The sequence below is a fragment of the Pseudomonas sp. N040 genome (genome assembly GCF_015637705.1).
GTDB lineage: Bacteria > Pseudomonadota > Gammaproteobacteria > Pseudomonadales > Pseudomonadaceae > Aquipseudomonas.
The window spans coordinates 112608-167083 of the sequence record NZ_JADOBE010000009.1; the positions used below are offsets into that span (position 1 = coordinate 112608).

Consider the following 54476-nt stretch of genomic DNA (forward strand, 5'->3'; position numbering starts at 1 on the left):
TTTCCCTCAAGGTTGGTTGCATGGTCGCCAGCAGGGCAATCGGCCCCATGTTGGAAATGCGCCGGGTCTCCGCAAGCCGCAGGCCAAAATCATCGGCATCTGCTCGGGCTGCGGCCAAATCCACCAGCTTGGCGATATTCGCGGCGGCAACTTTGAGGTCGGGTTCGTGGAGTGCGCGCAGTGGAACTTTGGCCTCCCGCGCCAAAGCGAGTGGGTCCAGGCCATAGGTACTGACCAGAGTGGCAAATCCGGTTAACGCAGCACTTCGGGTCATTTGGGTCATCGCAGCTCGTCCCGTCTTTACATGTATGTGGCACAAGAATACATCGCCTGAATCGGTCATACGGGTTTAATGCATTCCACTGCAACATCCACAACAACTGAAAGATGGCCATGAAAGTAGAACTGATTACTTGCGCCATGGGCGCCGAACTGAAGAACGTCAAGCTCGCTGCCCCGGTATGTCCAACCTGCTGGAATATCTGTGCAGCCAGTCTTTCATTCCCGAGTACCAGCTAGGCTGGCGCTGGAGCCCGAATGCCGTGGCCATCTGGGACAACCGCTGCACCCAGCACTACGCGGTGATGGACTATCCTACCTGCCACCGCAAGATGAACCGCGCTACCATTGTCGGCACCAGGCCGTACTGAGTGACCTTTGCCCGGTTGGCGGTCACTGACTGCCCGCCGGGCTTTTTATTTAGCCACCGATTCTCCAGCCAGCGGAGTACACCCATGTCTGTCGAGCTGACCCATAACTACGCCAACCTCGGCGATGTACGCCTGCACTATGTCACCGCGGGCAGTGGCCCGGCGCTGGTGCTGATCCATGGCTGGCCACAGAGCTGGTTCATGTGGCGCGGCATCATCCCGGCCCTGGCCGAGCATTACCGCGTCGTCGCGGTGGATATGCGCGGGCTGGGCGATTCCTCGCGGCCGTACTCCGGCTACGACACCAGCACCGTGAGCAACGACATCTGGCGCCTGATGACCGAGGTGCTCGGTGAGCAGCGCTTCCTGGTCGGCGCCCATGACTGGGGTGGCCCGGTGGCCTTCGCCCTGGCTGCGCAGCACCGTGAGGCAGTGCGCGCGATGGCCATTCTCGATGTGCCGGTGCCGGGCGATGGCACGCCGCTGGCCGGCATGGCGCGCTGGCACTATGGTTTTCATGGCGAACTGGATCTGCCCGAGGCTCTGGTCGCCGGGCGCGAGGCGCTCTATCTGAACTGGGCTTTCGACAAGGCCGGCGCCAGTCCGGCTTCGATTTCCCAGGAAGCCCGCCAGGAGTACATCCGCACCTATTCACAACCGGGTGCCATGCGCGCCGGCTTCAACTATTACCGCGCACTGCCGCAGGACGTCGAGGATCACCAGCGCTACCTGACCCAGGGCAAACTGGAGATGCCGATTCTGGTCTACGGTGGCGGCGATGCGAAAAGCGGCCGGGCCAATGCGGCGCTGGAGTCCTGGCAGCGGGTCGGCAGTGACGTCAGTGGCGGCGTCGCCGATGGCTGCGGGCACTGGATCGCCGAGGAGCGCCCGCAGTGGGTGGCCGAACGCTTCCTGGAATTCTTCGCCCGCGTGCCGGCCTGAGCCATGGCCGGTCTCGCCATGGCGATCTGGAGCGCATGAGGCGGCACTCTGTTTGCCGGCGTTGCGGCAAGCCTGACGGTGGGTGCTGTGCAGATTACCTGGCCTGTTAGCAGTCGGACCTATTGATAGGGCACTTGAACACTTTCATTTCGGGCCCGCAGCAGACGTCCATATCAGTAGTGGCGCCTGTAGGAGCGTCGCCCCGACGCGAGCTTTTGCCGTCCATCGCGGCGAGGGCGCCGCTCCTACCTCAAGGGCCGAATCTATAACGCTGTCCCGTCTGCTTCGCTTGCACTGTTCAACGGCCTGTTAAACTGCCCGCCTCAAGCGCAGCAGGTTGCGCAGTGAATTCCGCTTGTGGAGCCGCATCAATGCCCTTTACCCGCAGACAAGTGATTGCCGGCCTGGCCGGGCTGGGTGTGGCCGGGCTCGGTGCGGGTGGCGTGCGTTACTGGCTGGGCCGCTCTTCCGGGCCCGGTCACGATTACCAGCTGATCGCTGCCCCGCTGGATGTCGAACTGGTTGCCGGCCATGCAACGCCGGCCTGGGCTTACGGCGGGCAGGTGCCGGGGCTGGAGTTGCGCTGTCGGCAGGGCGAGCGTTTGCGGGTGCGCCTTATCAACCAGCTCAGCGAGCCCACCACCATTCACTGGCACGGCATTCGTCTGCCGATCGAGATGGATGGTGTGCCCTATGTCTCGCAGCTGCCGGTTTTGCCGGGTGAATATTTCGACTATTCGTTTGTTGTGCAGGATGCCGGCACCTTCTGGTATCACCCGCACTTGTCCAGCAGTGAACAGTTGGGCCGCGGTCTGGTCGGGCCGCTGATTGTCGAGGAGCGTGAGCCGGCTGGTTTTCTGCATGAACGTACCCTGGCGCTGAAGACCTGGGCGGTCGATGAGCAGGGTGCTTTCAGCGCGTTCAGCGTGCCGCGGGAAGCGGCACGCGGCGGCACGCCGGGGCGTCTGTCCACGGTGAATGGCGAGCATGCCGCGCGCATCGAGCTGCCGGCTGGGCAGGTGGTACGCCTGCGCCTGATCAATCTGGACAGCACAGTGACCTATCGGCTGAATCTGCCGGGTGCCGAGGCGCGCATCTATGCGCTGGACGGCCAGCCGGTGACGCCGCGCCAGTTGGGCAAGGACTACTGGCTGGGGCCGGGCATGCGCCTCGATCTGGCGCTGAAGGTGCCAGCAGCCGGCATCGAGCTGGCCTTGCGCAATGGACCATTGAGATTGGCAACCCTGGTCAGTCAGGCAAGTGTCGAGCCTGTGGCGGATTGGCCACCAGCCTTGCCGGCCAATCCGCTGGCGGAGCCGGATCTGGCCGTAGCCGAAACCCTGCGCTTCAACTTCGAGTGGGCCGCGGCGTTGTCGGAGAATCTCGACCAGGGCGCCGCCTACAAGCTCTGGCAGATCAATGGCCAGGCCTGGGATATCGCCGACAAGACCTGTGCCGATCGACCGATTGCACGCCTGCAGCTGGGCCGGCATTACATCTTCGAGCTGCGCAACATGACCCAGTATCAGCACCCGATACATTTGCATGGCATGGCGTTCAAGGTGCTGGATTCCGATCGCAAGACGATCATCCCGTACTTCACCGACACCTATCTGCTGGGCAAGAACGAGCGTGCCCGCATAGCGCTTGTCGCGGATAATCCGGGCATCTGGATGTTCCATTGCCATGTCATCGACCATATGGAAACCGGGCTGATGGCGGCCATCGAGGTGGCTTGATGGGCGGGCGGAGCAGGGTGGATAACGGCATAGCCTTATCCACCAATGGACTGGTGGAAAATCGCTGCGCGAGTTTTCCACCCTACGGATGGAATGGATGAAAAAGCCTCAGATCATCGACCGCTCGCGAGACGAGCATTTCATGCAACTGGCCCTGCAGCAGGCCCGGCTGGGCGCGCAACTGGGCGAGGTGCCGGTCGGCGCGCTGCTGGTACAGGCGGGTGAGGTGGTCGGTGCGGGGTACAACTGCCCGATCAGCAGTCATGACCCGAGTGCCCATGCGGAAATGGTGGCGATCCGTGCGGCGGCGCAGGGTGTGCGCAACTACCGGCTGCCGGGCAGCACTCTGTACGTCACCCTCGAACCCTGCAGCATGTGCGCCGGGTTGATCGTGCACTCGCGGATTGCCCGGGTGGTCTACGGCACCACTGAGCCGAAGGCCGGGGTGGTAGTCAGTCGTGGCGAGTTCTTTGCCCAGGATTTCCTCAACCACCGGGTGCTGGTGGAGGGCGGGGTGCTGGCCGAGGAGTGCGCGGCAGCGCTGCGTGAGTTCTTCAAGGAACGCAGGCGTAGGTTGGGTTGAGCCCCGCGAAGCCCGACATGGCAATGCCGCAGACCAGCACCATCCGCTCTTGTTGGGCTTCGGCGCTGCGCGCCTCAACCCAACCTGCCATCTGGTTTTCCAACCGCGCTACATCGGCGCCAGTTGTTCTTTCGGCGGGGTCTTGTTGATCGCCGGCTTGTGCAGGTTGCCTTCGGCGATCTGGTTGCCTTCCAGCTGGGGCTGCGTGGCCCAGCTGAGGATGTCGTAGTAGCGACGGATGTTGTTGACGAAATGCACCGGTTCGCCACCGCGGGCGTAGCCGTATTTGGTCTTGCTGTACCACTGTTTCTGCGACAGGCGCGGCAGCATCTTTTTCACATCCAGCCACTTGTCCGGGTTCAGGCCTTCCTTGTGTGCCAGTTGGCGGGCATCTTCCAGATGGCCTCCACCAATGTTGTAGGCTGCCAAGGCAAACCAGGTGCGATCCGGTTCGGCAATGCTCGCCGGGAGCAATTCCTTGACGTGAGCAAAGTACTTGGCGCCGCCGTGGATGCTCTGCTTCGGGTCCAGCCGGTTGGCTACACCCATGGCCTGAGCGGTGCGCTGGGTCAGCATCATCAGGCCGCGCACGCCGGTTTTCGAGGTGACTTCGGGCTGCCAGAGCGACTCCTGGTACCCGATCGCCGCCATCAGTCGCCAGTCGACCTGCTCCTCCTCGGCGGCTTTTCGGAAGTGCTTCTCATAGCGCGGCAGGCGCTGCTGCAGGTGCTGGGCAAAGGTGTAGGCACCCATGTAGCCGAGTTCGTCGACGTGCCCGTAGAAGCGTTCCTTGAGGCGCTGCAAGGTGCCATTCTGCTTCACCCGGTCGATGAACTTGTTGGCTTCGTCGAGCAGGCTGTCGTCATCCTGGGCGGCGACCGACCAGGCCACGCGGGCGGGTTCGCCGAAATCATAGGCGACCCGCACATTGGGGAAGTACACCTGGTTCATGGCCAGTTCGTTGGAGTCGACCAGCGTCAGGTCGATTACCCCTTCATCGACCATGCGCAGCAGGTCGATCACTTCGATGGCGTCGGACTCTTCATATTCCAGCTCGGGCATCCGGGCTTTCAGCGCCGCCAGCTGTTCGGCGTGGCTGCTGCCCTTGACTACCATGATGCGCTTGTCGAGCAGGTCCTTGGACTGGGCTGGACGCCGCTCGCCATCGCGGTAAACGACTTGCGGGGTGACCTCCAGATAGGAGTGGCTGAAGCGTGCCTGATCCTTGCGCCCCGCGGTTTCCACCAGTCCGGCGGCAGCCAGGGCTACCCCGTCAGGCTGGTTCAGGCGATCGAACAGGTCATCCAGGCTGTCGGCCATTTCGATTTTCAGGTCGACCCCCAGCGACTCGGCAAACAGCTTGCTCAGCTCGTATTCGAAGCCGGTTTCACCGTTGATATCCTGAAAATAGGTGGTCGGGCTGTTGCGGGTGACCACGCGCAACACGCCATCGTCACGGACGCGTTCCAGCGTAGGCGGGCGTGGCGCCTCCTCGCAGCCAGCCAGCAACAGGGCAGACCCCAGCGCCAGCAGGCAGATGGCCCGACGTGTCAGGCAGGTGATCTGAATAAGCATTGGCGGAGTATACGCAATGCATGGATGGCGCCATATACACCCGTTGGGTGGGCGCCCGGCCTTTCACGGGTGCCGATCGGGGGGGCTTTAGGCTAGAATGCGCAACTTTCCAGTACATCCCCCGAGGCTGTTCCGACGATGTTGATTTTGCGCGGCGCCCCCGCTCTTTCTGCCTTTCGCCATGGCAAACTGCTCGAGCAACTGACCAGCAAGGTTCCCGGTGTCACCGGGCTGTATGCCGAGTTTGCGCATTTTGCCGATCTCGCCGGCGATTTGCCTGATGCTGAACGGCAGGTGCTGGACCGGTTGCTCAGGTACGGCCCGAGTGTGCCGGTACAGGAGCCGACGGGACGCCTGTTTCTGGTGCTGCCGCGCTTCGGCACCATTTCGCCGTGGTCGAGCAAGGCCAGCGATATCGCCCGCAACTGTGGCCTGGCCAAAGTGCTGCGCCTGGAACGCGGAATTGCCTATTACGTTGCCGGCGAATTCGGCGAGGCTGACAGCCAGGCGGTTGCTGCCGTGCTGCATGACCGCATGACCCAGGTGGTGCTGGCTGACCTGCAGCAGGCAGCCGGGCTGTTCAGCCATGCTCAGCCCCGACCGCTGCGGGTGGTGGATGTACTGGGTGGTGGGCGCGCGGCGCTCGAGCAGGCCAATGCCGAGCTGGGCCTGGCGCTGGCCGAAGACGAAATCGACTATCTGGTGCAGAGCTTTGGCGAGTTGGGGCGCAATCCGCACGACATCGAACTGATGATGTTTGCCCAGGCCAACTCCGAGCACTGTCGGCACAAGATCTTCAATGCCAGCTGGGACATCGACGGCGAGAATCAGGAAAAGTCGCTGTTCGGCATGATCAAGAACACCCACGAACTGCATCGCGAAGGTGTGTTGTCAGCCTACAAGGACAATGCCGCGGTGATCGTCGGCAATGTCGCCGGGCGCTTCTATCCGAATCCGCAGACCCGCGAATACAGCGCCAGTCAGGAAGCGGTGCATATCCTGATGAAGGTGGAAACGCATAACCACCCGACGGCGATTGCACCGTTTCCGGGTGCCTCCACCGGCTCCGGTGGCGAGATCCGTGACGAAGGTGCCACCGGTCGCGGCGCCAAGCCAAAAGCCGGTCTGGTCGGTTTCAGCGTGTCCAACCTGAATATCCCGGGCTTCGTGCAGCCGTGGGAAAAGCCCTATGGCAAGCCAGAGCGCATTGTCACCGCGCTGGACATCATGCTCGATGGCCCGCTGGGTGGCGCAGCGTTCAACAACGAATTTGGCCGTCCGGCGCTGACCGGTTACTTCCGTACCTTCGAGCAGAGCATCAGCACGCCGCGTGGCGATGAAGTGCGTGGCTATCACAAGCCGATCATGCTCGCCGGCGGCATGGGCAATATCCGCGAAGACCATGTGCAGAAAGCCGAGATCAGTGTGGGCGGCAAGCTCATCGTGCTCGGTGGCCCGGCCATGCTGATCGGGCTGGGCGGGGGCGCTGCTTCCTCGATGGCCACCGGTGCCAGTTCGGCGGATCTGGATTTTGCTTCGGTACAGCGCGACAACCCGGAAATGGAACGCCGCTGTCAGGAAGTCATCGACCGCTGCTGGCAGCTGGGCGAGAACAACCCGATCAAATTCATCCATGACGTCGGTGCCGGCGGCCTGTCCAATGCCTTCCCGGAACTGGTCAACGATGCCGGTCGCGGCGGACGCTTCGAACTGCGCAACGTGCCGAATGACGAACCGGGCATGGCGCCACTGGAAATCTGGTGCAACGAGTCGCAAGAGCGCTATGTGCTGTCCGTCGATGCGGCGGACCTGGAGCAGTTCAAGGCCATCTGCGAGCGTGAGCGCTGCCCGTTTGCCGTGGTCGGCGAGGCCACAGCAGAGCCGCAGCTGACCGTGGCCGACAGTCATTTCGGCAACAACGCGGTAGATATGCCGCTCAACGTGCTGCTCGGCAAGGCCCCGCGCATGCACCGCAGCGCGGTGCGCGAAGCCGAACTGGGCGATGATTTTGTCGCCAGTCAGGTCGAGCTTGGCGAGGCAGTGTCGCGCGTGCTCAGTCACCCGGCCGTGGCCAGCAAGAACTTCCTGATCACCATCGGTGATCGCAGCATTACCGGACTGGTCGCCCGCGATCAGATGGTCGGTCCCTGGCAGGTACCAGTGGCGGATTGCGCGGTCACCGCCGCCAGTTTCGACGTGTATACCGGCGAAGCCATGGCCATGGGCGAGCGCACCCCACTGGCGCTGCTGGATGCGGCAGCTTCCGGGCGCATGGCGATCGGCGAGACGTTGACCAACATCGCCGCCGCGCGCATCGAGAAGATCTCCGACATCAAGCTGTCGGCCAACTGGATGGCGGCAGCCGGGCACCCGGGTGAAGACGCCCGCCTGTATGACACGGTGCAAGCGGTCGGCATGCAGCTGTGTCCGGAGCTGGGGATCACCATCCCGGTGGGCAAGGATTCGATGTCAATGAAGACCCGCTGGCAGGATGCGGGCGAAGACAAGAGCGTCACCTCGCCACTGTCACTGATCGTTTCCGGTTTTGCTCCGGTGACCGACATCCGTCAGACGCTGACGCCGCAACTGGTGCTGGACAAGGGCGAAACCGATCTGGTGCTGATCGACCTCGGCCGTGGGCAAAACCGCATGGGTGCCTCGATTCTGGCGCAGGTCTACAGCAAGCTCGGTCAGCAGGTGCCGGATGTCGATGACGCCGAGGACCTCAAGGCGTTTTTCGCGGTAATCCAGGGCTTGAATGCCGACAGCAAATTGCTGGCCTACCACGACCGCTCCGACGGTGGCCTGCTGGCGACCGTCCTGGAAATGGCGTTTGCCGGGCATTGCGGGCTGGACCTGTGCCTCGACCCGCTGGCGAGTGCCGGCGACGAACTTGCCGCGGTGCTGTTCAACGAAGAGCTGGGCGCGGTGATCCAGGTGCGCCAGGACGATACCGAGGAAATTCTTTCCCAGTTCAGTGCGGCGGGTCTGGGCGACTGCGTGTCGGTGGTCGGTCAGCCGGTGAATGGCGAGGATGTGAGCATTCGCTTTGCCGATGCCGTGGTGTTCAGCGCCGAGCGGCGCCTGCTGCAACGCGAGTGGAGTCAGACCAGCTACCGCATGCAGCGTCTGCGCGACAACGTGCGCTGTGCCGACCAGGAGTTCGAGGGGCTGCTCGACGAGCGCAATCCGGGGCTGTCGGTCAAGCTGTCCTTCGACGTCAATCAGGACATTGCGGCGCCCTACATCAAGACCGGTGTGCGCCCGCAGGTTGCCATCCTGCGCGAGCAGGGGGTCAACGGCCAGGTGGAAATGGCGGCGGCGTTCGACCGTGCCGGCTTCAGCGCCGTGGATGTACACATGAGTGACATTCTCAGCGGTCGCGTAGAGCTCGAACAGTTCAAGGGCATGGTGGCCTGTGGCGGCTTTTCCTACGGCGACGTGCTCGGTGCCGGCGAGGGTTGGGCCAAGTCGGTGCTGTTCAACAACCGTGCCCGCGATGCCTTCCAGACGTTCTTCGAACGCAGGGACAGCTTTGCCCTTGGCGTCTGCAACGGCTGCCAGATGATGTCCAACCTGCACGAGTTGATCCCCGGCAGCGAAGCCTGGCCGCACTTCGTGCGCAACCGCTCGGAGCAGTTCGAGGCGCGGGTGGCCATGGTCCAGGTGCAGGAGTCGGCGTCGATCTTCCTGCGCGGCATGGCCGGTTCGCGCCTGCCGATCGCCATCGCTCACGGCGAAGGGCATGCCGAGTTCGAAAGCGCCGAGGCACTGCTCGAGGCGGACCTGTCCGGCAGCGTGGCGCTGCGTTTCATCGACAACCACGGCAAGGTCACTGAAACCTATCCGGCCAACCCCAACGGGTCGCCGCGCGGGATTACCGGGCTGTGCAACAAGGATGGTCGCGTGACCATCATGATGCCGCACCCGGAACGGGTATTCCGTGCCGTGCAGAACTCCTGGCAGCCGGCGGGCTGGCAGGAAGATGGCGGCTGGCTGCGCATGTTCCGCAATGCGCGGGTGTGGGTGGAGTGACCGGCGACAGGCGCCAATGAAGCGTCCGCTCGTTCCCCCTGCCGAGGTGCTGCCCGAGGTTCGCCAGGTTCAGCCTGGCGACGTGCTGCGGCTGTGTGGCTGCGGGTATTCCGCGCAACTTCCCGACTGTCCGGCAGATTGTGTCGGTGGCTTGCGCCTGCAGGTACAGCGTCAGCAGCACCTGTTGCTGTGCCGCTGCGGTAAGTCGCGGCGCCTACCGTACTGCGATGGCAGTCATCAGCCAGAGACGCCCGGTTTCTCGAGCAGATTCCGGCGTTTTTTCGGTCTGCAGTAGTTGTCCGGGCCGTTCGCGCCCGCCCCGTTTGAGCCGAGATTGCATTTTTGTGCAGTGAATCACGCCAAGTTTGCCGTGTCAGGCTGGCGTGCACGCTGCTTTTGGTGCAGACAAGTGGTTGGCGCCAATGGATCGACGGCGGTTTGCGCGTGCCCGGAGAGTGCTAGGATTGCGCAACCCTTTCGCCCGCCCGCCCAATTCAGGCAGCCCATGCTCGAGCAAGCCTCTCCCAGCCGTGATCGACTCAAGCGCCACTTTGCCCGACGGGTCATTCACCAGGCGCGGCTGACGCTGGAAGTGTGGCAACGCCTGCAGCGTGGTTCCTGGAATGCGCTGGAAATGGGCGAGCTGGTCGAGAGCAACCTGCTGCTGCTGCGTTATGCCGAGCGTTTCGAACAGGCCGAACACCGCCAGCTGGCTCAGGGCATCCATGCCTGCCTGGTGGCCGTTGCGGAGAATCGTGGGCGACTCAACAGCGAGCTGATTGCCGGGCTCAATCTGCTGATGCAGCGCCTGTCGCGCACCGGCCTGCGGCACAATGACCAGCTTGAAGAAGTCCTGCTGCCGGCGCTGCGCAAACCCATTTATGTGGCGCTGCAGGATCATCAGCAAGCCGCGCGGCTGTGCCTGCAATTGCAGTCGTACGGCCTGCTTACGCAGGCATTTGACACCATCAATGGCTTTCGTGACGCCATGGCCGAACGACATCCCGCGGCTATCGTGCTGGACATCAACTTTGCCGGTAGCGGGTGTGGTCTGCAGCTGGCGGAACAGTTGCACAAAAGCACCACCGGAAAATTGCCGTTGCTGTTTTTCAGCCAGCAGGATGCCGATACGACTACTCGTCTGAGCGCGGTGCGCGCAGGCGGGCAGGCGTTTTTCATCGGTTCGCTGGAGGCCTCCAACCTGCTCGAACGCATCGAGCAGTTGACCTATATCGGCCATTACGAACCTTACCGGGTGCTGGTGATCGATGACTCGCTAGCCCAGGCCGCTTTCACCGAGCGCATGCTCAACAGTGCCGGCATTGTCACCCGCATCCTGACCAAGCCGGATCAGGCCATGACCGTGCTGGCCGACTTCCAGCCGGATCTGATCATCCTCGACATGTACATGCCTGGTTGCAGCGGCCCGGAGCTGGCCAAGGTGATTCGGCACAATGATCGCTATGTCAGCGTGCCGATCATCTATCTGTCGGCTGAGGACGATCTCGACAAGCAGCTGGAGGCCATGGGTGAGGGTGGCGACGATTTCCTGACCAAGCCGATCAAGCAGCGTCACCTGGTTGCCACCGTGCGCCGGAGGGTTGCCAGGGCGCGCCGCCTGCACGGGCTGATGGTGCGTGACAGCCTCAGCGGGCTGTACAACCACACGCATATCCTGCAGTTGCTCGAGGATGCCTGCCTGCGTGCGCGGCGTAGCGCGCAGCCGTTGAGCTTCGCCATGCTGGACATCGACTTCTTCAAGAAAGTCAACGATACCTACGGTCACCCCATGGGCGATCGCGTCATCAAAAGCCTCGCACTGTTTCTCAAGCAGCGCCTGCGCAAGTCCGACTTTATCGGCCGTTACGGTGGCGAGGAGTTTGCTGTGGTGCTGCCTGACACGGATGCACCCACTGCAAAGAAAGTCATCGAAGATATTCGCCAGCGCTTTGCGGAAATCCTGCATCCGGCGCAACCGCAGGATTTGTTCTGCACTTTCAGTTGCGGCATCGCCGAGCTGTATGCCGATGACGATGGCAAAGCCCTCTCCAGAAAAGCCGATCAGGCCCTGTACAGCGCCAAACAGGCCGGGCGTAACCGCACCACGGTGTTCCCCAGCTGAACCAGTGCTTGCCGGCGAGCCGGTTACTCCGGTGTTCAGCCTGCTGCCACATGGAGCAGCTTTCTGCGACGGCGGGTAGCTGACGGCTGGTTGCGAGCGCTGCTGTGCCTGGGGCCGCACGCTGGTCGGGAGGCCTGATGCTCAATCCACGACTGCAGCAACCGGCGCTGCGCTCGTAACCCGGGAGGTTGCATGTACAAGCTGTGCTTCTATGTGCCGGACAGCCATCTGCAGGCGGTCAAGCAGGCGGTATTTGCTGCCGGTGGGGGTCTGCTCGGCAACTACGACAGTTGCTGCTGGCAAACCCTGGGCCAGGGCCAGTTTCGCCCGCTGTCCGGCAGCCAGCCGTTCATTGGCCAGGCCGGCCAGCTGGAGCAGGTGGCGGAATGGAAGGTCGAGCTGGTGGTGGCGGATGAGCTGCTCGCAGCGGTGGTGCAGGCGTTGAACGCTGCCCATCCCTACGAAACGCCTGCTTTTGATGTCTGCCGGCTGGTGGATTTGCCGCTGCCGGAGTGAGCTTGTGGTCCTGCCAGATCAGGGCCTGATTTCGATCAGCGTGCCGTCCTTCACCAGATTCCAGACCTCACGCATGTCGGCATTCTTCAGGGCGATACAACCATTGGTCCAGTCGAGGGTATGGAAGTACCACTCCGGATATTCCTCATCCACCGGCGTGCCGTGCAGCATGATCATGCCGCCCGGCGCCAGGCCTTTGGCCGTGGCCGCCGCGCGGTCACGCGCGTTGGGGTAGGAAATGTGCATGGACAGGTTGTAGTTCTGGCTGGTCTTGCGCCAGTCAATCCAGTAGAAGCCTTCGGGCGTGCGATTGTCGCCCTCGCGAAACTTTGGCCCCCTGGGTTGCTTGCCCAGCGAGACCCGGTAGGACTTGAGCACTTCGCCCCGGTGCAGCAGCTGCAGCTGGTGCTCCGACTTGATTACCAGCACCTTGTCGACTGGCTTGCCGCCCAGGGTGGGGCTGGCATTGGCGCTGGCGATGGCAGCAGGGGACAGGCAGAAAACAACCAGCAGACAGCGAATAAGCAGGTACATCCGGAACCCTTCAGGCAAGCGTCAGACTTTCTTGTGAGCCGACCGCGGGGCGATCGGCTCGTTGCGCAACGGGTAGACATCGGCCAGCCGGTCAGCGAAGAAGTATTCTAAGGTACGCCCGATGGTCGGGAAAGCCAGCTCTGACCAAGGGATGTCCGCTTCGTCGAACAGCCTGACTTCCAGGCTCTCGGCACCGGCGGCAAAGTCGAGGTCGGTCAACTGGGCGCGAAACAGCATGTACACCTGGTTGATGTGTGGCAGGTCGAACAGGGTGTACAGCTGCAGGTCGTGGACCCTGGCGCAGGCTTCCTCCAGGGTTTCCCGCATGGCGGCCTCGACGATGGTCTCACCGTTTTCCATGAACCCCGCGGGCAGCGTCCACAGCCCGTATCGGGGCTGGATCGCGCGCCGGCACAGGAGGACCTGCCTGCCCCAGACGGGCAGGCAGCCGGCGACGATGCGCGGATTCTGGTAGTGAATGGTCTGGCACTGGTCACAGACATGGCGCAGGCGATTGTCGCCGTGCGGAACTTTCTGGCTGACCGGGCTGCCACACAGACTGCAATAGTTCATTCGGGCTCCTGACCGGCAAACCCTCCTGGGCCTGGTGCCGGTACTTGGCAAGGCGCTTTTGCCAGTTTGCAGCAATCTTGGCTGGCGCGTGCGTGAGGGGCTTGGGTGGTATGCCCCTTCGTGCCATGATGCCAGTTGAACAACACATTCGAGAAGATTCATGCTGGACGAGATGTTTCGCCGCATACAGGCCTATTCGCCGCAAGCCTTGGAGGTTGATCCGCGTTTCCCGGAAGCCGCAGTGCTGGTGCCGATCACCCGCAGCGAATCGCCTGAGCTGGTCCTGACGCTGCGGGCTAGCGGCTTGTCCACCCATGGTGGTGAAGTGGCCTTCCCCGGTGGCCGGCGTGATCCGGAAGACCGTGACCTGATCCATACCGCCCTGCGTGAAGCCGAAGAGGAAATTGGCCTGGCCGCCGGCCTGGTCGAGGTGGTCGGGCCGCTGACACCGCTGGTTTCCCGGCACGGGATCAAGGTGACCCCCTATGTCGGCTTCGTTCCGGACTACATGGATTACCGCCCCAACGATGGCGAGATCGCTGCCGTGTTCAATGTGCCGCTGGCGTTCTTCTGCGACGATCCGCGCGAGATGACCCACCGCATCGACTACCAGGGGCGCAGCTGGTATGTGCCGAGCTATCGCTATGGGGATTTCAAGATCTGGGGCCTGACCGCGATCATGGTGGTCGAGCTGGTCAATCTGCTGTTCGACGCGGATATACGCCTGCATCAGCCGCCAGAGTCGTTTATCAGGCTGAGTTGAAATTATTAAGAGGATGCATGCATGAAGTACCGATTGGGCAGCGCCAGTGTTGAATGCCATCCGGACAGCTGGATTGCCCCCGGCGCCAGTGTGATCGGCAAGGTGCGCCTGGAGGCGGGCGCGAGCGTCTGGTTCGGCGCGGTGCTGCGTGGCGACAACGAGCTGATCCATATCGGCGAGGACAGCAACGTGCAGGACGGGACGGTGATGCATACCGACATGGGCAGCCCGCTGACCATCGGCAAGGGCGTGACTATCGGCCACAACGCCATGCTGCATGGCTGCACGGTCGGCGATTACTCGCTGATCGGCATCAATGCGGTGATTCTCAATGGCGCCAGGATCGGCAAGAACTGCATCATCGGCGCCAATGCACTGGTCGCCGAGGGCAAGGAAATCCCCGATGGCAGCCTGGTGGTCGGTTCTCCCGGCAAAGTGGTGCGCGAGCTTGGCGAGCCGCAGAAGCTGATGCTCAGGGCGAGTGCCGAACACTACGTGCAGAATGCCCGGCGCTATGCCCGCGACCTGGCGGAACAGGCAGACTGATGCAGCAGGAGCTACCGGTCGCCTCGCCCTGCGTGCAGGTCTGTGCGCTGGACGAGGCCGATGTCTGTATCGGCTGCCAGCGCACGGCCGATGAAATCACGCGCTGGGGACTCATGCAGGATGACGAGCGGCGTGCCGTCCTGCAGCGCTGTCGCCAGCGTGCAGAAGCCAGCGGGAGCTTTTTGCGAGCGCCGTAGGTTCTGTTGGCGTTTGCGTGCGTCGCTGAGCGGCCGTCGATAGAGCCAACCCTTCCATCCGGTGCTGGCTGCAGTGCCGGAAACACTTTCAGGCTGAGGAGCATCCGTATGTTGCGTATTGGAACCCCCTTGTCACCCACCGCGACCCGGGTCCTGCTGTGCGGTGCTGGCGAGCTGGGCAAGGAGGTGGTGATCGAACTGCAGCGCCTGGGCTGCGAGGTGATTGCCGTGGACCGCTATGCCAACGCCCCGGCCATGCAGGTGGCGCATCGCAGCCATGTGCTCAACATGCTCGACGGTCAGGCCTTGCGTGCGGTGATCGAGCAGGAAAATCCGCATTACATCGTGCCGGAGATCGAGGCGATTGCCACCGATACCCTGCTGGCTCTGGAGGCCGAAGGTTTTACGGTGATCCCCACGGCGCGGGCGGCCAGTCTGACCATGAATCGCGAAGGCATCCGGCGCTTGGCGGCAGAAGACCTCGGTCTGCCGACCTCGCCCTATTACTTCGCCGACACTTACGACGAGTATGCAACTGCTGCGCAGAGCCTCGGTTATCCGTGTGTGGTCAAGCCGATCATGAGCTCCTCCGGCAAGGGCCAGTCGGTGCTGAGGTCGGCTGCCGATCTGCGCGGGGCCTGGGACTATGCCCAGGAAGGCGGCCGGGCCGGCAAGGGGCGGGTGATCGTTGAAGGCTTCATCGACTTCGATTATGAAATTACCCTGCTCACCGTGCGGCATGCCGGCGGTACCACCTTCTGTGCGCCGGTCGGGCACCGTCAGGTGCGTGGTGATTATCACGAGTCCTGGCAGCCGCAGGTCATGAATGCCGATGCCCTGGCCGAGTCCGAGCGCATCGCGCGCGCAGTCACCGAGGCGCTCGGCGGGCGCGGGCTGTTTGGTGTCGAGCTGTTCGTCAAGGACGAGCAGGTCTGGTTCAGCGAAGTTTCACCGCGTCCGCATGACACCGGGCTGGTCACGCTGATTTCGCAGGACCTGTCGGAGTTTGCCCTGCATGCGCGCGCTATCCTCGGCTTGCCGGTACCGCATGTGCGCCAGTTCGGCCCATCCGCTTCGGCGGTGATCCTGGTGGAAGGCGAGTCCCGTGCGGTCAGCTTCGGCAACCTGCAGGCGGCCCTGGCCGAGCAGGACACAGCGCTGCGGCTGTTCGGCAAGCCGGAGGTCAGTGGCCAGCGCCGCATGGGCGTGGCACTGGCCCGGGATGAATCGATCGAGCAGGCTCGGCAGAAAGCCTGTCGGGTAGCGCGGGCGGTGCAGGTCGAGCTGTGATCCGCCTGGCGACGCTTGGCTGGTGGCTGTTGTTGCTGATTCTGCTACCGGTTTTGCTGGTACAGGCTGTGTGTGCCCGGCGCCGGGCGATCCGGCTCGAGCCGGCGGCTGGTGCGCAGGCCGGCATGGCGGGGCAAGGGTGCGGCGAACCGCTGCGCGTGCTGTTGCTGGGTGAGTCCACGGTGGCGGGTGTGGGGGTGACCAGTCAGCAGGAGGCGCTGGCGGGCCAGTTCGCCGCGCAGTTGGCCCGGCGGATCAGGCGGCCGGTGGCCTGGCAGGCGCTGGGTGAAAACGGCATAGCCGCCACGCAAGCCTGTGAACGCCTGCTGCCGCAGGTGGCGGATCGGCAGTTCGATCTGGTGCTACTGGTGTTTGGCGTCAACGACACCACGCATTTCACGTCACGCCGGCGCTGGCAGACGGCACTGGCGACGCTGGCGCAGCCTTTCAGTGGCCCGGAATGCATGGTGGCGTTCACTGCCGTGCCGCCAATCCAGCATTTCTCCGCGCTGCCCTGGCTGTTGCGCCGCCTGCTGGGCTGGCGGGCGGCACTGCTCGACCGGCACATGGCTGAAGTGGCGGCGCAACTGGGGGCAGAGCATTGCCGGGTGGCGCTGGAATTTACCCCGGGATATCTGGCAGTGGATGGTTATCACCCTTCTGTCCGTGGCTACCAGGTCTGGGCCGAAGGTTTGTGCGAGTTACTCGGCGGGCGTTTTTGCGACTGAGCGTTTGCCGGCCTTCCAGGCCCGTACGCGGGTAACACGGCTTTCGTTGGCTTCCAGGATCTCCAGGCGGTAGGGGCCGATCTGCAGGCAGACACTGCTCTCCGGAATGCTTTCGAGTGCTTCGGTCACCAGCCCGTTAAGGGTTTTCGGGCCATCGCAGGGCAGCTGCCAGTCCAGTTGGCGGTTGAGGTCGCGCAGGTTGATTGCGCCTTCAATGATGAAGGTGTCGTCGCCCTGGGGGGCAATCTCGCCGGGTTGTGACGGGTCCTGCACGGTGAATTCACCGACGATCTCTTCAAGAATATCTTCCAGGGTGGCAACCCCGATGACTTCGCCATACTCGTCGACGACGATGCCGATGCGGCGTTTCTGCTTCTGGAAGTTGATCAGCTGGGTCGACAGCGGAGTGCTTTCCGGCACGAAGTACGGTGGTTTGCAGGCTGCCAGCAGGTCATCCTTGGTCAGCTGGTTCTGGGCCAGCAGGCGGGCGATCTGGCGCATGTGCACCACGCCTTCGATCTGGTTGATGTCGCCACGAAACACCGGCAGGCGGGTGTGCGAAGAGGTGCGCAGCAGCTCAATGATCGCTTCCAGCGGGTCGTCCAGGTCGATCCCGCAGACCTCGTTGCGCGGGATCATGATGTCGTTGACGGTGACCGTTTCCAGATCCAGTACGCTGAGCAGCATGTTCTGCCGGTTGACCGGTAGGTGTCCGGACGAGTCGCGCAGCACGCTGCGCAACTCATCGGTGGTCAGGTTGTCATTGTGCTTGCTGGACGGGTCAAGGCCGAACAGGCGCAGCAGGCCGTTACTGATGCCGTTGAGCAGCCAGACCAGCGGATAAATAAGCTTGAGTAACAGCGAGAGGGGCAGGCTGACCGGATACGCCACCGCCTCCGGGCGCAGGGCTGCAAGGGTCTTGGGGGCAATTTCACCGAAGATCAGCAGTATGAAGGTGAGCAGGAGGGTGGCGATGGCGACCCCGGTATCGCCCCAGAGCTGCAATGCCAGAACGGTGGCCAGCGATGACGCCAGGATGTTGGCAAAGGTATTGCCGATCAGGATGGTGCCGAGGAGTCGGTCCGGACGACTCAGCAGCGCGCTGACGCGCTTGGCGCCATGGTGGCCCTGTTTGCTCAGGTGCCGCAGGCGGTAGCGGTTGAGGCTGAGAATGCCGGTTTCCGAGCTGGAAAAGAACGCCGAGCAAATGATCAGGAAAATCAGCAGGCCGATCAGGTAGCCAGGGTGTAACTCATCCACGGTATTGGCCTAGATATGCAGAATGAATTCGCGAACCAGCTTGCTGCCGAAGTAGGCCAGCATCAGCAGGCAGAAGCCGGCGAGGGTCCAGCGGATGGCTTTATGGCCGCGCCAGCCAAGTTGCTGGCGTCCCCACAACAGCACACCGAACACCACCCAGGCAAAGCAGGAGAGCAGGGTCTTGTGGGCCAGGTGCTGGGCCAGCAGGTCTTCGACAAACAGCCAGCCGGAGAGCAGGGAAAGCGAAAGCAGCCCCCAGCCGGCCCAGAGAAAGCCGAACAGCAGACTTTCCATGGTCTGCAGCGGTGGAAAGTTTCTGATCAGGCCGGACGGGTGCTTGTGCTTGAGTTGATGATCCTGAACCAACAGCAGCAACGCCTGGAACACGGCGATGGTGAGCAGGCCATAGGCCAGGATCGAGAGCACGATGTGCGCCAGAATGCCGGGTTGTTCGTTGATCGGCTCGCTGGTGCCGGATGGCGCAAACTGGGCCAGCAATACCGTCAGCAGGCCCAGCGGGAAAAGCAGCAGCAGCAGGTTCTCAACCGGCATGCGCTGATAGGCCAGCAGGGTCAGCAGAATGACCGCGGCGGCGATCAGGCTCGAAGCATTGAAAAAGTTGAGCGCCAGGCCGTCGGGAGTAATCAGTTGCAGATACAGGCACAGCACCTGCACGGCCAGCGCTGAAACACCCAGGCCGGCGAGGCGGAGGCGATCGGGCGCGTTGCGCCGGAGCAGCTGGGCACCCTGGTAGGCAGTGGCGGCGGCATACAGGCTGGCGGCTAGCAGGCTGGAATAAAGAGGAGGCATAAGTCCGGGGTGGTGCGTTGTAAAGAGCCTCAGTGTGGCATACATCCTGCCGCTCACGAAAGACCGCCGGCGGTGTTGGCGCCTGCGGCTCTTGGGTATACTTGCGGCTTTGCCGTAGTTCCGCTCGCTAAGGAGCCCGCATGTTCGACAATCTCACAGATCGCCTGTCGCAGACCCTGCGCCATGTCACGGGCAAGGCCAAGCTCAGCGAAGACAACATCAAGGAAACCCTGCGTGAAGTGCGCATGGCCCTGCTCGAGGCCGATGTGGCACTGCCGGTGGTCAAGGATTTCGTCAACAGCGTCAGGGAGCGCGCCGTCGGTACCGAGGTATCGAAAAGCCTGACCCCGGGACAGGCCTTCGTAAAGATCGTGCGGGCAGAGCTCGAGCAGCTGATGGGGGCCGCCAACGAAGACCTGCAACTGAATGCCACGCCGCCGGCGGTGATCCTGATGGCCGGTCTGCAGGGTGCCGGCAAGACCACTACGGTCGGCAAGCTGGCGCGCTTCCTCAGGGAGCGCAAGAAGAAAAGCGTGATGGTGGTTTCTGCGGACATTTACCGTCCGGCGGCGATCAAGCAGCTGGAAACCCTGGCCGCCGAAGTGGGCGTCACCTTCTTCCCGTCCGATCTGAACCAGCAACCGGTAGCCATTGCCGAGGCGGCGATTCGCGAGGCGAAGCTGCAGTTCATCGACGTAGTGCTGGTCGATACCGCCGGTCGCCTGCATATAGATGCCGAGATGATGGGCGAGATCCAGGCGTTGCATGCCGCCATCAAGCCGATCGAGACGCTGTTCGTGGTCGACGCCATGACCGGTCAGGATGCCGCCAATACCGCCAAGGCCTTCAACGAGGCGCTGCCGCTGACCGGGGTGATCCTGACCAAGGTTGACGGCGATGCGCGGGGTGGTGCCGCCCTGTCGGTGCGGGCGATCACCGGCAAGCCAATCAAGTTTCTCGGCATGGGCGAGAAGAGCGATGCGCTCGATCCGTTCCATCCTGACCGGATCGCCTCGCGCATTCTGGGCATGGGTGACGTGCTCAGCCTGATCGAGCAGGCTGAGCAGTCGCTGGATCGCGACAAGGCCGAGAAACTCACGAAAAAGCTGAAAAAGGGCAAGGGCTTCGATCTGGAAGACTTCCGTGATCAGCTGCAGCAGATGAAGAACATGGGCGGTCTGGGCGGCCTGATGGACAAGTTGCCGATGATGGGCGGCGTCAATCTGGCACAGATGGGCAATGCTCAGGGGGCTGCAGAGAAGCAGTTCAAGCAGATGGAAGCGATCATCAACTCCATGACGCCGCTGGAGCGGCGTGACCCGGAAGTCATCAGTGGTTCGCGCAAGCGGCGCATCGCCATGGGCTCCGGCACCCAGGTGCAGGATGTCGGCAAGCTGATCAAGCAGCACAAGCAGATGCAGAAAATGATGAAGAAATTCACCGCCAAGGGCGGCATGGCCAAGATGATGCGCGGCATGGGCGGCATGCTTCCGGGAGGTGGCATGCCGAAGCTGTAAAGCTGGTTTCAGATGGCTGGCAGGAAAAAGAGCTTTGCATCCGGCGGCATAATCCTTAAACTACGCGCCCTTTCGGGGCCCTCAAGCCTCGGCGAATATCCCGCTAGCAAAGCACTGACTATAGGAACGAAGCCCAATGCTAACCATCCGTCTTGCCCGTGGTGGCTCCAAAAAGCGCCCTTTTTACCATATCTCCGTGACCGATAGCCGCAATGCGCGCGATGGTCGTTTTAAAGAGCGTGTTGGGTTCTTCAACCCGGTTGCTGCTGGTGCTGAAGTGCGCCTGTCGGTCAATCAGGAGCGTGTGAGCTACTGGCTGAGCCAAGGCGCACAGCTCTCGGAGCGCGTTGCTCAGCTGTTGAAGGAAGCGGCCAAGGCTGCTGCCTAAGCACTTTATGAGCGCATCGCCTGCAGCTGCCGAGGATCTGATCGTTCTCGGCAAGATTTACAGTGTGCACGGCGTGCGTGGTGAGGTGAAGGTCTATTCCTTTACCGACCCGATTGACAACCTGCTCGACTATCCGCGCTGGACACTCAGGCGTGATGGTGAAAGCCGGCAGGTTGATCTCGCCAGTGGCCGCCCGCAAGGCAAGTTTCTGGTAGCAAAGATCAAGGGACTTGATGACCGCGAAGAAGCTCGCAGCTTCGCGGGCTTTGACATTTGCGTGCCGCGCAGCCTGCTGCCGGCGCTGGATGACGGCGAGTTCTACTGGTATCAGTTGCAAGGCTTGAAGGTCATTGACCTGCAGGGGCAGTTGCTCGGCAAGGTCGACCACCTGCTGGAAACCGGTGCCAACGATGTCATGGTGGTCAAGCCGTGTGCCGGCAGCCTGGATGACCGCGAGCGGCTGCTGCCCTATACAGGGCAGTGCGTGCAAGCGGTTGACCTGCAGGCAGGGGAGATTCGCGTCGACTGGGATGCGGATTTCTGAGCGGCATGAAAAGCCTGCAGGTTGAAGTCATCAGCATCTTTCCGGAGATGTTTGCGGCCATCAGCGAGTACGGTATTACCAGTCGTGCGGTGAAGCAGGGGTTGCTGCGGTTGACCTGCCGCAATCCGCGCAGCTACACCGAAGACCGGCACCAGACCGTGGATGATCGTCCGTTTGGCGGCGGCCCCGGGATGGTGATGAAGATCGAGCCGCTGGAGCGCGCGCTGGCAGATGCCAGGCAGGCTGCAGGGGCAAAGGCGAAGGTGATCTACCTGTCGCCACAAGGACGCCGTTTGACGCAGGCGGCCGTCCGTGAGCTGGCAAGCGAGGATGCTTTGATCCTGATTGCCGGACGTTATGAAGGCATTGATGAGCGCTTTATTGAAGCGCATGTCGATGAGGAATGGTCGATTGGCGATTACGTGTTGTCCGGCGGTGAGCTGCCGGCAATGGTGCTGATTGATGCAGTAACGCGGTTGCTTCCGGGGGCCCTGGGCCACGCGGACTCCGCTGAGGAGGACTCCTTTACGGATGGCCTGCTCGATTGCCCGCACTACACCCGACCCGAGGTGTATGCAGGCAAGCGTGTTCCTGATGTGCTGCTCAGTGGCAATCATGAACATATCCGGCGCTGGCGCCTGCAGCAGTCCCTGGGACGTACCTGCGAACGCCGTGCTGATCTTCTGGATAGCCGCTCGCTTTCTGGAGAAGAACAAAAGCTGCTGGCGGAATACCTTCGCCAGCGGGACGATAGTTAACGTATCGATGGCAGGCCGCGCCTGTCTTAGGAGCACAGCATGACCAACAAGATCATTCAGCAGATCGAAGCTGAGCAGATGAGCAAAGTGATTCCTCCTTTTGCCCCGGGTGACACTGTCATCGTTCAGGTAAAAGTGAAGGAAGGCGACCGTCAGCGTCTGCAGGCGTTCGAAGGCGTGGTAATCGCCAAGCGTAACCGTGGCCTGAACAGCGCCTTCACTGTGCGCAAGATCTCCAACGGTGTTGGCGTGGAGCGTACTTTCCAGACTTACTCGCCGCTGGTTGACAGCCTCGCCGTCAAGCGTCGCGGTGACGTACGCAAGGCCAAGCTGTACTACCTCCGCGAACTGTCCGGCAAGGCAGCACGCATCAAGGAGAAGCTGGTTTAAGCCGCTTCCCCTGGTCCAGAAAAGCAGCCTCCGGGCTGCTTTTTTTATGTCCTGGATCCGGCAGCGCCGGGCTCAGGGAATGCTGCGCTGGTCGTTGAGTGCCAGCCAGCCGCGGCAGATGCGGTAAACCACCCAGACGGTCAGGCCGATGAGGATGGCGATGGTCAGCGGCAGGCCGATCACGGTGAACGCCAGCACCACGGCTAGCAATAGCCACAACAAGGCGAACCAGAACGTGCGGATCTGCCAGTCGAAATGGCTTTCCAGCCAGCTGCCGCGGGTTTCACTGCGTTTGGCGTAGTTGAGAATCACCGCAAGGATGGATGGCAGGCTGCCGAGGAAAGAACCAACGATTGTGGCACTACCGACGATCCCCGTGATGATGGCAAAGGCATGCAGGGCATAAATGATGTGGGTGAGGGTGATCAGGCTGGTGTCGGGGGCTGGCGTGTCCAGCGGGTTCTCGTGCATGTGCGCCTCGTTTGCTGGGTTCAGGTTGACGGTTGCGCGGTTGCGGCCGGAGTGAGTCGGCTGAGCAAGATTCTGGTGCAGGGCCATGACCCTGTGAAAGACTGTCGCCACCAAGCTGATTGTGCAGTGCCTTCATGACTCCATGTGCTCATTCTTGTATCGACGAGTTTCTCGACAGCCTCTGGCTGGAAAAGGGGCTGTCGGCGCATAGCCGCGATGCTTACCGCTCGGATCTGGAACTGTTCAATGCCTGGCTCCTCGAACGTGGTCTGGAATTGCCCGGCGCCGGCCGTGAAATCATTCTCGATCACCTGGCTTGGCGCCTGCAGGGTGGCTACAAGGCGCGTTCGACGGCACGCTTTCTGTCTGCCTTGCGCGGCTTCTACCGCTATCTGCTGCGCCAGGGACGTATCGCCGAAGATCCGACCCTGCAGGTCTCCATGCCGCAAATCGGCCGGCCGTTGCCCAAGTCGCTGAGCGAGGCCGATGTCGACGCACTGCTGATGGCGCCAGAGGTTGCCGAGCTGCTGGGCCTGCGTGACCGCGCCATGCTGGAAGTCCTCTACGCCTGCGGCTTGCGGGTAACCGAACTGATTTCGCTGAGCCTGGAACAGGTCAACCTGCGCCAGGGGGTGCTGCGGGTGTTTGGCAAGGGCAGCAAGGAGCGCCTGGTGCCGCTGGGCGAGGAGGCGATCGCCTGGCTGCAGCGTTATCTGCAGGAGGCGCGTCCGCAGTTGCTGGGGGGCAAGCCGAGCGACGTGCTGTTTCCCAGCCAGCGCGGTGAGCAGATGACCCGGCAGGCCTTCTGGCACCGCATCAAGCTGCATGCGCAGGTAGCCGGAATCGCCAAGGTGCTTTCCCCGCACACGCTGCGGCATGCTTTCGCCACTCATCTGCTTAACCACGGTGCCGATTTGCGCGTGGTGCAGATGCTGCTCGGGCACAGCGACCTGTCGACCACCCAGATCTATACCCACGTCGCCCGCGCGCGTCTGCAGGACCTGCATGCCCGTCATCACCCGCGTGGCTGACCTGTAATCTGCCGTAACCATCTGCCGGGAACCACGGCAGGGTTTTGGGTGCTGGTGTGGTAGGCTTTGCGGCTCAATCAGAGGAGTTTTTCATGCGTTTTCTACCCCTGTTTGCCGGCCTGGCGCTGGCGTTTTCCACCGCAATCGTCCATGCCGCAGATCCGGACCAGGCCATTCGAAAAACCCTCAAGACCATCCAGCCAGACCTGCCGATCGAGGCCATTGCCGAGAGTGCCATGCCCGGTTTGTTCCAGGTCCAGCTCAAGGGTGGGCGTCTGTTGTACGCCAGTGCCGACGGGCAGTTCCTGCTGCAGGGCAATCTCTATCAGATGCAGGACGGCGATGTCGTCAACCTGACCGAAAAGCATGCCAGCACGGCGATTGCGCAAATGCTGGAAAAGGTTCCGGTTGCCGAGATGGTGGTGTTTGCCCCGGAAAAGCCGAAAACCCACATTACCGTTTTCACCGACACCGACTGCGGCTACTGCCAGAAACTGCACGCCGAAGTGCCCGAACTGAACCGCCTGGGTATCGAGGTTCGCTACATGGCCTTCCCGCGCCAGGGGATCGACAGCCACGGCTACAACACCCTGGTCAGCGTCTGGTGCAGCAAGGATCGCCAGGCGGCAATGAATCTGGCCAAGGCGCGCAAGGAAGTGCCGGCGGCCACCTGTGACAATCCGGTGGCCAAACAGTACGAACTGGGCCAGATGATCGGGGTCAATGGCACACCGGCGATTGTCCTCGCCGATGGGCAGCTGATCCCCGGCTACCAGCCGGCTCGAGAGCTCGCCGAGTTGGCCTTGAAGGCCAAATAACACGTGCCTTGGCGCCGATTTGACGTAAAATCGCCGGCTTCGTAATGTGCAGACCTTCAATCAGCGGCCGGGCATTGCCCGGCCGCTTCGTGCAGAGATGATGGAGAGCTTCAGCGTGAAACCGGTCAAAGTGGGCATCTGTGGTCTGGGTACCGTCGGCGGTGGTACTTACAATGTACTCAAGCGCAATGCCGGGGAGATTGCCCGCCGTGCCGGGCGTGGTATCGAGGTTGCGCAGATTGCTGCCCGCCGACCCAATTCGCGTTGCGATACTTCCGGCACGCCGGTCACCGCTGACGTTTTTGCGGTGGTCAATAATCCCGAGGTCGACATCGTCATCGAGTTGATTGGTGGCTACACGGTGGCCCGCGAAGTGGTCATGCAAGCCATCGAGAATGGCAAGCATGTGGTGACGGCCAACAAGGCGCTGATTGCCGTACACGGCAACGAAATCTTCGCCAGGGCGCGCGATAAGGGCGTGATCGTCGCTTTCGAGGCCGCCGTGGCCGGCGGCATCCCGGTGATCAAGGCGATTCGCGAGGGGCTGTCGGCCAATCGCATCAACTGGCTGGCCGGGATCATCAACGGGACCGGCAACTTCATCCTCAGCGAGATGCGTGAAAAAGGCCGGGCCTTTGCCGATGTGCTCAAGGAAGCCCAGGCGCTCGGCTATGCCGAAGCCGATCCGACCTTCGACGTCGAGGGCATCGATGCCGCGCACAAGCTGACCATCCTGGCGTCCATCGCGTTCGGCATTCCGCTGCAATTCGACAAGGCCTACACCGAAGGCATCACCCGGCTGACCAGCGCCGATGTGACCTATGCCGAAGCATTGGGTTATCGCATCAAGCACCTGGGCGTGGCGCGCCGCACCGACAAGGGCATCGAGTTGCGCGTGCATCCGACGCTGATTCCGGCCGACCGTCTGATCGCCAATGTGAATGGCGTGATGAATGCGGTGATGGTGAATGGCGATGCTGCCGGCTCGACCCTGTATTACGGTGCCGGCGCCGGCATGGAGCCGACGGCTTCCTCGGTGGTCGCCGATCTGGTCGATGTGGTGCGGGCAATGACCACCGATCCGGAGAATCGCGTACCGCATCTGGCGTTTCAGCCCGACGAGCTGTCCGACCACCCGATCCTGCCGATTGCCCAGTGCGAGAGCGCCTACTATCTGCGCGTGCAGGCCAAGGATCACCCGGGCGTGCTGGCGCAGGTGGCGAGCATCCTGTCCGAGCGCGGCATCAATATCGAGTCGGTGATGCAGAAGGAAGCCGAAGAACACGATGGCCTGGTGCCGATGATCCTGCTGACCCACCGGGTGGCCGAGCAGCGCATGGACGATGCGATTGCGGCCCTGGAAGCTCTCGATGACGTGGCCGGCCAGGTCATGCGGATCCGTGTTGAGCAACTGGCTTAAGTACTAAATCAGGAAAGGCGAACAGCATGCGTTATATCAGTACCCGTGGCCAGGCACCGGCCCTGAATTTCGAAGATGTCGTGCTGGCCGGCCTGGCCAGCGATGGCGGCCTGTACGTGCCGGAAAACCTGCCGCGCTTTACCCAGGAGGAAATTGCTTCCTGGGCCGGGCTGCCCTATCACGAGCTGGCTTTCCGGGTGATGCGCCCGTTCGTTGCCGGCAGCATCCCGGACGCCGACTTCAAGAAGATTCTCGAAGAGACCTACGCGGTATTTGCCCACAGCGCGGTGGCGCCGCTGCGCCAGCTGAACGGCAACGAGTGGGTGCTCGAGCTGTTCCACGGCCCGACCCTGGCGTTCAAGGACTTCGCCCTGCAGCTGCTCGGTCGCCTGCTCGACTACCTGCTGGCGCGGCGCAACGAGCGCGTGGTGATCCTCGGCGCCACCTCCGGCGATACCGGCTCGGCGGCGATCGAAGGCTGCAAGGCCTGTGACAATGTCGACATTTTCATCATGCACCCGCACAACCGCGTGTCCGAGGTGCAGCGCCGGCAGATGACCACCATCCTCGGCGACAACATCCACAACCTCGCCATCGAAGGCAACTTCGATGACTGCCAGGAGATGGTCAAGGCCAGCTTCGCCGACCAGGGCTTCCTCAAGGGCACCCGGCTAGTGGCGGTCAACTCGATCAACTGGGCGCGGATCATGGCCCAGATCGTCTACTACTTCCACGCGGCCCTGCAGCTTGGCGGTCCGGCGCGCTCCATCGCCTTCTCGGTGCCGACCGGCAACTTCGGCGACATCTTCGCCGGCTACCTGGCACGCAACATGGGCCTGCCGATCAGCCAGCTGATCGTCGCGACCAACCGCAATGACATCCTGCACCGCTTCATGAGCGGCAATCAGTACGTCAAGGACACCCTGCACCCGACCCTGTCGCCGTCAATGGACATCATGGTCTCGTCGAACTTCGAGCGCCTGCTGTTCGACCTGCACGGCCGCAATGGCGCCGCCATCGCCCAGTTGATGGAGACCTTCAAGCAGGGCGGCGGCTTCAGCGTCGAGCAGGACCGCTGGACCGAGGCGCGCAAGCTGTTCGATTCGCTGGCCGTCAGCGACGAAGAGACCTGCCAGACCATCGCCCAGGTGTATGCCGAGTGTGGCGAGCTGCTCGACCCGCATACCGCGATCGGCGTGAAGGCCGCCCGCGAGTGCCGGCGCAACCTGGCCACGCCCATGGTCATCCTCGGTACCGCACACCCGGTCAAGTTCCCGGAAGCGGTGGAGCAGGCCGGGATTGGCAAGGCTCCCGAGTTGCCGCCACATCTGGCCGATCTGTTCCAGCGGCCGGAGCGCTTCAGCGTGCTGGCCAATGACCTGCAAGCCGTGCAGGGCTTTGTCGCGGCCCACGGTAACCGCGGCAAGCCGCTCTAGGTTCGGTTGTTCAATGCAAAGGCCAGTTACCCTTGCGGGGCTGGCCTTTTTTCATGCGGCAGTGGACCCGCCGGCCAGGCCGTGCAAACTGGGGCAGACTGAAATCGGGAGAGCCGTTCATGTGTGACACTCTGGTCCTGCGCCAGCAGGGCGTCAGCTGGCTGGCAAAGAACAGCGACCGCGAGGCGGCCGAGCCGCAGCGGCTGATCCGCCTGCCAGCCGTGCGCGGCGATACGGCGCGGCAGGTACGGGCAACCTATGTCGAGGTAGCCCAGACGGCGGATCGGCATGCGGTCATTCTCAGTCAGCCGAGCTGGATCTGGGGCGCCGAGATGGGCGTCAACGAACACGGCCTGGCGATCGGCAACGAGGCGGTATTCACCCGGCTGACCGCGAAAAAGGGCGAGGCGCTGCTCGGCATGGACCTGCTGCGCCTGGCACTCGAGCGCGCCGCAACTGCGCGCGAGGGTATCGCGGTGCTCACCGAGCAGCTGCAGCGTTACGGGCAGGCGGGGGCCGGCGGCTACCGCGACAAGCAGTTCCGCTATGACAGCAGTTTCCTGCTGGCTGACCCGAACGAGGCCTGGGTGCTGGAAACCGCGGGCAAGCTGTGGGCGGCCAAGCGGGTGGAACGCTGGGCGATTTCCAATGCCCTGAGCCTGGGGTGCGAGTTCGACCTGAGCAGCCCGGACTTGCCGGGTGAGGCCCGGCGCCTGGGCTGCTGGAATGGCCGGGGGGACTTTCACTTTGCCCGCGCCTTCGATACGCGCCTGCTGCCCTGGATTGGTGGTGCGCATCAGCGCCGGGCGCTGAACCAGCAGTTTCTCTCGAGCTGTCCGGCCACTGCTGGCTGGGGCGAACTGGCCGCTGCCTTGCGCAATCATGGATCCCGGCATGACGATTTCGAACGGCATAACAACCGGCAGGTGTGCATGCACGCCGGGCGCATCTGGCGGCCCTCGCAAACCACCGCCAGCCTGATTGCCCGGCTGGCGGCGGATGGGCCGCGCATGGCGGCGACTGCCACGTCCGCGCCCTGCATGAGCCTGTTCCAGCCGCTGGGCTTTGCCGAGGGTGCGGGTGCCGATTTGCTCAGTGCTGCCGCGCAGCCACTGGAACAAAGCCGCTGGTGGCGCTTCGAGTCGGTGCATAGGCGGGCGCTGGGTGATGCGGAGTTTCGTCAGGCGCTGCAAGCCAGTCGCGATCTGCTGGAGCCGCGCCTGCTGGAGCAGCTGCAACTGACCGAACCGGACTGGCCGCGGCTGCAGCAGGAGGCGCAGGACTGGCATCGGCACTGGCAGCAGCTTGCTGAAGCCAGGCCGCCGGTGCTCAATCGCTGGTGGCAGCGCCAGGCGCAACTGTGACCGGGCCGGCAACCGGCTTGTCAAAGCGGCGATGCCTTCGTAAGGTGCAGAGAGTCAGACAAGGAAACCAAGAATGAGCGATTTGCAGGAGTTGATTGATAACAATGCCCGCTGGGCCGAGTCGATCAAGGAAGAAGATCCGCAGTTTTTCGCCAAACTGGCCAGCCAGCAGGTTCCCGAGTTTCTCTGGATTGGTTGCTCGGATGCGCGGGTGCCGGCAAACGAGATCGTCGGTCTGTTACCCGGTGATCTGTTTGTCCATCGCAACGTGGCGAATGTGGTGCTGCATACGGATCTCAACTGTCTCTCCGTTATCCAGTACGCGGTGGACGTGCTCAAGGTAAAGCATATTCTGGTGACCGGGCACTATGGTTGTGGTGGCGTTCGCGCCTCCATGCAGGATGTTCAGCTGGGCTTGATTGATGGCTGGATCAGATCGATTCGCGACCTGTATTACGAGCATCGGGATCATCTGTCCCAGTTGCCTGACGAGGAGTCGCGGGTTGACCGTCTCTGCGAGTTGAACGTGATTCAGCAAGTAGCCAACGTCAGTCACACCACGATCATACAAAATGCCTGGCAGCGCGGTCAGTCGCTGTCGATTCACGGCTGCATCTACAGCATCAAGAACGGCATCTGGAAAAGTCTCAACGTCACCATCGACAGCATCAATCAGGTTCCGTCGCAGTACCGCCTGCGCGCGCCATGACCCTGTTGCGTGCGACCTCCAGCGGCTCAGGCCTGGCATGGACGGGTCTGGTGCTGGCGAGCCTGTTCTGGGCCGGTAATGCCCTTGTTGCGCGTGCTTTTCATCAGGTCATACCGCCGATGAGCCTGGCCTTCTGGCGCTGGGTGTTGGCCCTGATCCTGTTGTTGCCGTTTATCGCTCGACCGCTATGGCGGCAGCGCGAGTTGCTGCGCAAAGCCTGGTGGCAGCTACTGATACTGGCCGCCCTGTCGATTGCCGGCTATAGCGCCATGCTCTACCAGGCAGCGCAGACCACTACGGCGATCAACATGACGTTGCTCAATACCTGTTTGCCGCTGGTGTTGTTTCTGGGGGCTGGAATCATGCTCGGCGAGTGGCCTGAGCGGCGCGCCTGGTGGGGCATGCTGCTGGCTGCGGGTGGTTTGCTGGTCCTGATCAGCAGCGGCAGCTGGAATAATCTGCTGGCCCTGCAGTTCACCCGTGGCGACCTGTGGATAATGCTGTCGATTGCGGATTGGGCGCTGTATTCGCTGTTGCTGCGGCGCTGGTCGGCCAGCCTGGCTGGGATTGCTTCGCTGCACTTGCTGGGCCTGCTGATTGCCCTGGGGATACCCATGTTGTTGCCGTTCTATCTGCTGGAACTGGCACGCGGTGAAGTGTTTGCCCTGTCCGCCGCCAATCTGGCCGCGATTGCCTACACGGCGCTGTTTGCCTCGCTGTTTGCCTATCTGGCGTGGAATTACGGGATCAAGGTGCTCGGGGCATCGCGTGTGGCCCTGAGCAATTACCTGATGCCGGTGTTCGCCGCCATCCTCAGCTGGCTATTGCTGGATGAAGCGTTGCAGGGCTTTCACTGGGTGGGTGCCGTGCTGATTTTCGGCGGCCTGCTGGTGGCCAACTGGAAGCCCCGGCACAAAGCGGTTGTCTGAGCCCGGCGACTAGGTTGGGGTACGGCTGGCTGCAGCCTGCTTTACCGCTGCAATCCAGGCGGGATTCAGGCACGGCTGGTCGGTGTCCAGGCCGAGTGCCGCCATGCGCTGGCAGTGCTCTTCACTTTCCCGGGACAGCTGGCCGAGGTCGCTGGAGTTACCATCCAGCAGATGCATCTGCGCCATGCCCAGATGGTAGAAACGCAGCAGCTTCAGCGCATCCGGCGCGTTGGCGGACACGCCGCTGCTGACGTGGTGCATGACGTTGGTAATGCGCATCAGGCTGCGCTTGAGCTGCCAGCCATAGATGGCTGCGGCCATCCAGGGTTGCGCGAGAAACCGGTAGCGCACCAGGCCCAGCGTCAGCCCGAGCCCGAGCAGCACGCCGCCCAGGTTCCAGCGAAAATTATCGCCTGCGGCTTCGCCGAACAGCGCCACGGCAGCATTTGCCAGCAGCATGGCCAGCAGGGCGAAAGTCGCGACGATGATCAGCGTGCTGCGGCGTGTTTGTCGGCGATAGGCCAAGGGATCCCACGGTCTGATCTCGAACATTGCGGTGTGACTCCCTCGGTACACTGAAACAAACCTTGGGCGCATTATCCGCCAGGGCAGTGCATGCCGGTTGGCTTTATCGCAGTCCAGAAACAACAAAGGCCTACCCGAAGGTAAGCCTTTGATTTGTCTGGTAGCAACGAGTGGACTTGAACCACCGACCCCAGCATTATGAATGCCGTGCTCTAACCAACTGAGCTACGTTGCCATTTGTGGCGCGCATTATTCTAGCGAGCCCTCTTTGTGTCAACCCATTGCGCCGAATTTATCCTGACTTTCAACTGCTTAGGCCCTGGTTCTGGACGCTCCGGCGGGGCTTACGCCGCAGTGCTAACGGTACGTCTTTTTCGCACTGGTTTCTTCGCCGCCTGTGCTGCCGGGTCCGGCAGCTGATCGGCGGCGATCAGCAGTTCACTCCACGATTCGTTCATGCAGGCCAGCATCAGGCCGGGATCCGGCAGCATCTTGCGGCAGGAGACCATGGAAACCCACATCACGCCGTTGTAGCTGATGCCGGTGAAATTCAATCCGCCACCGTCTGCCGGGATGCTCACCGGATACATGCACATGGCCTTGGCGCCCGCCAGGTAAATTGGCTTGTCCGGGCCGCGCACGTTGGAGGTGGTCATGTTGATCGTAGGCAGGATCAGGTTGTTCAGCAGCACGTTGACCAGCATGGATGGCAGCACCTCGAAGAGGTTCTTCAGTACATCCAGCCCAACTTTTTCGGCGCGCGTTTTGCTTTCCTTCGTCGCATGATGCACGGCCTTCAAGCGCTCGATCGGGTCGGCGATGTTCGAGCAGACGCTGACCGGTATGCCGCCGACATCGTTGCCGCCACTTGAGGCGTCGGTGCGCAGGGAAATAGGCATCAGCGAGGTCAGCGACTCTTCCGGTAGTTCGCCCTTGCGCTCGAGGTACTTGCGTACGGCACCAGCGGCGACGCTGATGAAAATGTCATTCAAGGTGCTGCCGGGCACTTTGTTGCGAATACGCTTGATGCGTGACAGCGGCATGCCAAACCCTTCCATCACGCGATTGCCGGACACTTTCTCGCTGAAACGGGTATGGGGGGCGCGGGGTGGCAGCAGACCCTTGAGCATGTTGGTGATGGAACCGGCATCCATCTCGTCAAGGTGACCGAGCTGCTTTCTGCCGGCGGCGAGCAGCTTGAGGGCGCTACTGGCGGAAAGTCGGGCAAGCTTGCCAATTCGGCCAACGCTATTGGCCACCGAGCGAGTGAGCAGTTCATAGGTTGATGGATTGTATTCGCCAACGATGGTCGGACGGATATTGACAGGATGCAGCTGTTCGGGGGTTTGCGTGTGCAGTTGTGTCAGCAGGTGCACTGCGGCCATGCCGTCGACCACGGCGTGGTGGATCTTGAGGAAGATTGCAAAGGCCCCCTTGGGCAGGTTGGGTATATTGTCCAGGCCCTCGATCACATATACCTCCCACAGGGGACGGGTGCGGTCCAGCGGGCGTGAGTGCAGGCGGGCTACCTGGATCATCAACTGGCGCCAGTCGCCCGGCTCTGGCAGGGCGATGTGGCGGATATGGTATTCCACATCGATCAGCGTATCGGCAACCAGATAAGGACGATCCAGGGCAAAGGGCGCCGTGGCCAGGTGGCGACGGAAGACCGGGTGCAGGTACAGGCGCTCCTCGAAGTGCTGGAGGATATCCTTGAAGCGCACAGCACCGCCGGGAGCGGTTGTCACGTCATAGATCAGCATCACCCCGACATGGTTGTACACATTGCCGCGCTCGGCAAACAGCGAGACGTTATCGGCGCCGGATAGCTGATCCATTGGACACTCCTTGAATGTGCGGTACCTGAAGGCACTTGCCGGGTATGGTCTGGACACTCGGTTGACAGGGTTTCAGGATGAAGTCCTGCGCAAAGGAATGCACAACCGGGCATGTTTTTTCATGATAAGTGACGATTGTGGCGGCCGCTATCGACCGCGGCTGTTTCTGCTGTTTATTCGGCAATGGAGTCGGGCAGGTGCGGTAAAAAGGCAGAGAACCGCAACTGTGTCGCGCGGGCAACAAAAAGGCCGGTAGTGATTGCCGGCCTTCTGTCATGTGGAGAGCTTGGCTGAGGTCGTCAGTGCGCCGCTACCGCTGAGCTCAGGCCCAGGTAATCAAGCAGGATGCGCCCGGTTTCGGTGAGGTAGGCGTCATCCTCGGGCTTGATCTTGTCCTCGGTTGCCGGCAGGGCGTCCTCGTCTTCTTTCTTCAGTTCTTTCAACGCAACTTCACCCTTGGCCACGCGGCGGTTGTTCTCCAGGGCCAGCTGCCGGGCATCCAGGTCTGCCTGTTGGGCGCGGCGCTTGCTTTCGTTCAGGCTGACTGACGTTTCGAGCATGAGTTGCTTAGACAGTTCCAGGCGGTCGCGGGTAAACACGAAATCCGGGTTGTTGTCGGTGCGTTGCGCGTGGCGGGCAGTCAGTTCGGCGATGAATGGTTTGAACGGGTCGCTCTTCGGGTCGATGACCGCATCGATACGATCCCAGGGCATGGAGTCATCCAGGGCGCTTTCGCCAATTTCCTTGGTGTCGAGAACCGACGGATAGGCAATGTCGGGAATTACACCCTGATGCTGCGTGCTCTCGCCGGAAACCCGGTAGAACTTCGCCAGGGTCAGCTTGAGCTCACCATGGTTGAGTGGTTGCACAGTCTGCACCGTGCCTTTGCCGAAGGTCTGGCCGCCGATGACCAGTGCGCGGTGGTAATCCTGCATGGCGCCGGCAAAGATCTCCGAGGCAGAAGCCGAGAGGCGATTGACCAGCACGGCAAGCGGGCCGCTGTAGAAGATGCCTTGCTCTTCGTCGGCCAGCACATCGACGCGGCCGTCGCTGTTGCGCACCAGTACGGTCGGGCCCTGGTCGATGAACAGCCCCGTCAGTTCGGTAGCTTCCTGTAGCGAGCCGCCGCCGTTGTCGCGCAGGTCGAGGATCACGCCATCGACTTTGTCTGCCTGCAGTTCGCCGAGCAGCTTTTTGACATCGCGGGTAGTGCTCTTGTAGTCCGGATCGCCATCACGATAGGCCTTGAAGTCAAGGTAGAAGGCCGGCACGGTGATCACGCCGATGCTGTAGTCGCGACCAGCGTGGTTCAGCTTGATGATCGACTTGCTGGCGGCCTGGTCTTCCAGCTTCACCGCCTCGCGGGTGATGTGCACGATCTTGCTGGTATCGTCATTCGGTGCGTTGGTGGCAGGGATGATTTCCAGGCGCACAACCGAGCCCTTGGGGCCACGCACCAGCTTGACCACCTCATCCAGGCGCCAGCCGATCACGTCGACTATTTCGCTGTCGCCCTGGGCGACACCAATGATCCTGTCCGCCGGGGCGACCTGCTTGGTCTTTTCCGCCGGGCCCGCCGGAACCAGGCGCACGACCTTGACGTATTCGTTGTCGGTCTGCAGCACGGCACCGATGCCTTCCAGCGACAGGCTCATGTTGATGTCGAAGTTTTCCGCGCCTTCCGGGGAAAGGTAATTGGTATGCGGGTCGTAGGTTTGCGCAAAAGCATTCATGTAGGCCTGGAAGATGTCTTCTCCCTGGGTCTGCGCAATGCGGTTCAGCTGGTTCTGGTAGCGCTTGCTCAGCAGCTTCTGAATCGCCGCGGGGTCCTTGCCGGCAATCTTCAGGCGCAGCACTTCATCCTTCAGGCGCATGCGCCAGAGGTCATCGAGTTCGGCGTTGTCCCGTGCCCAGGGCGCCTTTTCCCGGTCTATCTGCAGGCTCTCGTCAACCGTGAAGTCGATGCTGTCGACGCCCTTGGACAGCTGCTGCAAGGCAAACTGCAGGCGTTCCTGCTGACGCAGCAGATAGACCTTGTAGATAGCGAAGCCGGGCTTGAGGTTGCCGCCCTTGAGGAAGTCATCGAAATTGCTCTGCCAAGGATCGAACTGGGCAATGTCCTGGGCAGTGAAAAAGCTGCGCGAAGGGTCGAGCAATTTCAGGTAGCTCTGGTAGATCTTGACCGAGCGGGCATCGTCCAGCGGTGGCTTGTTGTAATGATGGCGCTTGAGCAGTTCAACCATGTTCAGGCTCGCGATCACCTGCTCGCGTTCAGGCTGCAGGGTCTTCCACTGGTCGGGCAGCGCGGTGGCTGCCAGCGTCAGGGCGCTAAACAGGAGGGAAATGCTGAAAATGCTGACGGAAAGTGTGCGTTTCATGCTGATTCGACTTGAGTATTGGTATTGACGCATATTAAGACGTTTATGCGCGGCTGCGGGTTCCATTGAACCTGTGCAAAAGACCGATTAATTCTGAGTGAGCCTTTATGAAGGGCACTATGGAGGCAGCGTGAGGGCATTGCAAGGCGTTGAAGGGCGGCCGGAGTGGGCTGAATCTGCGGTGCCGCCTTGTGACATCGGGCAGGTCCGTATCCATGTCGCGGCTGCCGGGCTCAATCGTGCCGACCTGCTGCAGATAGCCGGCCACTATGCTCCGCCAGCAGGCACGAGCACGGTGCTGGGGCTCGAGTGTTCAGGTGTTATCAGCGAGGTGGGCGCCGGCAGCAGGTGGCGGGTGGGGGATCGCGTTTGCGCCTTGCTGGCCGGTGGTGGCATGGCGCAGGAAGTGGTGGTGGATGCCCTGCATGTCTTGCCGGTGCCTGACGGCATCAGCCTGCCCGAGGCGGCCGCCTTGCCGGAAGTCTATGCCACTGCCTGGCTCAACCTGTTCCAGTTGGCGCGGCTCGAGCCGGGTGAAAAAGTCCTGCTGCACGCCGGGGCCAGTGGCGTCGGTTCTGCCGCGATTCAGTTGTGCAAGGCTTTCGGTAGCCCCTGCTGGGTCAGTGTCGGTTCCGTCGAGCGCCTGAACTATTGCCTGGAACTGGGCGCTCAGGGTGGCGTATTGCGCGGTGAAGCCATGCAGGGGCTGCGCGACTTTGCCCCCTTTGATGTGATTCTTGACCCGGTGGGCGGCGGTTACGCGGCACTCAACCTGCAATTGCTGGCACTGGATGGTCGCTGGGTGAACATCGGGCTGATGGGCGGTCGCCATGCCGAGCTGGATTTTGCCCAACTGCTGCTCAAACGGGTGCAGCTGACCGGCTCGACCCTGCGCAATCGCGATGACTCGTTCAAGGCCGGGCTGCTCGCCGAGCTCGCGCGGAATGTCTGGCCGTTATTTGCCGAGGGCCGGCTCAAGCCGCAGTTGCAGCAAAGCTTTGCGGCGGTGCAGGCCGAAGCGGCGTTTGCCGCGCTGGCGAGCAACGCGGTGAACGGCAAGCTGGTGCTGGTGCTGGATGACAGCCTGGTCTGAGCCGGCCCTGTGCTAGCTCAGACCAGCTCGGCGCAACCAAAGAACGCCGTCAGCACCTTGACCAGGTGCGCCAGGTCGTGACTGCCAGCAAGCTCGCGAATCGAATGCATGGCGAAGGTCGGCAGGCCGATATCCACGGTGCGGATGCCGAGATGGCTGGCAGTGATCGGGCCGATGGTCGAGCCGCAACCCAGGTCACTACGGGTCACGAAGCTCTGTACCGGAACTTCTTCGGTCAGGCACAGGTGGCGGAAGAATCCGGCGGTTTCGCTGTTGGTGGCGTATCGCTGATTGCTGTTGGTCTTGATCACCGGCCCGCCGTTGAGCAGCGGGCCATGGTTGCAGTCGTGCTTGTCGGCATAGTTGGGATGCAGGCCGTGGGCGTTGTCGGCGGACACCAGCAGCGAGCGCTGGATGGTCCGCACGAAGGCATCCCCGGCCGGGAGCAGGCGCCGCAGCACTTGCTCGAGCATCGGGCCATCCGCGCCGCAGGCCGAGCTGGAGCCGACTTCCTCGTGGTCGCTGCAGACCAGTACGCAGCTTTCCTCGTTCTTGCTGCCGAGCAGGGCCTGCAAGCCGGCATAGCAGGACAACAGGTTGTCCAGCCGTGCGCCACTCAGGAAGTCGCCTTCCAGTCCCGTTACGGCGGCGCCCTGGGTATCGTAGAAACTCAGTTCGAAATCGAGCACGGCGTCAGCGCTGATGCCGTGTTCGCGGCTCAGTTGCTCGGCGAGCAGGTCACGGAACTCGCGGCGTTCGCCGGCAGCCAGTTGTGCCAGAAGCGGCGGCAGCTCGGTCTGGGCATTGATCGGCCAACCCTGGTTGGCGTCACGGTTCAGGTGGATGGCCAGGTTGGGGATCACGGCGATCGGGCGCTGAAAGTCGATCAGCTGGCTCTCGACCTTACCGGCGGCACGGTAGGTAACCCGCCCGGCAAGCGACAGGTCACGGTCGAACCAGGGCGCCAACAAGGCACCGCCATAGACCTCAACGCCCAGCTGCCAGAAGCCGTTCTTGTGCAGTTCGGGGTGTGGCTTGACCCGCAGGCAGGGACTGTCGGTGTGTGCGCCGACCATGCGGATACCGCTCTCGGCCAGCGGACGCTTGCCCAGTTTGACGGCGATGATCGATGAGTCATTGCGGGTGATATAGAAACGACCGCCGCCCTCGCTGCGCCAGCTGTCACGCTCGTCAAACCGCTGGTAACCGGCCGCCTCGAGGCGTTGCGCCAGGCTGCGGGTGGCGTGAAAGGGGGTGGGAGAAGTCTTCAGAAAGTCGATCAGACCCTGGTTGAGTTCGGCGCGCATGCTCGGCTCCATACATTGATGCGGCGAGTTTAACGCATCGCTCGGGCCTGCACCTGCCCCCGCAGCTTACTCGGTGCGCGCCTGCCCGCTATAGGTAAGCGGGGCCCGGCAGCGCCGGCACAGGTATCGATGCCCGCGGCGGACCATGGCGTGACGCCTGGCGCTGAAAGGAAACTCGCCATCAATACAGTCGCAACGGTAGATGAAGCGGGTGACGGCCCTGCGCGTGACGGCATAAGTGTGGCAGCGCAGTGCCGGCAGTTGGTAAACCTCGTGCATGATCTGCCGCCATTCGGTTCCGTGGGGCTGGATGCGCGGGCCGAACAGGGTATGCGCAAGCAGATGGGCAACCTCATGGGCTACGGTCTGGCGCAGGAAGTCTTGCGGATTGTCGCGATACAGCTGCGGGTTGAAACGCAGCTTGTTTTCCTGCAGATGCGCGACGCCGGCTTTCTGCCCGCGCAGCTGGAAGGACAGCGTAGGGCGGCTGAAGCGCTGTTGGAAAAAGGCTTCGGCCAGCTGATAGCAGGCTTCAACACGAGCGTGGATCAGGTCAGGCATGCGGCACTCCGGCAGAAGTGTCGATTATGCCCAAGCTGCGCCAAGTCGGCAGCCTGAAAACGACGAAGCCGCCTGATGCGGCGGCTTCGCGGATTCAAGACAGCTTGCTAGCTAGTGTAAACCGGGCCGACGCCCACGCCCCACATCACCACTGACATGGCAATCATGGCAACCAGCAGTACCAGGCCAATCGCCAGGATCGAGCTGGCATAGAGGAAGCCTTCCTCCTCGGGAATATTCATGAAGGTGGGTATGCCCACATACAGCAGGTACACCGTGTAGCAGATGGCTGCGGTGCCAACCAGCATGGCCAGCCACAAATTCGGATACAGCGCGGCGAGCCCGCCGATGAACAGTGGAGTGGCGTTATAGGCGGCAAAGACAATGCACTGCGCGATGGTGGGCGTTGCGTCATAGGTCCGCGCCATCCAGTGGATGAAGGCACCCATGGCAGCAATGCCGATGAGCATGGCGATGTAGGTCATGACGGTCAGTTGCAGCGCGCTGGCTTCCGTCAGCTTGACCGGATCGCCATTTCCCACTATCCAGCCAACCTGAGTGGTTCCAATGTAGGCGCTGATTACCGGGATCGCTGCGAGAATCAGGATGTGGGTGAAATACATGTGGCTGATACTTTCTTCTTCGCCACGGATTTCCTTCCATTCCTGATCCGGATGAGTGAATAGCCCCAAAACGTGATGGATCATGCATGCACCTCCCCTAATAGTACGGACGCTTTCAGCCAGCGGCCCTGCGCGCATTACCAGCGCCACCGGGTACACGGCTCAACCAGTGCGACCGTTAGTCGCAGTATAGGCAAGGGAATTTTCTGGCATGAAAAGTCATTAGAGCAAATTCGTCTTTAAATAATTATTTTAATATCAATTTTATGGTTTTCAGGGTGTTGTCAGTGGCTTGTGTCCGCAACGTGTCACTGCCGTGATCGGAGCCGTTTCCAGCGTCCGGGCTGGGTCGTCCGCCCGCGCTGCAGGGGTGGGGTGAGCATTGGTTTGAGGGTAAAATAACCGACTTTCGTTTTTGATCGAGATATCCAGGCACCATGGGCGAGCTTTCGGTAAACCAGAACAAATTGCAAAAACGCCTGCGTCGGCTGGCCGGCGAGGCGGTTGCCGACTTCAGCATGATCGAGGATGGCGACAAGGTGATGGTCTGCCTGTCCGGGGGCAAGGACAGCTACACCATGCTGGATATCCTGTTGTATCTGCAGAAGGTCGCGCCAATCAGCTTCGAGTTGGTAGCGGTGAACATGGACCAGAAGCAACCGGGTTTCCCAGAGCACGTGCTGCCGCAGTATCTGGAATCCATCGGCGTGCCGTACCACGTGATCGAGAAGGATACCTACTCGGTGGTCAAGGAGAAGATTCCGGAAGGCAAGACCACCTGCTCGCTGTGCTCGCGTCTGCGTCGCGGCACCCTTTATACCTACGCTGACGAGATCGGCGCGACCAAAATGGCGCTGGGGCATCACCGTGATGACATCCTCGAGACCTTCTTCCTCAACATGTTCTACGGTGGCACCCTCAAGGCCATGCCGCCCAAGCTGCTGGCTGACGACGGGCGTAATGTGGTGATCCGGCCGCTGGCCTACTGCAGCGAGAAGGACATCGAGGCTTACGCCCAGCTCAAGGCGTTTCCGATCATTCCGTGCAATCTCTGTGGCTCGCAGGAGAACCTGCAGCGTCAGGTGGTCAAGGAGATGCTGCAGGAGTGGGAACGCAAGAGCCCCGGGCGAACCGAGATCATGTTTCGCGCCTTGCAGAATGTAGTGCCCTCGCAATTGGCAGACCGCAAGCTGTTCGACTTCAACAGCCTGAAGATCGATGCGGCGGCCACCCCGCGCTTTGTCGAAGTGATGAATCTCTAGGCCTGATCCGCGGTTGTTTCGCCAGTTCATGGAGGTGGGTATGCGCGACTACAAATGGCTGCATGAGTACTGCCTGAACCGTTTTGGTTCGGCCGAAGCCCTGGCGGCCCGTTTGCCGCAACCCAGGCCGGATGCCGAGTTGCGTGCCATCCCGGATGACCGTTACCTGTCGCTCATTGCCTTGCGGGTGTTTCGCGCCGGCCTCAAGCACAGTCTGGTGGATGCCAAGTGGCCGGCATTCGAGGCGGCCTTTTTCGGCTTCGACCCGCAGAAAGTGGTGCTCATGGGGGCCGAGCATCTGGAGCGACTGATGCAGGATGCCCGGCTGATCCGCCACCTGGGCAAGCTCCGCAGTGTGCCGCGCAATGCCCAGTTCGTGCTCGATGTGGCGCGCGAGAAGGGCAGCTTTGGCGCGCTGTTCGCTGACTGGCCGGTCAGCGATATCGTCGGCCTGTGGAAGTACCTGGCCAGGCATGGCAGCCAGCTCGGTGGGCTTTCTGCCCCCCGGCTGCTGCGCATGATCGGCAAGGACACCTTTATCCCGACCGAGGATATGGTGACGGCGCTGAAGGCGCAGGGCATTGTCGACAAGGCGCCGACCAGCCTGAAGGAGCTGGCGGCGGTGCAGGCAGCCTTCAACCAGTGGCATGCCGAGAGCGGCCGACCACTGTGCCAGCTGTCGGTGATGCTCGCGCACACGGTCAACCATTGATACGCGGACACCATATGAACCAGCGGGCTCCTGCGCAGGGGCATTGAGATGGATCAGGCAATCGCACGGGTGGCTCGGGCCATCGAATGCGCCGAGCGCATCCTGGTGATCAGCGGTGCCGGGCTCTCGGCGGAGTCCGGCCTGCCCACCTACCGCGGTATTGGCGGCCTGTATAACGGCTTCACCGAGGACGGCCTGCCGATCGAGCAGGTGCTCTCGGGTCCCGTTCTGCGCAGCCAGCCGGCATTGTGCTGGAAGTACCTGGCCGAACTGGGGCGCGCCTGCCTGGGGGCGCAACCCAATGCCGGTCACCTGGCGATTGCCGAGTTGCAGCGGCGCAAGCCGCAGTGCTGGGTGCTGACGCAGAATATCGATGGCTTTCACCAGCGCGCCGGCTCGCCGGAAGAGCGGCTGATTTGTATCCACGGCGCCATGCAGCCGCTGTACTGCCAATCCTGCGCTGCCGAGAGCGAAACGCTGGAGGCGGCGCTCAGGGGTGGTTTGCCGCCCCGGTGCCAGGCCTGCGGCGGCATCCTGCGCCCGCCGGTGGTGCTGTTCGAGGAAATGCTGCCCGAGGCGGCGCTTGAGCAGCTCTACAGTGAGCTGGGCAAAGGCTTTGAAGTGGTGCTGCTGGTCGGTACCAGCGCCAGCTTTCCCTACATCGCCGAGCCGGTATTGCGCACGCGGCAGGCAGGCGGCTTTACTGCTGAAATCAACCCGGATCTGACCCTGCTGAGCCACAGCGTGGATGTCCGGCTGGCGGGAAGGGCGTTAGATGTCCTGGTAAACCTACTGAGTCACATTTCGTCACATTAAGTTTGTAAGAAAGCTCCTTTTAGGGTAGTTTCGGCCGTCCTGATTATTAACCGACACGGTCGTGCCCATGCTAAAGCGCTCTGCACCCCTCGTGCCCTTGCTGTTCAGCTTCTTGCTTGCGGCCTGTGCCGGGCCCTCGCTTCATCAGCCTGTAGCCCGCTATACACCAGTGCCTGCGCCCGAGCCGACGACCCAGCATGTCGACGCACTGGTCGATGACCAACCCTACGAATTGCCTGGTTTGGCCGACACTGTTCTCGAGCGTGGCTTTGAACTGGTAGGCACTCCGTATCGCTATGGCGGCTCTTCGACCAAGACCGGGTTTGATTGCAGTGGCTTCATTGGCTATCTGTTCCGTGAAGAAGCGGGCATCAGCCTGCCGCGCTCCACGCGCGAGATGATCAAGCTGGATGCCCCGCTGGTTGCGCGCAGTGAGCTGGAACCGGGCGATATCATATTCTTCAACAACCGTGGGCGTGGACGTGTCAGCCATGCCGGCATCTACATCGGTGACAACCAGTTCATCCATTCGGCCAGTCGTCACAGCGGTGGCGTGCGGGTCGACAGCCTGGCCGACCGCTACTGGCGTGCCAGCTACCTCGAGGCCAAGCGCGTTCTGGCGCAGAAGCCGGTGGAAGGGGCCTTCCCGCGACATCGCTGAGTGCTTGTGCTGGTAGTGGTCTTGCGCCGGTGCTGGCAAGTCGGCAAAGTGACGGCACCAGAGCTGCACCGGATCGCCGATGTCACCATTCTTGCGTACTTTTCTGCTTGGCCTGTCAGCGCTGCTGGCGGCCTGTGCCAGTGACGGCCCGCGTGAAGCAGTCGCGCCCGCAGTCTCCGATGGCTATTTCTCGCCAGTTGCCGAAGATGTGCTGATTCGCGCCATTGGCCTGGTCGGAACCCCTTATCGCTATGGTGGCAATACCCCCGCGGGCGGTTTCGACTGCAGCGGCCTGATCGGTTATGTCTACCGTGATGCGGCGCACCTCAGCTTGCCGCGTTCAACCCGTGAGCTGAGCGCCATGCGTGTCCCGCTGGTGCCTCGTGCTGCCCTGCAGCCGGGTGACCTGCTGTTCTTTGCCACGGCGGGTGACAGCGTCGTCAGCCATGCCGGTATCTATGTGGGTGAAGAGCGGTTTGTGCATGCGCCCAGTAGCGGCGGGACCGTGCGCCTGGACAGCCTGTCCAGTGCCTACTGGAGCAAATCCTACCTGAATGCCCGGCGAGTATTGACCAGTGCCACGCTGGTCAGTCGCCCCTGAGAGACGTTATGAGCAACCGCACCCTGAAACTGGATGATGCCCTCTACAATTACCTGTTGGATGTCTCCCTGCGCGAGACGCCCCTGCTGCAGCGTTTGCGTGCGGAAACCGCGGCACTGCCGGAGGCGCAGTGGCAGATCGCCCCGGAGCAGGGCCAGTTCATGGCCTTGCTGGTGCAACTGACTGGCGCCCGTCGCCTGCTCGAGGTAGGTACCTTCACCGGCTACAGCGCCCTGTGCATGGCGCAGGCGCTACCTGTGGACGGGAAATTGCTCTGTTGCGATATCGACCCGAAATACACAGCGATCGCCAGGCGCTACTGGGAAGAAGCCGGGGTCACCCCGCTGATCGAGTTGCGCCTGGCGCCGGCCATGGAAACCATGGGTGCGCTGGTGCGCGAAGGCCAGGCGGGCACTTTCGACCTGATCTTCATCGATGCCGACAAGATCAATTATCCGGCCTACCTGGAACATGCCCTGATCCTGGCGCGACCCGGCGGGGTGATTCTGTTCGACAACACCCTGTGGAGTGGACGGGTGCTGGAAGCGCGTCCGGAGACCGCTGACACGCGGGCTATCCAGTCGCTCAACCGGCGCCTCAAGCTCGATCAACGCGTGGATCTGTCCCTGTTGCCGCTGGGCGACGGGTTGACGCTGTGCCGCAAGCGCTGAGTGCCGGATCAGCTCGACCTGGCCAGCGCATCGGTGCGCGCCGCCATGCTGAAATCATTCTGCTGCAGGCCCGCGACCGAGTGCGTCCACCACCTGACAGTGACAGCGCCCCATTCGGTGAGCAGCGCCGGATGGTGGTTGTATTCCTCGGCCAGGCGGCCAACCTGATTGGTGAAGTCCAGGGCCTGGCGGAAATCGGCAAACCGGTAGCGCTTGCGCAGTTGCGCGACGGATCCCGCGGTTTCGATCTGCCAGCCATCCAGTTGCCGCAGCAGCGCGGCACTTTGTTCGGCAGAGAGCGCCTTGTCGCCTGTTGCGCAGGCGTCACAGCCGGTTTGGTCTGTAGTGTTCATGCCGATGACCTTTCTGTTAGCGGGGAAGCGCCGGTGCCTCCAGCGGCTGGGTACTGACGCTGAAATCAGTGATTTCGATGGCGCCCTGGCCCTGGGCCAGCAGGTGAAAGGAAAATCCCTTGCGTTCTTCGCTGTTGTCGAAGCCGAAGCTGACATCCAGCGGCTTGCCATATTCGAGCAGTGGCAGCGCGGGGATTGACAGCTGCACGTCACGATCGAATTCCTTGGTCTTGATCTGGAACTGCGCACCTTTGGCGTTGCGGTTTAGTGCGCGGATGGTCAGTTTCACCGAGGTGTGCGAGCCTTTGGGCAGTTCCAGATATTGGGCGCCGATCAGGTTGTCGGCCCAGTCGTCACGACTGACCCGTTGCAGATTGATGCGCTCGCGGGTGGCAAACTGGTATTGCTGCCCGGCCTGGCCGTCGAGCAGGGTCTGGTTGAGCGCGGCTGCCTGCTGTGCTACCAGGCGACCGACGCGGTTGCTGCTGCGGCCCAGATAATGCGCTTGGTCGGCAATGAAGCCTTCGCTCTGGTAGCGGCGACAGATCTGCTGGAAGTCGCACTCGATGAACAGGCCATTGCCATCATGCTTGCGTAGCAGGCCATTGGTGTAGGACAGCATTTCCCGGCCAGTGCTGTAGTTGCGCAGCATTGAGCGGCCGCTGATGGCGTCCGGTATCGGCAGTTGCAGGTAATCCAGAATCGAGGCAGTCAGGTCGACATGCCCGTAGACTCCGGCCTTGACGGCGGGCAGCTGGGCCTGTTCGGGGGCGAGCAACAGGCTGAAGCCCCAGGCCGACGCCAGGCGCTGCTTCTCGATGCCGTGGGATTCGTCGGAGGTGATGATCACCAGGGTGTCCTTGAGCACGCCCTGGCTCTCCAGAGCGGTCAGGAAACTGTCGAGGGCATCGTCCAGGTAGGCGATCGCGGCTGTCTTGGCATCCGGGTAGCGCTGCAGGTAATCAGCCGGCGCCGCATAGGGCTGGTGGGTGCCAACGGTCATCAGCGTCAGCATCCACGGCTGTTTTTTCTTGCGCAGCTGTTTCACGTAAAGCAGCGTACCTTCGAAAAATGCCTTGTCGTCCATGCCCCAGGGAAAGTCCAGGTAAGGCTTGTTGGGGAACCAGTTGCGGCCGAGGGTCTTGTCGAAGCCCATCATCGGCATGATGCGGTCCTTGGCCATGAAGCGCAGCCCGGCGCCCTGGAGAAAATGTGTGCTGTAGCCGGCTGCGTGCAGTTGGGCCGGCAGGCATTGCGCCGCCCGTTGCGGATTGTTCAGCAGCTCGAGACCTTTCGGCGTGCCGGAATCGAGTTTGCTGTAATCGCCACAGAGCATCGAGTAGAGCCCGCGGATGGTCTGGTGGCTGTGCAGCACATAGTCGGGGGTGGTCATCGCGCGTGCCGCCCATTTGCTCAGGTGCGGCATCGGGTCGAGCGGGTAGCTGCTGCTCAGTGCGGCGCGGCTGGTGGCGATATAGGCACCCGGAATGCCTTCCAGGGTAATGATCAGGACGTTGCGTCCCTTGCCGGCTGCTTGCAGCAAGGGTTCGCCGGACAGATCCAGAGCGGTCAGCGAGCGCATGTCGGGCGGCTGCAAACCCTCATCCGCGGTCAGCCAGTCCTCGGCCTTGCGTTGCGCGCCGCTGAGTGCTTCGGCCAGCAGCTTGTGCGGCAGGTTGAACTGCTGCCACTGCGCCGCCTCGCTGGGCACCAGATACTGGTAGGTTGCATGGCCGGCCAGCAGCATGGCGGGCAACAGGCAGAGGCTGCGCGGCAGATGGGCGGCCAGGCGCTGACCGCCGAGCAGGAGGCACAGCAGCCCGCCGGCACCCAGGGCCAGCAGCAGCAGCGGGTGGGCGATCTTGCCGCCGTCGGTGGAGTTGCCGACAAACTGCGGGTCGAACAGGTAGCGCAGATCGCCCGGTTCCGGCATGCGCCCCACGGCCGTCACCAGTTCGGCGCTGCCCAGTTGCATGGCGCCCCAAGCCAGCAATACCGGGGCGACGAGCAGTCGCGAGCGGTTGTACAGCAGCAGGCTCAGCAGCAGGCCGATGCCCAGATCGGAGACCATTCCGGAAACATCCGTCCAGCCCATGCTGTAACGGCTGATCAGCGGAATGCCGACCAGCAACCCGAGCAACGCCAACAGCGGTGGGTGGCGGGACGACAGCAGGTGCCTGATAGTGTCCAAGAGAGCTCCGCGCAGTAAGCCTGCAAGGCTATGTGAACTGACCAGCGCCGCTGCTGGTAGTTCCCGTGACACGATTCTGAAACATGCCTGTGCTATGTGCCAGAGGCTATTTGGGCGCTGGATCGTAAAATCAGCGGCTGAACCGCTAGAATGCCGGTCTTATTCGGCGGGTACTCAAGATGGCACTGATCGGGCGTTTCAATTCATTGCAGGTGATCAAGCACACCGACTTCGGCCTTTACCTGGACGGTGGGCCGGATGGTGAAATCCTCCTGCCCAATCGCTACGTGCCCAAGGGCGAGCCCTGCGATGTGGGTGACTGGCTGAACGTGTTTCTCTACCTCGACAGCGAGGATCGCCTGATCGCCACGACCGAGCAGCCCAAGGTGCAGGTCGGCGGCTTTGCCAGCCTGAAGGTATTGGCAATCAACAGCATCGGCCTGTTTCTCGACTGGGGCCTGCCCAAGGACCTGTTGCTGCCGCACTCCGAAGAGAAGCGGCCACTGCAGGTTGGCGACTACTGCGTGGTGCATGTCTACCTCGACAAGCGCAGCAAGCGCATCACCGCTACCGCCCGGCTGGACCGCTATCTGGATCTGCTGCCGGCCAGTTATGCGGTGGGCGAGGTGGTTGACCTGCTGGTGGTGGAAAAGACCGACCTGGGTTTCAAGGCCATCATCAACGGCAAGCACTGGGGCCTGATCCACAAGAACGAAGCATTCAAGTTCCTGCGTGTCGGCTCGCAGGAAAAGGGCTTCATCAAGGAGTTGCGCGCCGATGGCAAGATCAGCCTGAGCCTGCAGCCGGTGGGGCAGGGCGCTGGTGAGCTGGGCGAGCAGATTCTCGAGCAGTTGCGCCGTCACGATGGCCGCCTGGCGGTGGGTGACAAGAGCCCGCCAGAGCTGGTGGCCAAGCTGTTCGGCGTCAGCAAGGGCAATTTCAAGAAGGCCATCGGCGGCTTGTACAAGCGCGGCCTGATCGTCATACATGACGAGAGTATCGAGCTGACCTGAGGCCTTGCGGTGCCTGCCGGGGATAGTGCTGTCGGGCTGGTGCAGCCGGCAGTGCTTGCCGGCCAGCTGCGGCGCACAGGACGTGCGCCGGAGGGGTTACTTCTTGCCGATGGTGATCTGCCGCGAAGAAGTCCAGACCTGACCGCTGACGCCGCGTGCCACCTGCTGGATCTCGCCACCGCTCTTGAGGAAGGCTGCAACCTGGCTTTCCAGTGATTCGCGGGTTTCTACCGCGGCAGCTGCCTTGGCTTTGCTGGTGGTGGTTTTTGCGCTCATGGCTTCTCTCAACCTTCCGGGATATTCATGCGGCCGGCGACTATACGCGATTCGCCGGGGAAATGCCCGTAATAATGCTGAAAGCTAGCAGTGGCGAGGCCTGCAGGCCTCAGCGCTTGCCCATCGAGCGGCGGCTGCCTTTGGGGGCAGCACCTGGGCGCTGGTCATGATTGGACTTGTTGCCCTTCTGGTGCCAGGGCTTGTCATCGCGCTTGGCGGGGGCAAACACTTCGGGTGAGAAGGGGAAGCTGAACGGCTCGATGCTCTGGGGCTTGCTGCTTTCGACCGCGCCCTCCGCCGCCTTGGCGGGAGTGTCGACGGGTGCTGCTGGCGGGGTTGCTGCTGTGTTCATGGGTAGCTGCCGGTAATTCGGACGGATGAGCGGCGCGCATTATACGCATGCGCTGCCGTCCTTTGCTCGCGCCTCCGCCGGATGGCTAGCCGGCGCGCAGGAACTGGCCGAAGCCGCGGGACTGGCCCAGCTCCTCGGCAAAACGGCCGTGGTCGAAGGCCAGCCGGCCGTTGATCAGCACAGCGTCGACTGCCGAACCGCGATTGACCATGCGCTGCAGGCCGCCAAAGGCCTCCATCGGCGCTTCCTGATACTGGCTCAGGCTGGCATCGAGGCGCTGCGGGTCGAGGATCACCAGATCGGCGCGCTTGCCCACTGCCAGCACGCCAGCATCCACGCCGAACCATCCGCCCAGTTCGCCGGTCAGCCGCCAGACGGCCTTTTCCACCGGCATCACCGGCCGGCCCTGCAGCTCTGCGTCGCGCACCAGCTTGAGAAAGCGCAGGGCAAAGTTGTAGAAGGCCATGTTGCGGATGTGCGCCCCCGAGTCGGCAAAGCCGATCAGCGTGCTCGGCTCGGCGACCAGCCTGGCCACCACTTCCGGGCGGTGATTGGCCAGCACCGTGCGCCAGCGCAGATGCGGGCCATGTGCCACCAGCAGGTCGAGGAACAGGTCGCCAGGATGCATGGCGCGCTGGCGGGCCAGTTCGCCGACACTTTTGCCGACCACGCTGGCATCCGGGCAGGCGACGATCCAGGCATCGTCGAAGTCGCGGTGCCAGACCCGTGGGCCGAAGCGCTTGTCGACGTCCTGGCGGAAGCGCCGGCGGTAGTCCGGGTCGCGGAACAGCTCGCTGCGCAGGTCATGGCTGGCCAGGTGCAGGGCCGCCTGCCCGGCGGGGAACTCCTCGAACACCACGAACTCCATGCCGTCGGCGTAGGTCTCGAACGGCACCGGCAGCGTCTGCCAGCGGAAGTCCGCCTGGGTCAGGCGGTTCACCAGGCGCGTCAGCGGGCCGAGGACTTTCGCCAGCCACGGGTCGGCCTTGGCATCCATCAGGGTGATCAGCGTGGTCTTCAGTGGCTTGCGCAGCCACAGGCCCATGCTGTCCCAGAGAAAGGCCAGTACGTTGAGCTTGGTTACCAGGTTGGGGGCGCCCTGATGGATGCGCTGGCGGCGGCGCAGGATCCTGTTCAGCCGCGCGTATTCGCGCCAGGGTGCGTAGACCGAAGGCAGCGACTTGGAGCGCTCGCGCTCGCCGTCCAGTTTGTCCCAGGGATTGGTCATGCTCGACAGGCCGAGCAGGCCCTCGTCCAGCGCCTCTTCGAGCAGGCTTTCCATGCGCTGCAGTTCGCCTTCGCTGGGTTTGTAGCGCGGGTCCACCGCGCGCTCCAGCCCCATGACCGCCACCCGCAGGTCGGAGTGGCCGAGGAACGAGCAGATGTTCGGTCCCAGCGGGTGCCGGTCGAGAAACGCCGCGTATTCACGCGCACTGCTCCAGTGCTTGTGCGCCTCCAGCAGCGGCAGCACATGCTCGCGCGGCACCGACTCGACGCGGGTGAACAGGTCGGCGCAGTCCTCGGCGGCGGAAAGCACCATGCTGATCGAACAGCTGCCGATCATCACCGTGGTCACCCCGTGGCGCACCGACTCCTTGAGTGCCGGTGCCGCCACCAGCTCCGCATCGTAGTGGGTATGCATGTCGATGAAGCCGGGGGTGACCCAGCGCTCACGGGCATCGAGCACCCGGCCGCAGCCGGCTTCATCGAGCGGCTCGGCACTGATGGCGGCGACCTTGCCGTCGCGGATGCCGACATGGCGGAGCGCACCAGGTGCGCCGGTCCCGTCAAAGAAAAGGCCGTTCTTGATCAGGACATCGAACATGCGGGTCGCTCACGCTGGGCTGGAAGGCCAAGCATAGGCAGCCTGAGGCCAGCCGGCAGGTGGCATAAGTGAACAACTCGGAGTCGATTCGGCCAGGCGCTGACGGTTGCTGCCGAACTCAAGCCGGCGCGCCATGCGGCGCCGGCCGGCGCTTGACCATGATCAGCGAGCGCACGCGCAGCACCACGTTGCCGGCCTGGTTGTGCAGTTCGCTGGCCAGGCTGACCAGTCCGCGGTCCGGCTTGGAAGCCGAGACACGCTTGTCGAGCAGCACAATCTGCAGTGACAGGATGTCGCCGGGACGGGCTGGCTCCGGCATCTCGAGCTCATGCTTGATCCCGGCAATCGCGGCGATCGGTGGCTCCAGCTGGCTGAGCAGCTTCGAAGTGATCGCATAGGTATGCACGCTGGAGGCGAACAGTCCCTGCAGCGGCGACAGGGCCGCGGCCGCCGGGTCGATGTGAAAGGGCTGCGGATCCCATTGCCGGGCAAACGCAATGATCTCCTCCTCCCGCAGGGTATAACTGCCGCGGATCACCAGCGCGGCCTGGTTCAGGTCTTCGAAGTAGAGCATGGGGCGTGGCTCCGGCAGCAGGCGCAGTGAAATGGATTTGCCTGCGAGTGTGGCGGCAGTCGGGCGCTGCAGGCAAGCGGCGGGTACAGGCCTGCGCCGGGCGATCAGCGCCGGCTATTGGCGGGTATTTCCAGCGGCGGTATCGGCTGCCCGGGCGGCGGGTTTGTGTTTAAGTCTCCACCATCCCTGCCTCCGAGGAGTTGCCATGCCCTTTGCCCGCATCAATCAGCAGAACATACATTACGAAGACACGGGTGGTGACGGGCTGCCGCTGATCCTCAGCCACGGCTTCCTGATGGACCGGCAGATGTTCGCCCCGCAGGTGGCGGCGCTGAGTCCGGAATTCCGCGTGATCACCTGGGACGAGCGCGGCTTTGGCCAGACCGAGTTCGACGGCCAGCCGTTCAGCTACTGGGATTCAGCGCGCGACTGCCTCGCGCTGCTCGACCATCTGGGCATTGCCCGGGCCGTGCTGGGGGGCATGTCCCAGGGTGGTTTTCTCTCCCTGCGCGCGGCCCTGCTGGCACCGCAGCGAGTACTCGGGCTGGTGCTGATCGATACCCAGGCCGGCCCGGAAGACCCGCAACATGTCGAGGGTTACCGGCAGCTGATGCAGGGCTGGATCAGCCAGGGCCTGAGCGAGGAGGTGGCGCAGACTATTGCGCACATCATCCTTGCCGAACCGCAGGAGAACGCGCGCTGGATCGCCAAGTGGAAAGCCCTGAAAAACCCGGCGCAGCTTGCGGCGCCGACCGAATGCCTGCTCGGGCGCGAGGATCTGACGCCGCGGCTGGACGAGATCGTTGCCCCGGCACTGGTGATTCATGGCAGCGCGGATAACGCCATCCCGTTGCCGCTGGCCCGGGCGCTGTGCGCCGGGCTGCGCCACAGCCAGCCGCTGGTGCTGGTCGAGGGTGCGGCGCATGCCGCCAACCTGACCCACCCCGAGCAGGTCAACCCGCCACTGCTGGCCTTTCTCCGGCAGTTGGTGGCAGCCCCGGATCAGGTGGGCTACCACCGCAGCGACTGAAGCAACCACGCGGGCACTGGTTGCAGCACGGCAATCCCCGGCTGCGACCTCGAGAGTGTCCGGCGTCAGCCTCAGTGAAGCGGCAGGCTGAGCGAAACCCGCAACCCCGGCCGGGCATTGGCGAGGCTGAAAGTGCCGTTGTGCGCCTCTGCCACCAGCCGGCAGAGATACAGTCCCAAGCCGACGCCGCCGGTAGTGCGGCCGCGGGCAGCGTCGGGACGGAAGAAGGGGGCGGCCAGCTGTGCCAGTTGCTCCTCCGGTACACCGGGGCCGTAGTCGCGCACTTCAATCAGTAGCGCTTGCTGGTCCTGACGGATATGCAATTCGACCGGCTGCGCGGTATCGCCACTGTGGCGCAGGGCATTGTCCAGCAGGTTGCGCAGCAACAGGCGCATGCGTGCCGGGTCGAGCGCCAGCGCCGGCAAGCCGGCGGCGACCTGCAGCTGGATGCTGCCGGCCTGCGCATGCTTGACCTGCAGTTCGCGGATGACCTCGCCTGCCAGTACCGGCAGGTCGACGGCTTCGCGGTGCAGCGCGGCATGCCGGCTGGCCAGCCGCTCGCTTTCCAGCAGGTCGCTGATCAGGCTGGCCATTTCCTGCAGGTCGCGCAGCAGGGCATCACGTTGCGGCATGACTTCGGCGGTTTCCGGCAGCAACTCGGTATTCAGCCGCGCGCGGGTCAGCGGGCTGCGCAGTTCATGGCTGATCGCCAGTAGCAGCGCGCGCTTGGCCTCGAGCATCTGGTGGATGTCGTGGCCCATGGTGTTGATGGTCTGCGCCAGCTGGCCGAGCTCGTCGGGGCGTTCGGCGTGGCATACCGGAATCTGCTCGGCAAACTGGCCCTCGCCAAAGCGCTGCGCGCCGGCACGGATCTCATCCAGCGGGCGCAGCAGGCGGCGCACATAGAGGAAGGCCAGCAGGGTCAGCAGCAGGAGGATGCCGAGGGTGATGCCGAACGCATACGGGTTGGGTTCGAAGGCCTGCTCGTCGATGCCGAACTGGAGGCGGTGGCCGTCCGCCGTGGTGCGCGTGAGCAGGCGCTGCCAGCGTTCATCGCCGGCCCAGCGATGCCGGCTGTCCTCGCTATGCATCCACTCCGGCAGGCGTTGCTGCGGGTGCGACTGCCAGTTGATCTGCGCCCCGCTGATGCGCACGGTCACCGGCAGGCGCTCGGTCAGGGCGCGGGCGCGGTCAATGCTGGGGCTGCCGCCGGGGCTGAGGTCGGCGGCCACGCGGTCGACGTAGTCGGACAGCAGTGGGCCGGCGGCGTCGCGCCAGCTGCCGGAGAACATGCCCTGGGCGCCACCGGTGAAGGTTGCGGTGACCGCCAGGGCCAGCAGCAGGAACACCAGCACCAAACGCAGCTTGATCGAGTGACCGACGGCCTGCCGGGCGCGCTGGTGCCAGCGCTGATGCTGGGGGCAGGGGTGTGCTGGCTGGCTCATGGCAGGCGCCGCAAGGCGAGTGAGTAGCCGGCATTGCGCAGGGTCTTGATGCAGTCCAGCGGCTCGAGCTTCTTGCGCAGGCGGCTGACCACGATATCCACCGCGCGCGAGTAGAGTTCGGCTTCGTGGCCGCGCAACTGGTTGAGGATGTCGTCGCGGCTGTACACCCGGCCGCTCTCGCGGGCCAGCAGGTGCAGCAGTTCGAATTCGGTGCCGGTCAGTTCCACGTCCTCGCCCAGGCGGGTGACGCTGCGCCGCGCCGGGTCGATGCTGAGGCCGTCAAAGCGCAGCTCGCCGTCAGCGCGCGGCGGCGGGGCGCTGCGCCGACGCAGCAGCGCCTGGACCCGGGCCACCAGCTCGCGCGGCTCGAAGGGCTTGGGCAGGTAGTCGTCGGCGCCCAGTTCGAGGCCGACCACGCGGTCCATCACCTCGCCGCGGGCGGTGAGCATGACGATCGGGATGTCGCTGTCCTTGCGGATGGTGCGGCACAGCTCGAAACCGTCCATCTCCGGCAGCATCACATCGAGAATGGCCACCTCGAAGCTGCCGTCGCGGACCATGGCCAGGCCCGCGCTGGGTTTCAGCGCCTGGCTCAGCGCCAGCTCGAAGCGCTGGAAGTAGGTGGCCAGCGGGCCGCCGAGCTGTTGGTCATCGTCGATCAGCAGGATTCGGTGCATGGGATACCTGTGGGGTGGGCGTCACAACTGCGCGTGGCGCGAGCATGAGCGGTTGTTTAGCGTGAATGTACCAGCGATCGCGGATCACCACGAACATCCGCAGCACCCTGTGCGGCAGACGCAGGCTGGCTTGCGCGCAGGGAGCGACGTTCAACCGGGACTATCCCGTTGGGCTGCACCGCCAGTCCGGCCTGACCGCGAGCGGCCGGCCAAACTGTCTGCGCCTCACCAGCCGTGGCGGAACCAGCCCCTGCAGCCTTCCAGCCGGTCGCGGACTTGCTGCTGTTGCGCGGGGTTCAGGCTGTCGTAGAAGTCTGCCAGAGCGCTGATAGCCTGTGGCGCGTTGTCCTGCAGGGCCTTGGTCTTCGCGTCGAGCAGCGCCTGCGCGCGGCTGCGGTCGAAGGTGGCACCGCTGATCAGGCCGGCCAGTTCGCTGCGCGGGTCGCCGGCATCGCCACGGACCCCTTGGTGCAGGGCCTGCAACTGGTCGACCAGGACATTCAGCTTCTGTTGTTGCGCGGCGTCGAGGTCGAGTTTGTCGGTCAGCGAGTCGCGCATCTCGGCGCTGTCCGCCGCGCTCCAGTCGTGATGGTAACCGCGCGAGCAGGCGGACAAGCCACCCACCAGCAGGCCGATGCTCAGTACCGCGATGAGGGTCTTGCGAATCTGCTTGTTCATGCTGTTCACCTCGCCTTACATGCCGATCAGGGTGCCGACGATGGAAACGCCATGGCTGGCGTCGAACACTTCGCCCATGCGGATATAGCCGGCAACCCAGCAGGTCACGAACAGCGTGGCGATGAAGGCCAGTTGCAGGTTGGCCTGGCCGGTCTTGTCGTTGCCGAACAGGTCTGCGGGGGAATGGGCGGAGCCGGGGGTTTGCTTGATCCAGGTTTTCATGATGCTCACCTTCGCGTTGCGTTGTAGGTGATTCATGCTGCTGGATTGGCCGTGGCGGAGCGTCTCGGCGGGGTATCGGTTTATGTCGGTTTGTATCAGCGCGGCAGGTGACGAAGCAGCCTGTGCCGGGCGGCATTGCGCCGGCCCGGCAGAC

General features: G+C 62.8%; 56 protein-coding genes, 1 tRNA gene and 1 pseudogene (1 of these 58 only partly in view). 34 read left to right on the top strand and 24 right to left on the bottom strand.

Annotated elements, in window-relative coordinates; all coding sequences use genetic code 11:
* Window positions 1-283, bottom strand: partial view of an AraC family transcriptional regulator gene (locus ISX93_RS13985; protein WP_195779356.1) — the 5' portion only. 737 nt of this gene lie to the left of the window's left edge; only the first 283 of its 1020 coding nucleotides appear in the window; it begins with the start codon at window positions 281-283; its stop codon lies beyond the left edge, outside the window.
* A 172-nt stretch (window positions 284-455) separates the two neighbouring features.
* Here ISX93_RS13985 and ISX93_RS13990 point away from each other — a divergent pair.
* From ISX93_RS13990 to tadA, 4 genes and pseudogenes are all read left to right on the top strand, one after another.
* A pseudogene (locus ISX93_RS13990) lies at window positions 456-650 on the top strand (TauD/TfdA dioxygenase family protein); the annotation flags it as partial.
* Between the two features lie 84 nt (window positions 651-734).
* Window positions 735-1592, top strand: a complete 858-nt coding sequence (locus tag ISX93_RS13995) for an alpha/beta fold hydrolase (protein WP_195779358.1) — start codon at window positions 735-737, stop codon at window positions 1590-1592.
* Between the two features lie 371 nt (window positions 1593-1963).
* The gene (locus ISX93_RS14000) at window positions 1964-3331 is read left to right on the top strand and encodes a multicopper oxidase family protein (protein ID WP_195779359.1); all 1368 of its coding nucleotides are present in this window, start codon (window positions 1964-1966) and stop codon (window positions 3329-3331) included.
* Between the two features lie 97 nt (window positions 3332-3428).
* Window positions 3429-3914, top strand: coding sequence for a tRNA adenosine(34) deaminase TadA (gene tadA / locus ISX93_RS14005; RefSeq protein ID WP_195779360.1), 486 nt, complete (start codon window positions 3429-3431; stop codon window positions 3912-3914).
* Window positions 3915-4022: 108 nt separating this feature from the next.
* On the opposite strand, the gene mltF is transcribed toward tadA, so the two are convergent.
* Complete coding sequence (mltF, locus tag ISX93_RS14010; protein ID WP_195779361.1) at window positions 4023-5489, bottom strand: membrane-bound lytic murein transglycosylase MltF; 1467 nt, start codon at window positions 5487-5489, stop codon at window positions 4023-4025.
* Window positions 5490-5627: 138 nt separating this feature from the next.
* On the opposite strand from mltF, the gene purL reads away from it, so the two are divergent.
* The 4 genes from purL to ISX93_RS14030 all read left to right on the top strand — a co-directional run bounded on the left by purL (window position 5628) and on the right by ISX93_RS14030 (window position 12162).
* On the top strand, window positions 5628-9524 hold the full coding sequence (gene purL, locus ISX93_RS14015; RefSeq protein WP_195779362.1) for a phosphoribosylformylglycinamidine synthase: 3897 nt from the start codon (window positions 5628-5630) through the stop codon (window positions 9522-9524).
* 16 nt (window positions 9525-9540) lie between these two features.
* Window positions 9541-9819, top strand: a complete 279-nt coding sequence (locus tag ISX93_RS14020; RefSeq protein WP_195779363.1) for a CDGSH iron-sulfur domain-containing protein — start codon at window positions 9541-9543, stop codon at window positions 9817-9819.
* Between the two features lie 210 nt (window positions 9820-10029).
* The gene (locus ISX93_RS14025; protein WP_195779364.1) at window positions 10030-11646 is read left to right on the top strand and encodes a diguanylate cyclase; all 1617 of its coding nucleotides are present in this window, start codon (window positions 10030-10032) and stop codon (window positions 11644-11646) included.
* 192 nt (window positions 11647-11838) lie between these two features.
* Entirely contained in the window at window positions 11839-12162 is a 324-nt protein-coding gene (locus ISX93_RS14030) for a Nif3-like dinuclear metal center hexameric protein (protein ID WP_195779365.1), read from the top strand.
* An 18-nt stretch (window positions 12163-12180) separates the two neighbouring features.
* Here the strand turns inward: ISX93_RS14030 and ISX93_RS14035 are convergent, their stop codons facing one another.
* Window positions 12181-12684, bottom strand: coding sequence for a L,D-transpeptidase family protein (locus ISX93_RS14035; protein ID WP_195779448.1), 504 nt, complete (start codon window positions 12682-12684; stop codon window positions 12181-12183).
* A gap of 33 nt (window positions 12685-12717) precedes the next feature.
* Window positions 12718-13269, bottom strand: coding sequence for an NUDIX hydrolase (locus ISX93_RS14040; protein ID WP_195779366.1), 552 nt, complete (start codon window positions 13267-13269; stop codon window positions 12718-12720).
* 160 nt (window positions 13270-13429) lie between these two features.
* Here ISX93_RS14040 and ISX93_RS14045 point away from each other — a divergent pair, with 160 nt between their 5' ends.
* From ISX93_RS14045 to ISX93_RS14065, 5 genes are all read left to right on the top strand, one after another.
* Window positions 13430-14032, top strand: a complete 603-nt coding sequence (locus ISX93_RS14045) for a CoA pyrophosphatase (protein ID WP_195779367.1) — start codon at window positions 13430-13432, stop codon at window positions 14030-14032.
* Window positions 14033-14053: 21 nt separating this feature from the next.
* On the top strand, window positions 14054-14578 hold the full coding sequence (locus tag ISX93_RS14050) for a gamma carbonic anhydrase family protein (RefSeq protein WP_195779368.1): 525 nt from the start codon (window positions 14054-14056) through the stop codon (window positions 14576-14578).
* Window positions 14578-14775: a DUF1289 domain-containing protein gene (locus ISX93_RS14055; RefSeq protein ID WP_195779369.1), complete on the top strand. Its 198-nt coding sequence runs from the start codon at window positions 14578-14580 to the stop codon at window positions 14773-14775. Before ISX93_RS14050 ends, ISX93_RS14055 begins: the two co-directional genes overlap by 1 nt.
* 108 nt (window positions 14776-14883) lie before the next feature.
* Window positions 14884-16065, top strand: a complete 1182-nt coding sequence (purT, locus tag ISX93_RS14060) for a formate-dependent phosphoribosylglycinamide formyltransferase (protein WP_195779370.1) — start codon at window positions 14884-14886, stop codon at window positions 16063-16065.
* On the top strand, window positions 16062-16793 hold the full coding sequence (locus ISX93_RS14065) for an SGNH/GDSL hydrolase family protein (RefSeq protein WP_195779371.1): 732 nt from the start codon (window positions 16062-16064) through the stop codon (window positions 16791-16793). The genes purT and ISX93_RS14065 overlap by 4 nt, the downstream gene beginning before the upstream one ends.
* On the opposite strand, the gene ISX93_RS14070 is transcribed toward ISX93_RS14065, so the two are convergent.
* Together ISX93_RS14070 and ISX93_RS14075 are read right to left on the bottom strand one after the other, a co-directional pair.
* The gene (locus ISX93_RS14070) at window positions 16767-18053 is read right to left on the bottom strand and encodes an HlyC/CorC family transporter (protein ID WP_195779372.1); all 1287 of its coding nucleotides are present in this window, start codon (window positions 18051-18053) and stop codon (window positions 16767-16769) included. The two genes, ISX93_RS14065 and ISX93_RS14070, sit on opposite strands and share 27 nt — an antisense overlap.
* A 9-nt stretch (window positions 18054-18062) precedes the next feature.
* Window positions 18063-18863: a cytochrome C assembly family protein gene (locus tag ISX93_RS14075; protein ID WP_195779373.1), complete on the bottom strand. Its 801-nt coding sequence runs from the start codon at window positions 18861-18863 to the stop codon at window positions 18063-18065.
* Between the two features lie 140 nt (window positions 18864-19003).
* On the opposite strand from ISX93_RS14075, the gene ffh reads away from it, so the two are divergent.
* The 5 genes from ffh (at window position 19004) to rplS (ending at window position 22460) form a co-directional block, all read left to right on the top strand.
* Window positions 19004-20380, top strand: coding sequence for a signal recognition particle protein (ffh, locus tag ISX93_RS14080; protein WP_195779374.1), 1377 nt, complete (start codon window positions 19004-19006; stop codon window positions 20378-20380).
* A gap of 136 nt (window positions 20381-20516) precedes the next feature.
* Entirely contained in the window at window positions 20517-20768 is a 252-nt protein-coding gene (gene rpsP / locus ISX93_RS14085) for a 30S ribosomal protein S16 (RefSeq protein ID WP_195779375.1), read from the top strand.
* Between the two features lie 7 nt (window positions 20769-20775).
* Window positions 20776-21312, top strand: coding sequence for a ribosome maturation factor RimM (rimM, locus tag ISX93_RS14090; protein WP_195779376.1), 537 nt, complete (start codon window positions 20776-20778; stop codon window positions 21310-21312).
* A gap of 5 nt (window positions 21313-21317) precedes the next feature.
* A complete protein-coding gene (gene trmD, locus ISX93_RS14095; RefSeq protein ID WP_195779377.1) occupies window positions 21318-22070 on the top strand; it encodes a tRNA (guanosine(37)-N1)-methyltransferase TrmD in 753 nt (250 codons plus the stop codon).
* 39 nt (window positions 22071-22109) lie between these two features.
* Entirely contained in the window at window positions 22110-22460 is a 351-nt protein-coding gene (rplS, locus tag ISX93_RS14100; RefSeq protein ID WP_195779378.1) for a 50S ribosomal protein L19, read from the top strand.
* 72 nt (window positions 22461-22532) lie between these two features.
* Here rplS and ISX93_RS14105 read toward each other — a convergent pair whose 3' ends face one another.
* The gene (locus ISX93_RS14105; protein WP_195779379.1) at window positions 22533-22931 is read right to left on the bottom strand and encodes a DUF4870 family protein; all 399 of its coding nucleotides are present in this window, start codon (window positions 22929-22931) and stop codon (window positions 22533-22535) included.
* A 134-nt stretch (window positions 22932-23065) separates the two neighbouring features.
* Between ISX93_RS14105 and xerD the strand changes: the two genes are divergently transcribed.
* The 7 genes from xerD (at window position 23066) to ISX93_RS14140 (ending at window position 30638) form a co-directional block, all read left to right on the top strand.
* Window positions 23066-23962: a site-specific tyrosine recombinase XerD gene (xerD, locus tag ISX93_RS14110; protein ID WP_195779380.1), complete on the top strand. Its 897-nt coding sequence runs from the start codon at window positions 23066-23068 to the stop codon at window positions 23960-23962.
* A 92-nt stretch (window positions 23963-24054) separates the two neighbouring features.
* Window positions 24055-24780, top strand: coding sequence for a thioredoxin fold domain-containing protein (locus ISX93_RS14115; protein ID WP_195779381.1), 726 nt, complete (start codon window positions 24055-24057; stop codon window positions 24778-24780).
* 115 nt (window positions 24781-24895) lie between these two features.
* Window positions 24896-26200 (top strand): homoserine dehydrogenase, encoded by a 1305-nt coding sequence (locus tag ISX93_RS14120; protein WP_195779382.1) that lies wholly within the window; start codon window positions 24896-24898, stop codon window positions 26198-26200.
* A gap of 26 nt (window positions 26201-26226) precedes the next feature.
* A complete protein-coding gene (gene thrC, locus ISX93_RS14125; RefSeq protein WP_195779383.1) occupies window positions 26227-27636 on the top strand; it encodes a threonine synthase in 1410 nt (469 codons plus the stop codon).
* A gap of 119 nt (window positions 27637-27755) precedes the next feature.
* Window positions 27756-29000: a C69 family dipeptidase gene (locus tag ISX93_RS14130; RefSeq protein WP_195779384.1), complete on the top strand. Its 1245-nt coding sequence runs from the start codon at window positions 27756-27758 to the stop codon at window positions 28998-29000.
* A gap of 73 nt (window positions 29001-29073) precedes the next feature.
* Complete coding sequence (can, locus tag ISX93_RS14135; protein WP_195779385.1) at window positions 29074-29709, top strand: carbonate dehydratase; 636 nt, start codon at window positions 29074-29076, stop codon at window positions 29707-29709.
* On the top strand, window positions 29706-30638 hold the full coding sequence (locus tag ISX93_RS14140) for a DMT family transporter (protein ID WP_195779386.1): 933 nt from the start codon (window positions 29706-29708) through the stop codon (window positions 30636-30638). Before can ends, ISX93_RS14140 begins: the two co-directional genes overlap by 4 nt.
* Before the next feature lie 9 nt (window positions 30639-30647).
* On the opposite strand, the gene ISX93_RS14145 is transcribed toward ISX93_RS14140, so the two are convergent.
* The 4 genes from ISX93_RS14145 to ISX93_RS14160 all read right to left on the bottom strand — a co-directional run bounded on the left by ISX93_RS14145 (window position 30648) and on the right by ISX93_RS14160 (window position 35379).
* Entirely contained in the window at window positions 30648-31190 is a 543-nt protein-coding gene (locus ISX93_RS14145; protein ID WP_195779387.1) for a DUF3087 family protein, read from the bottom strand.
* Between the two features lie 131 nt (window positions 31191-31321).
* Window positions 31322-31398 (bottom strand) — tRNA-Met (locus ISX93_RS14150).
* A 109-nt stretch (window positions 31399-31507) separates the two neighbouring features.
* Window positions 31508-33001: a wax ester/triacylglycerol synthase family O-acyltransferase gene (locus tag ISX93_RS14155; RefSeq protein ID WP_195779388.1), complete on the bottom strand. Its 1494-nt coding sequence runs from the start codon at window positions 32999-33001 to the stop codon at window positions 31508-31510.
* 299 nt (window positions 33002-33300) lie between these two features.
* Entirely contained in the window at window positions 33301-35379 is a 2079-nt protein-coding gene (locus ISX93_RS14160) for a carboxy terminal-processing peptidase (RefSeq protein WP_195779389.1), read from the bottom strand.
* 130 nt (window positions 35380-35509) lie between these two features.
* Here ISX93_RS14160 and ISX93_RS14165 point away from each other — a divergent pair, with 130 nt between their 5' ends.
* Entirely contained in the window at window positions 35510-36472 is a 963-nt protein-coding gene (locus ISX93_RS14165; RefSeq protein WP_195779390.1) for a zinc-binding dehydrogenase, read from the top strand.
* A 17-nt stretch (window positions 36473-36489) separates the two neighbouring features.
* Here the strand turns inward: ISX93_RS14165 and ISX93_RS14170 are convergent, their stop codons facing one another.
* From ISX93_RS14170 to ISX93_RS14180, 3 genes are all read right to left on the bottom strand, one after another.
* Window positions 36490-37779 (bottom strand): M18 family aminopeptidase, encoded by a 1290-nt coding sequence (locus tag ISX93_RS14170; RefSeq protein WP_195779391.1) that lies wholly within the window; start codon window positions 37777-37779, stop codon window positions 36490-36492.
* A 66-nt stretch (window positions 37780-37845) separates the two neighbouring features.
* Complete coding sequence (locus ISX93_RS14175; protein WP_195779392.1) at window positions 37846-38340, bottom strand: SprT family zinc-dependent metalloprotease; 495 nt, start codon at window positions 38338-38340, stop codon at window positions 37846-37848.
* Window positions 38341-38447: 107 nt separating this feature from the next.
* Window positions 38448-39047: a Yip1 family protein gene (locus ISX93_RS14180; RefSeq protein ID WP_195779393.1), complete on the bottom strand. Its 600-nt coding sequence runs from the start codon at window positions 39045-39047 to the stop codon at window positions 38448-38450.
* 353 nt (window positions 39048-39400) lie between these two features.
* Between ISX93_RS14180 and ttcA the strand changes: the two genes are divergently transcribed.
* The 6 genes from ttcA (at window position 39401) to ISX93_RS14210 (ending at window position 43686) form a co-directional block, all read left to right on the top strand.
* The gene (gene ttcA, locus ISX93_RS14185) at window positions 39401-40225 is read left to right on the top strand and encodes a tRNA 2-thiocytidine(32) synthetase TtcA (RefSeq protein WP_195779394.1); all 825 of its coding nucleotides are present in this window, start codon (window positions 39401-39403) and stop codon (window positions 40223-40225) included.
* Window positions 40226-40265: 40 nt separating this feature from the next.
* Window positions 40266-40937, top strand: coding sequence for a DNA-3-methyladenine glycosylase I (locus ISX93_RS14190; protein WP_195779395.1), 672 nt, complete (start codon window positions 40266-40268; stop codon window positions 40935-40937).
* Window positions 40938-40985: 48 nt separating this feature from the next.
* The gene (locus tag ISX93_RS14195; RefSeq protein ID WP_195779396.1) at window positions 40986-41753 is read left to right on the top strand and encodes an NAD-dependent deacylase; all 768 of its coding nucleotides are present in this window, start codon (window positions 40986-40988) and stop codon (window positions 41751-41753) included.
* Between the two features lie 67 nt (window positions 41754-41820).
* The gene (locus ISX93_RS14200) at window positions 41821-42414 is read left to right on the top strand and encodes a C40 family peptidase (RefSeq protein WP_195779397.1); all 594 of its coding nucleotides are present in this window, start codon (window positions 41821-41823) and stop codon (window positions 42412-42414) included.
* 79 nt (window positions 42415-42493) lie between these two features.
* The gene (locus tag ISX93_RS14205) at window positions 42494-43015 is read left to right on the top strand and encodes a C40 family peptidase (protein WP_195779398.1); all 522 of its coding nucleotides are present in this window, start codon (window positions 42494-42496) and stop codon (window positions 43013-43015) included.
* A gap of 8 nt (window positions 43016-43023) precedes the next feature.
* Window positions 43024-43686 carry a class I SAM-dependent methyltransferase gene (locus ISX93_RS14210; protein ID WP_195779399.1) on the top strand — a complete coding sequence of 221 codons (663 nt, stop codon included), beginning with the start codon at window positions 43024-43026 and terminating at the stop codon, window positions 43684-43686.
* An 8-nt stretch (window positions 43687-43694) separates the two neighbouring features.
* Here the strand turns inward: ISX93_RS14210 and ISX93_RS14215 are convergent, their stop codons facing one another.
* Together ISX93_RS14215 and ISX93_RS14220 are read right to left on the bottom strand one after the other, a co-directional pair.
* Complete coding sequence (locus ISX93_RS14215) at window positions 43695-44039, bottom strand: 4a-hydroxytetrahydrobiopterin dehydratase (protein ID WP_195779400.1); 345 nt, start codon at window positions 44037-44039, stop codon at window positions 43695-43697.
* A 16-nt stretch (window positions 44040-44055) separates the two neighbouring features.
* Entirely contained in the window at window positions 44056-46230 is a 2175-nt protein-coding gene (locus tag ISX93_RS14220; RefSeq protein ID WP_229732211.1) for an LTA synthase family protein, read from the bottom strand.
* Between the two features lie 179 nt (window positions 46231-46409).
* On the opposite strand from ISX93_RS14220, the gene ISX93_RS14225 reads away from it, so the two are divergent.
* A complete protein-coding gene (locus ISX93_RS14225) occupies window positions 46410-47243 on the top strand; it encodes a CvfB family protein (protein WP_195779401.1) in 834 nt (277 codons plus the stop codon).
* A gap of 96 nt (window positions 47244-47339) precedes the next feature.
* Here the strand turns inward: ISX93_RS14225 and ISX93_RS14230 are convergent, their stop codons facing one another.
* The 4 genes from ISX93_RS14230 to ISX93_RS14245 all read right to left on the bottom strand — a co-directional run bounded on the left by ISX93_RS14230 (window position 47340) and on the right by ISX93_RS14245 (window position 50270).
* A complete protein-coding gene (locus ISX93_RS14230; RefSeq protein WP_195779402.1) occupies window positions 47340-47519 on the bottom strand; it encodes a hypothetical protein in 180 nt (59 codons plus the stop codon).
* A gap of 109 nt (window positions 47520-47628) precedes the next feature.
* Window positions 47629-47871, bottom strand: a complete 243-nt coding sequence (locus ISX93_RS14235) for a hypothetical protein (protein ID WP_195779403.1) — start codon at window positions 47869-47871, stop codon at window positions 47629-47631.
* A gap of 85 nt (window positions 47872-47956) precedes the next feature.
* Window positions 47957-49696, bottom strand: a complete 1740-nt coding sequence (locus ISX93_RS14240; protein ID WP_195779404.1) for an N-acyl-D-amino-acid deacylase family protein — start codon at window positions 49694-49696, stop codon at window positions 47957-47959.
* Between the two features lie 118 nt (window positions 49697-49814).
* Window positions 49815-50270 (bottom strand): MaoC/PaaZ C-terminal domain-containing protein, encoded by a 456-nt coding sequence (locus tag ISX93_RS14245; RefSeq protein WP_195779405.1) that lies wholly within the window; start codon window positions 50268-50270, stop codon window positions 49815-49817.
* Window positions 50271-50475: 205 nt separating this feature from the next.
* On the opposite strand from ISX93_RS14245, the gene ISX93_RS14250 reads away from it, so the two are divergent.
* On the top strand, window positions 50476-51300 hold the full coding sequence (locus ISX93_RS14250; RefSeq protein ID WP_195779406.1) for an alpha/beta fold hydrolase: 825 nt from the start codon (window positions 50476-50478) through the stop codon (window positions 51298-51300).
* Window positions 51301-51371: 71 nt separating this feature from the next.
* On the opposite strand, the gene ISX93_RS14255 is transcribed toward ISX93_RS14250, so the two are convergent.
* The 4 genes from ISX93_RS14255 to ISX93_RS14270 all read right to left on the bottom strand — a co-directional run bounded on the left by ISX93_RS14255 (window position 51372) and on the right by ISX93_RS14270 (window position 54322).
* The gene (locus ISX93_RS14255) at window positions 51372-52745 is read right to left on the bottom strand and encodes a HAMP domain-containing sensor histidine kinase (RefSeq protein ID WP_195779407.1); all 1374 of its coding nucleotides are present in this window, start codon (window positions 52743-52745) and stop codon (window positions 51372-51374) included.
* Window positions 52742-53422, bottom strand: a complete 681-nt coding sequence (locus ISX93_RS14260; protein WP_195779408.1) for a response regulator transcription factor — start codon at window positions 53420-53422, stop codon at window positions 52742-52744. Before ISX93_RS14260 ends, ISX93_RS14255 begins: the two co-directional genes overlap by 4 nt.
* A gap of 225 nt (window positions 53423-53647) precedes the next feature.
* Entirely contained in the window at window positions 53648-54100 is a 453-nt protein-coding gene (locus tag ISX93_RS14265; protein WP_195779409.1) for a Spy/CpxP family protein refolding chaperone, read from the bottom strand.
* Window positions 54101-54115: 15 nt separating this feature from the next.
* The gene (locus ISX93_RS14270) at window positions 54116-54322 is read right to left on the bottom strand and encodes a hypothetical protein (protein ID WP_195779410.1); all 207 of its coding nucleotides are present in this window, start codon (window positions 54320-54322) and stop codon (window positions 54116-54118) included.
* Window positions 54323-54476: the final 154 nt, after the last annotated feature.

Bases quoted from the DNA above. Each gene is read 5' to 3' on its own strand.
- rplS (WP_195779378.1), top strand. From the start codon at position 22,110: ATGACCAACAAGATCATTCAGCAGATCGAAGCTGAGCAGATGAGCAAA.
- purT (WP_195779370.1), top strand. From the start codon at position 14,884: ATGTTGCGTATTGGAACCCCCTTGTCACCCACCGCGACCCGGGTCCTG.
- can (WP_195779385.1), top strand. From the start codon at position 29,074: ATGAGCGATTTGCAGGAGTTGATTGATAACAATGCCCGCTGGGCCGAG.
- ISX93_RS14225 (WP_195779401.1), top strand. From the start codon at position 46,410: ATGGCACTGATCGGGCGTTTCAATTCATTGCAGGTGATCAAGCACACC.
- ISX93_RS14030 (WP_195779365.1), top strand. From the start codon at position 11,839: ATGTACAAGCTGTGCTTCTATGTGCCGGACAGCCATCTGCAGGCGGTC.
- ISX93_RS14020 (WP_195779363.1), top strand. From the start codon at position 9,541: ATGAAGCGTCCGCTCGTTCCCCCTGCCGAGGTGCTGCCCGAGGTTCGC.
- ISX93_RS14170 (WP_195779391.1), bottom strand. From the start codon at position 37,779: ATGCGCGCCGAACTCAACCAGGGTCTGATCGACTTTCTGAAGACTTCT.
- ISX93_RS14040 (WP_195779366.1), bottom strand. From the start codon at position 13,269: ATGAACTATTGCAGTCTGTGTGGCAGCCCGGTCAGCCAGAAAGTTCCG.
- rimM (WP_195779376.1), top strand. From the start codon at position 20,776: ATGAGCGCATCGCCTGCAGCTGCCGAGGATCTGATCGTTCTCGGCAAG.
- ISX93_RS13995 (WP_195779358.1), top strand. From the start codon at position 735: ATGTCTGTCGAGCTGACCCATAACTACGCCAACCTCGGCGATGTACGC.
- ttcA (WP_195779394.1), top strand. From the start codon at position 39,401: ATGGGCGAGCTTTCGGTAAACCAGAACAAATTGCAAAAACGCCTGCGT.
- ISX93_RS14210 (WP_195779399.1), top strand. From the start codon at position 43,024: ATGAGCAACCGCACCCTGAAACTGGATGATGCCCTCTACAATTACCTG.
- ISX93_RS14105 (WP_195779379.1), bottom strand. From the start codon at position 22,931: ATGCACGAGAACCCGCTGGACACGCCAGCCCCCGACACCAGCCTGATC.
- tadA (WP_195779360.1), top strand. From the start codon at position 3,429: ATGAAAAAGCCTCAGATCATCGACCGCTCGCGAGACGAGCATTTCATG.
- ISX93_RS14215 (WP_195779400.1), bottom strand. From the start codon at position 44,039: ATGAACACTACAGACCAAACCGGCTGTGACGCCTGCGCAACAGGCGAC.
- ffh (WP_195779374.1), top strand. From the start codon at position 19,004: ATGTTCGACAATCTCACAGATCGCCTGTCGCAGACCCTGCGCCATGTC.
- ISX93_RS14175 (WP_195779392.1), bottom strand. From the start codon at position 38,340: ATGCCTGACCTGATCCACGCTCGTGTTGAAGCCTGCTATCAGCTGGCC.
- ISX93_RS14055 (WP_195779369.1), top strand. From the start codon at position 14,578: ATGCAGCAGGAGCTACCGGTCGCCTCGCCCTGCGTGCAGGTCTGTGCG.
- xerD (WP_195779380.1), top strand. From the start codon at position 23,066: ATGACTCCATGTGCTCATTCTTGTATCGACGAGTTTCTCGACAGCCTC.
- ISX93_RS14115 (WP_195779381.1), top strand. From the start codon at position 24,055: ATGCGTTTTCTACCCCTGTTTGCCGGCCTGGCGCTGGCGTTTTCCACC.
- ISX93_RS14195 (WP_195779396.1), top strand. From the start codon at position 40,986: ATGGATCAGGCAATCGCACGGGTGGCTCGGGCCATCGAATGCGCCGAG.
- ISX93_RS14000 (WP_195779359.1), top strand. From the start codon at position 1,964: ATGCCCTTTACCCGCAGACAAGTGATTGCCGGCCTGGCCGGGCTGGGT.
- ISX93_RS14180 (WP_195779393.1), bottom strand. From the start codon at position 39,047: ATGATCCATCACGTTTTGGGGCTATTCACTCATCCGGATCAGGAATGG.
- ISX93_RS14190 (WP_195779395.1), top strand. From the start codon at position 40,266: ATGCGCGACTACAAATGGCTGCATGAGTACTGCCTGAACCGTTTTGGT.
- ISX93_RS14045 (WP_195779367.1), top strand. From the start codon at position 13,430: ATGCTGGACGAGATGTTTCGCCGCATACAGGCCTATTCGCCGCAAGCC.
- ISX93_RS14270 (WP_195779410.1), bottom strand. From the start codon at position 54,322: ATGAAAACCTGGATCAAGCAAACCCCCGGCTCCGCCCATTCCCCCGCA.
- ISX93_RS14075 (WP_195779373.1), bottom strand. From the start codon at position 18,863: ATGCCTCCTCTTTATTCCAGCCTGCTAGCCGCCAGCCTGTATGCCGCC.
- trmD (WP_195779377.1), top strand. From the start codon at position 21,318: ATGAAAAGCCTGCAGGTTGAAGTCATCAGCATCTTTCCGGAGATGTTT.
- ISX93_RS14235 (WP_195779403.1), bottom strand. From the start codon at position 47,871: ATGAACACAGCAGCAACCCCGCCAGCAGCACCCGTCGACACTCCCGCC.
- ISX93_RS14205 (WP_195779398.1), top strand. From the start codon at position 42,494: ATGTCACCATTCTTGCGTACTTTTCTGCTTGGCCTGTCAGCGCTGCTG.
- ISX93_RS14250 (WP_195779406.1), top strand. From the start codon at position 50,476: ATGCCCTTTGCCCGCATCAATCAGCAGAACATACATTACGAAGACACG.
- ISX93_RS14160 (WP_195779389.1), bottom strand. From the start codon at position 35,379: ATGAAACGCACACTTTCCGTCAGCATTTTCAGCATTTCCCTCCTGTTT.
- purL (WP_195779362.1), top strand. From the start codon at position 5,628: ATGTTGATTTTGCGCGGCGCCCCCGCTCTTTCTGCCTTTCGCCATGGC.
- rpsP (WP_195779375.1), top strand. From the start codon at position 20,517: ATGCTAACCATCCGTCTTGCCCGTGGTGGCTCCAAAAAGCGCCCTTTT.
- ISX93_RS14155 (WP_195779388.1), bottom strand. From the start codon at position 33,001: ATGGATCAGCTATCCGGCGCCGATAACGTCTCGCTGTTTGCCGAGCGC.
- ISX93_RS14255 (WP_195779407.1), bottom strand. From the start codon at position 52,745: ATGAGCCAGCCAGCACACCCCTGCCCCCAGCATCAGCGCTGGCACCAG.
- mltF (WP_195779361.1), bottom strand. From the start codon at position 5,489: ATGCTTATTCAGATCACCTGCCTGACACGTCGGGCCATCTGCCTGCTG.
- ISX93_RS14050 (WP_195779368.1), top strand. From the start codon at position 14,054: ATGAAGTACCGATTGGGCAGCGCCAGTGTTGAATGCCATCCGGACAGC.
- ISX93_RS14260 (WP_195779408.1), bottom strand. From the start codon at position 53,422: ATGCACCGAATCCTGCTGATCGACGATGACCAACAGCTCGGCGGCCCG.
- ISX93_RS14265 (WP_195779409.1), bottom strand. From the start codon at position 54,100: ATGAACAAGCAGATTCGCAAGACCCTCATCGCGGTACTGAGCATCGGC.
- ISX93_RS14130 (WP_195779384.1), top strand. From the start codon at position 27,756: ATGTGTGACACTCTGGTCCTGCGCCAGCAGGGCGTCAGCTGGCTGGCA.
- ISX93_RS14025 (WP_195779364.1), top strand. From the start codon at position 10,030: ATGCTCGAGCAAGCCTCTCCCAGCCGTGATCGACTCAAGCGCCACTTT.
- ISX93_RS14145 (WP_195779387.1), bottom strand. From the start codon at position 31,190: ATGTTCGAGATCAGACCGTGGGATCCCTTGGCCTATCGCCGACAAACA.
- ISX93_RS14140 (WP_195779386.1), top strand. From the start codon at position 29,706: ATGACCCTGTTGCGTGCGACCTCCAGCGGCTCAGGCCTGGCATGGACG.
- thrC (WP_195779383.1), top strand. From the start codon at position 26,227: ATGCGTTATATCAGTACCCGTGGCCAGGCACCGGCCCTGAATTTCGAA.
- ISX93_RS14200 (WP_195779397.1), top strand. From the start codon at position 41,821: ATGCTAAAGCGCTCTGCACCCCTCGTGCCCTTGCTGTTCAGCTTCTTG.
- ISX93_RS14240 (WP_195779404.1), bottom strand. From the start codon at position 49,696: ATGTTCGATGTCCTGATCAAGAACGGCCTTTTCTTTGACGGGACCGGC.
- ISX93_RS14245 (WP_195779405.1), bottom strand. From the start codon at position 50,270: ATGCTCTACTTCGAAGACCTGAACCAGGCCGCGCTGGTGATCCGCGGC.
- ISX93_RS14230 (WP_195779402.1), bottom strand. From the start codon at position 47,519: ATGAGCGCAAAAACCACCACCAGCAAAGCCAAGGCAGCTGCCGCGGTA.